The 54317-nt window shown below is 62.2% G+C and carries 61 protein-coding genes (2 of these 61 only partly in view); 29 read left to right on the top strand and 32 right to left on the bottom strand.

Annotated elements, in window-relative coordinates:
• A protein-coding gene (locus tag M5C56_RS03455; protein WP_100938929.1) for a S1-like domain-containing RNA-binding protein crosses the window boundary here: on the top strand, nucleotides 1-753 show its 3' portion. It extends 84 nt beyond the left edge of the window; only the last 753 of its 837 coding nucleotides appear in the window; the start codon falls outside the window, past its left edge; the stop codon is at nucleotides 751-753.
• A 135-nt stretch (nucleotides 754-888) separates the two neighbouring features.
• On the opposite strand, the gene M5C56_RS03450 is transcribed toward M5C56_RS03455, so the two are convergent.
• Nucleotides 889-2067 (bottom strand): MFS transporter, encoded by a 1179-nt coding sequence (locus M5C56_RS03450; protein WP_103496481.1) that lies wholly within the window; start codon nucleotides 2065-2067, stop codon nucleotides 889-891.
• 103 nt (nucleotides 2068-2170) lie between these two features.
• On the opposite strand from M5C56_RS03450, the gene M5C56_RS03445 reads away from it, so the two are divergent.
• Nucleotides 2171-3073 carry a LysR family transcriptional regulator gene (locus M5C56_RS03445; RefSeq protein ID WP_103496482.1) on the top strand — a complete coding sequence of 301 codons (903 nt, stop codon included), beginning with the start codon at nucleotides 2171-2173 and terminating at the stop codon, nucleotides 3071-3073.
• Between the two features lie 126 nt (nucleotides 3074-3199).
• Nucleotides 3200-3325, top strand: a complete 126-nt coding sequence (locus M5C56_RS32335) for a PA1414 family protein (protein ID WP_017903325.1) — start codon at nucleotides 3200-3202, stop codon at nucleotides 3323-3325.
• 57 nt (nucleotides 3326-3382) lie between these two features.
• On the opposite strand, the gene M5C56_RS03440 is transcribed toward M5C56_RS32335, so the two are convergent.
• From M5C56_RS03440 to speB, 6 genes are all read right to left on the bottom strand, one after another.
• Nucleotides 3383-3634 (bottom strand): phosphopantetheine-containing protein, encoded by a 252-nt coding sequence (locus M5C56_RS03440; RefSeq protein WP_103496483.1) that lies wholly within the window; start codon nucleotides 3632-3634, stop codon nucleotides 3383-3385.
• Nucleotides 3631-3945 (bottom strand): acyl carrier protein, encoded by a 315-nt coding sequence (locus tag M5C56_RS03435; protein ID WP_103496484.1) that lies wholly within the window; start codon nucleotides 3943-3945, stop codon nucleotides 3631-3633. Before M5C56_RS03435 ends, M5C56_RS03440 begins: the two co-directional genes overlap by 4 nt.
• Nucleotides 3946-4204: 259 nt before the next feature.
• Entirely contained in the window at nucleotides 4205-5584 is a 1380-nt protein-coding gene (locus M5C56_RS03430) for a sodium:solute symporter (RefSeq protein ID WP_103496485.1), read from the bottom strand.
• 82 nt (nucleotides 5585-5666) lie between these two features.
• The gene (locus M5C56_RS03425; protein WP_103496486.1) at nucleotides 5667-7175 is read right to left on the bottom strand and encodes a cytosine permease; all 1509 of its coding nucleotides are present in this window, start codon (nucleotides 7173-7175) and stop codon (nucleotides 5667-5669) included.
• A gap of 54 nt (nucleotides 7176-7229) precedes the next feature.
• Nucleotides 7230-7640: a nuclear transport factor 2 family protein gene (locus tag M5C56_RS03420; protein WP_103496487.1), complete on the bottom strand. Its 411-nt coding sequence runs from the start codon at nucleotides 7638-7640 to the stop codon at nucleotides 7230-7232.
• A 9-nt stretch (nucleotides 7641-7649) separates the two neighbouring features.
• Nucleotides 7650-8600, bottom strand: coding sequence for an agmatinase (gene speB, locus M5C56_RS03415; protein ID WP_103496488.1), 951 nt, complete (start codon nucleotides 8598-8600; stop codon nucleotides 7650-7652).
• A gap of 166 nt (nucleotides 8601-8766) precedes the next feature.
• On the opposite strand from speB, the gene M5C56_RS03410 reads away from it, so the two are divergent.
• Together M5C56_RS03410 and M5C56_RS03405 are read left to right on the top strand one after the other, a co-directional pair.
• Nucleotides 8767-9660 (top strand): LysR family transcriptional regulator, encoded by an 894-nt coding sequence (locus tag M5C56_RS03410; protein ID WP_040065200.1) that lies wholly within the window; start codon nucleotides 8767-8769, stop codon nucleotides 9658-9660.
• Nucleotides 9661-9673: 13 nt separating this feature from the next.
• Nucleotides 9674-10297 (top strand): DTW domain-containing protein, encoded by a 624-nt coding sequence (locus M5C56_RS03405; RefSeq protein ID WP_103496489.1) that lies wholly within the window; start codon nucleotides 9674-9676, stop codon nucleotides 10295-10297.
• A 19-nt stretch (nucleotides 10298-10316) separates the two neighbouring features.
• Here the strand turns inward: M5C56_RS03405 and M5C56_RS03400 are convergent, their stop codons facing one another.
• Complete coding sequence (locus M5C56_RS03400; RefSeq protein WP_103496490.1) at nucleotides 10317-10904, bottom strand: YecA family protein; 588 nt, start codon at nucleotides 10902-10904, stop codon at nucleotides 10317-10319.
• A 252-nt stretch (nucleotides 10905-11156) separates the two neighbouring features.
• Between M5C56_RS03400 and recQ the strand changes: the two genes are divergently transcribed.
• From recQ to M5C56_RS03385, 3 genes are all read left to right on the top strand, one after another.
• Nucleotides 11157-13286 (top strand): DNA helicase RecQ, encoded by a 2130-nt coding sequence (gene recQ / locus M5C56_RS03395; protein ID WP_103496491.1) that lies wholly within the window; start codon nucleotides 11157-11159, stop codon nucleotides 13284-13286.
• 140 nt (nucleotides 13287-13426) lie between these two features.
• Nucleotides 13427-13861 (top strand): MarR family transcriptional regulator, encoded by a 435-nt coding sequence (locus M5C56_RS03390; RefSeq protein ID WP_103496492.1) that lies wholly within the window; start codon nucleotides 13427-13429, stop codon nucleotides 13859-13861.
• A 162-nt stretch (nucleotides 13862-14023) separates the two neighbouring features.
• The gene (locus M5C56_RS03385; protein ID WP_103496493.1) at nucleotides 14024-16270 is read left to right on the top strand and encodes a FimV/HubP family polar landmark protein; all 2247 of its coding nucleotides are present in this window, start codon (nucleotides 14024-14026) and stop codon (nucleotides 16268-16270) included.
• Nucleotides 16271-16291: 21 nt separating this feature from the next.
• Here M5C56_RS03385 and M5C56_RS03380 read toward each other — a convergent pair whose 3' ends face one another.
• Nucleotides 16292-18481 carry a patatin-like phospholipase family protein gene (locus M5C56_RS03380; RefSeq protein WP_103496494.1) on the bottom strand — a complete coding sequence of 730 codons (2190 nt, stop codon included), beginning with the start codon at nucleotides 18479-18481 and terminating at the stop codon, nucleotides 16292-16294.
• A 73-nt stretch (nucleotides 18482-18554) separates the two neighbouring features.
• Here M5C56_RS03380 and M5C56_RS03375 point away from each other — a divergent pair, with 73 nt between their 5' ends.
• Nucleotides 18555-18842: a SelT/SelW/SelH family protein gene (locus M5C56_RS03375; RefSeq protein ID WP_103496495.1), complete on the top strand. Its 288-nt coding sequence runs from the start codon at nucleotides 18555-18557 to the stop codon at nucleotides 18840-18842.
• 8 nt (nucleotides 18843-18850) lie between these two features.
• On the opposite strand, the gene M5C56_RS03370 is transcribed toward M5C56_RS03375, so the two are convergent.
• The 3 genes from M5C56_RS03370 to M5C56_RS03360 form a co-directional block, all read right to left on the bottom strand.
• Nucleotides 18851-19144, bottom strand: coding sequence for a hypothetical protein (locus M5C56_RS03370; RefSeq protein ID WP_103496496.1), 294 nt, complete (start codon nucleotides 19142-19144; stop codon nucleotides 18851-18853).
• Nucleotides 19145-19297: 153 nt separating this feature from the next.
• Entirely contained in the window at nucleotides 19298-20191 is an 894-nt protein-coding gene (locus tag M5C56_RS03365; RefSeq protein ID WP_103496497.1) for a DMT family transporter, read from the bottom strand.
• An 87-nt stretch (nucleotides 20192-20278) separates the two neighbouring features.
• Nucleotides 20279-21028, bottom strand: a complete 750-nt coding sequence (locus tag M5C56_RS03360; RefSeq protein WP_103496498.1) for an AraC family transcriptional regulator — start codon at nucleotides 21026-21028, stop codon at nucleotides 20279-20281.
• A 129-nt stretch (nucleotides 21029-21157) separates the two neighbouring features.
• On the opposite strand from M5C56_RS03360, the gene M5C56_RS03355 reads away from it, so the two are divergent.
• Nucleotides 21158-21979, top strand: coding sequence for a UDP-2,3-diacylglucosamine diphosphatase (locus M5C56_RS03355; RefSeq protein ID WP_103496499.1), 822 nt, complete (start codon nucleotides 21158-21160; stop codon nucleotides 21977-21979).
• Between the two features lie 6 nt (nucleotides 21980-21985).
• Here M5C56_RS03355 and M5C56_RS03350 read toward each other — a convergent pair whose 3' ends face one another.
• Together M5C56_RS03350 and M5C56_RS03345 are read right to left on the bottom strand one after the other, a co-directional pair.
• Entirely contained in the window at nucleotides 21986-22576 is a 591-nt protein-coding gene (locus M5C56_RS03350) for a phosphohydrolase (RefSeq protein WP_103496500.1), read from the bottom strand.
• Between the two features lie 99 nt (nucleotides 22577-22675).
• Entirely contained in the window at nucleotides 22676-22987 is a 312-nt protein-coding gene (locus M5C56_RS03345; RefSeq protein WP_103496501.1) for a DUF962 domain-containing protein, read from the bottom strand.
• A gap of 159 nt (nucleotides 22988-23146) precedes the next feature.
• Between M5C56_RS03345 and M5C56_RS03340 the strand changes: the two genes are divergently transcribed.
• Complete coding sequence (locus tag M5C56_RS03340) at nucleotides 23147-24208, top strand: AraC family transcriptional regulator (protein WP_103496502.1); 1062 nt, start codon at nucleotides 23147-23149, stop codon at nucleotides 24206-24208.
• Here M5C56_RS03340 and M5C56_RS03335 read toward each other — a convergent pair.
• Nucleotides 24165-25619, bottom strand: a complete 1455-nt coding sequence (locus M5C56_RS03335) for a TrkH family potassium uptake protein (protein ID WP_103496503.1) — start codon at nucleotides 25617-25619, stop codon at nucleotides 24165-24167. The two genes, M5C56_RS03340 and M5C56_RS03335, sit on opposite strands and share 44 nt — an antisense overlap.
• A gap of 120 nt (nucleotides 25620-25739) precedes the next feature.
• Between M5C56_RS03335 and M5C56_RS03330 the strand changes: the two genes are divergently transcribed.
• The 3 genes from M5C56_RS03330 (at nucleotide 25740) to M5C56_RS03320 (ending at nucleotide 26830) form a co-directional block, all read left to right on the top strand.
• Nucleotides 25740-26300: a nitroreductase family protein gene (locus tag M5C56_RS03330; protein ID WP_103496504.1), complete on the top strand. Its 561-nt coding sequence runs from the start codon at nucleotides 25740-25742 to the stop codon at nucleotides 26298-26300.
• 79 nt (nucleotides 26301-26379) lie between these two features.
• Nucleotides 26380-26571, top strand: coding sequence for an antitoxin (locus M5C56_RS03325; protein WP_103496505.1), 192 nt, complete (start codon nucleotides 26380-26382; stop codon nucleotides 26569-26571).
• Complete coding sequence (locus tag M5C56_RS03320) at nucleotides 26561-26830, top strand: type II toxin-antitoxin system RelE/ParE family toxin (RefSeq protein WP_103496506.1); 270 nt, start codon at nucleotides 26561-26563, stop codon at nucleotides 26828-26830. Before M5C56_RS03325 ends, M5C56_RS03320 begins: the two co-directional genes overlap by 11 nt.
• A 7-nt stretch (nucleotides 26831-26837) precedes the next feature.
• Here M5C56_RS03320 and M5C56_RS03315 read toward each other — a convergent pair whose 3' ends face one another.
• The 6 genes from M5C56_RS03315 to M5C56_RS03290 all read right to left on the bottom strand — a co-directional run bounded on the left by M5C56_RS03315 (nucleotide 26838) and on the right by M5C56_RS03290 (nucleotide 31036).
• Complete coding sequence (locus M5C56_RS03315; RefSeq protein ID WP_103496507.1) at nucleotides 26838-28172, bottom strand: HAMP domain-containing sensor histidine kinase; 1335 nt, start codon at nucleotides 28170-28172, stop codon at nucleotides 26838-26840.
• 74 nt (nucleotides 28173-28246) lie between these two features.
• Nucleotides 28247-28678: a Spy/CpxP family protein refolding chaperone gene (locus tag M5C56_RS03310; RefSeq protein WP_103496508.1), complete on the bottom strand. Its 432-nt coding sequence runs from the start codon at nucleotides 28676-28678 to the stop codon at nucleotides 28247-28249.
• A 230-nt stretch (nucleotides 28679-28908) separates the two neighbouring features.
• Complete coding sequence (locus tag M5C56_RS03305) at nucleotides 28909-29586, bottom strand: response regulator transcription factor (protein WP_103496509.1); 678 nt, start codon at nucleotides 29584-29586, stop codon at nucleotides 28909-28911.
• Between the two features lie 32 nt (nucleotides 29587-29618).
• Nucleotides 29619-30029, bottom strand: coding sequence for a translation initiation factor 2 (locus M5C56_RS03300; protein WP_103496510.1), 411 nt, complete (start codon nucleotides 30027-30029; stop codon nucleotides 29619-29621).
• Nucleotides 30030-30138: 109 nt separating this feature from the next.
• Nucleotides 30139-30438, bottom strand: a complete 300-nt coding sequence (locus tag M5C56_RS03295; protein ID WP_103496511.1) for a YciI family protein — start codon at nucleotides 30436-30438, stop codon at nucleotides 30139-30141.
• A 1-nt stretch (nucleotide 30439) separates the two neighbouring features.
• Complete coding sequence (locus M5C56_RS03290; RefSeq protein WP_103496512.1) at nucleotides 30440-31036, bottom strand: septation protein A; 597 nt, start codon at nucleotides 31034-31036, stop codon at nucleotides 30440-30442.
• 84 nt (nucleotides 31037-31120) lie between these two features.
• On the opposite strand from M5C56_RS03290, the gene M5C56_RS03285 reads away from it, so the two are divergent.
• The 5 genes from M5C56_RS03285 (at nucleotide 31121) to rluB (ending at nucleotide 35833) form a co-directional block, all read left to right on the top strand.
• The gene (locus M5C56_RS03285; protein WP_103496513.1) at nucleotides 31121-31984 is read left to right on the top strand and encodes a PHP domain-containing protein; all 864 of its coding nucleotides are present in this window, start codon (nucleotides 31121-31123) and stop codon (nucleotides 31982-31984) included.
• Between the two features lie 13 nt (nucleotides 31985-31997).
• Nucleotides 31998-32627, top strand: coding sequence for an L-threonylcarbamoyladenylate synthase (locus M5C56_RS03280; protein ID WP_103496514.1), 630 nt, complete (start codon nucleotides 31998-32000; stop codon nucleotides 32625-32627).
• 120 nt (nucleotides 32628-32747) lie between these two features.
• Nucleotides 32748-33446: a ScpA family protein gene (locus M5C56_RS03275; protein WP_177093350.1), complete on the top strand. Its 699-nt coding sequence runs from the start codon at nucleotides 32748-32750 to the stop codon at nucleotides 33444-33446.
• A gap of 12 nt (nucleotides 33447-33458) precedes the next feature.
• Nucleotides 33459-34502 carry an SMC-Scp complex subunit ScpB gene (gene scpB / locus M5C56_RS03270; RefSeq protein ID WP_103496516.1) on the top strand — a complete coding sequence of 348 codons (1044 nt, stop codon included), beginning with the start codon at nucleotides 33459-33461 and terminating at the stop codon, nucleotides 34500-34502.
• Between the two features lie 125 nt (nucleotides 34503-34627).
• Complete coding sequence (rluB, locus tag M5C56_RS03265; protein WP_103496517.1) at nucleotides 34628-35833, top strand: 23S rRNA pseudouridine(2605) synthase RluB; 1206 nt, start codon at nucleotides 34628-34630, stop codon at nucleotides 35831-35833.
• 78 nt (nucleotides 35834-35911) lie between these two features.
• On the opposite strand, the gene M5C56_RS03260 is transcribed toward rluB, so the two are convergent.
• Together M5C56_RS03260 and M5C56_RS03255 are read right to left on the bottom strand one after the other, a co-directional pair.
• Complete coding sequence (locus tag M5C56_RS03260; protein WP_103496518.1) at nucleotides 35912-36877, bottom strand: leucyl aminopeptidase; 966 nt, start codon at nucleotides 36875-36877, stop codon at nucleotides 35912-35914.
• A 58-nt stretch (nucleotides 36878-36935) separates the two neighbouring features.
• Nucleotides 36936-37073, bottom strand: a complete 138-nt coding sequence (locus M5C56_RS03255) for a hypothetical protein (RefSeq protein ID WP_177100072.1) — start codon at nucleotides 37071-37073, stop codon at nucleotides 36936-36938.
• A 667-nt stretch (nucleotides 37074-37740) separates the two neighbouring features.
• Between M5C56_RS03255 and M5C56_RS03250 the strand changes: the two genes are divergently transcribed.
• Both M5C56_RS03250 and arfB read left to right on the top strand, forming a co-directional pair.
• Entirely contained in the window at nucleotides 37741-39153 is a 1413-nt protein-coding gene (locus tag M5C56_RS03250) for an amino acid permease (RefSeq protein WP_103496520.1), read from the top strand.
• Between the two features lie 133 nt (nucleotides 39154-39286).
• The gene (arfB, locus tag M5C56_RS03245) at nucleotides 39287-39700 is read left to right on the top strand and encodes an alternative ribosome rescue aminoacyl-tRNA hydrolase ArfB (RefSeq protein WP_103496535.1); all 414 of its coding nucleotides are present in this window, start codon (nucleotides 39287-39289) and stop codon (nucleotides 39698-39700) included.
• 4 nt (nucleotides 39701-39704) lie between these two features.
• Here arfB and M5C56_RS03240 read toward each other — a convergent pair whose 3' ends face one another.
• The 4 genes from M5C56_RS03240 to M5C56_RS03230 all read right to left on the bottom strand — a co-directional run bounded on the left by M5C56_RS03240 (nucleotide 39705) and on the right by M5C56_RS03230 (nucleotide 42667).
• On the bottom strand, nucleotides 39705-40904 hold the full coding sequence (locus M5C56_RS03240) for an MFS transporter (protein WP_103496521.1): 1200 nt from the start codon (nucleotides 40902-40904) through the stop codon (nucleotides 39705-39707).
• Nucleotides 40905-41071: 167 nt separating this feature from the next.
• Complete coding sequence (locus tag M5C56_RS32330) at nucleotides 41072-41203, bottom strand: hypothetical protein (RefSeq protein ID WP_255916937.1); 132 nt, start codon at nucleotides 41201-41203, stop codon at nucleotides 41072-41074.
• A 165-nt stretch (nucleotides 41204-41368) separates the two neighbouring features.
• Nucleotides 41369-41683 (bottom strand): cupredoxin family copper-binding protein, encoded by a 315-nt coding sequence (locus M5C56_RS03235; protein WP_103496522.1) that lies wholly within the window; start codon nucleotides 41681-41683, stop codon nucleotides 41369-41371.
• Nucleotides 41684-41695: 12 nt separating this feature from the next.
• Nucleotides 41696-42667 carry a metallophosphoesterase gene (locus M5C56_RS03230; protein ID WP_103496523.1) on the bottom strand — a complete coding sequence of 324 codons (972 nt, stop codon included), beginning with the start codon at nucleotides 42665-42667 and terminating at the stop codon, nucleotides 41696-41698.
• Between the two features lie 148 nt (nucleotides 42668-42815).
• On the opposite strand from M5C56_RS03230, the gene M5C56_RS03225 reads away from it, so the two are divergent.
• Both M5C56_RS03225 and M5C56_RS03220 read left to right on the top strand, forming a co-directional pair.
• Nucleotides 42816-43328: a sigma-70 family RNA polymerase sigma factor gene (locus M5C56_RS03225; protein ID WP_103496524.1), complete on the top strand. Its 513-nt coding sequence runs from the start codon at nucleotides 42816-42818 to the stop codon at nucleotides 43326-43328.
• On the top strand, nucleotides 43321-44088 hold the full coding sequence (locus M5C56_RS03220; protein ID WP_103496525.1) for an anti-sigma factor: 768 nt from the start codon (nucleotides 43321-43323) through the stop codon (nucleotides 44086-44088). The genes M5C56_RS03225 and M5C56_RS03220 overlap by 8 nt, the downstream gene beginning before the upstream one ends.
• Nucleotides 44089-44232: 144 nt before the next feature.
• Here the strand turns inward: M5C56_RS03220 and M5C56_RS03215 are convergent, their stop codons facing one another.
• From M5C56_RS03215 to phhA, 3 genes are all read right to left on the bottom strand, one after another.
• Nucleotides 44233-45432, bottom strand: coding sequence for an amino acid aminotransferase (locus M5C56_RS03215; RefSeq protein WP_247263408.1), 1200 nt, complete (start codon nucleotides 45430-45432; stop codon nucleotides 44233-44235).
• Nucleotides 45429-45785 carry a 4a-hydroxytetrahydrobiopterin dehydratase gene (locus M5C56_RS03210; RefSeq protein ID WP_100938979.1) on the bottom strand — a complete coding sequence of 119 codons (357 nt, stop codon included), beginning with the start codon at nucleotides 45783-45785 and terminating at the stop codon, nucleotides 45429-45431. Before M5C56_RS03210 ends, M5C56_RS03215 begins: the two co-directional genes overlap by 4 nt.
• Nucleotides 45786-45887: 102 nt before the next feature.
• On the bottom strand, nucleotides 45888-46673 hold the full coding sequence (gene phhA / locus M5C56_RS03205) for a phenylalanine 4-monooxygenase (protein ID WP_103496527.1): 786 nt from the start codon (nucleotides 46671-46673) through the stop codon (nucleotides 45888-45890).
• 292 nt (nucleotides 46674-46965) lie between these two features.
• Here phhA and M5C56_RS03200 point away from each other — a divergent pair, with 292 nt between their 5' ends.
• Nucleotides 46966-48525, top strand: coding sequence for a sigma-54-dependent transcriptional regulator (locus tag M5C56_RS03200; protein WP_103496528.1), 1560 nt, complete (start codon nucleotides 46966-46968; stop codon nucleotides 48523-48525).
• A gap of 24 nt (nucleotides 48526-48549) precedes the next feature.
• Here M5C56_RS03200 and M5C56_RS03195 read toward each other — a convergent pair whose 3' ends face one another.
• The gene (locus tag M5C56_RS03195) at nucleotides 48550-49272 is read right to left on the bottom strand and encodes a TylF/MycF/NovP-related O-methyltransferase (protein WP_100938982.1); all 723 of its coding nucleotides are present in this window, start codon (nucleotides 49270-49272) and stop codon (nucleotides 48550-48552) included.
• On the bottom strand, nucleotides 49269-50135 hold the full coding sequence (locus tag M5C56_RS03190; RefSeq protein WP_103496529.1) for a hypothetical protein: 867 nt from the start codon (nucleotides 50133-50135) through the stop codon (nucleotides 49269-49271). Before M5C56_RS03190 ends, M5C56_RS03195 begins: the two co-directional genes overlap by 4 nt.
• 333 nt (nucleotides 50136-50468) lie before the next feature.
• Between M5C56_RS03190 and M5C56_RS03185 the strand changes: the two genes are divergently transcribed.
• The 5 genes in view from M5C56_RS03185 to flgJ are tightly spaced (at most 55 nt apart) and all read left to right on the top strand, a layout consistent with a single transcriptional unit that may run on beyond the window.
• Entirely contained in the window at nucleotides 50469-51209 is a 741-nt protein-coding gene (locus M5C56_RS03185) for a flagellar basal body rod protein FlgF (RefSeq protein ID WP_103496530.1), read from the top strand.
• Between the two features lie 46 nt (nucleotides 51210-51255).
• Nucleotides 51256-52041, top strand: a complete 786-nt coding sequence (flgG, locus tag M5C56_RS03180; RefSeq protein ID WP_103496531.1) for a flagellar basal-body rod protein FlgG — start codon at nucleotides 51256-51258, stop codon at nucleotides 52039-52041.
• A gap of 55 nt (nucleotides 52042-52096) precedes the next feature.
• Nucleotides 52097-52774 carry a flagellar basal body L-ring protein FlgH gene (flgH, locus tag M5C56_RS03175; protein WP_103496532.1) on the top strand — a complete coding sequence of 226 codons (678 nt, stop codon included), beginning with the start codon at nucleotides 52097-52099 and terminating at the stop codon, nucleotides 52772-52774.
• 11 nt (nucleotides 52775-52785) lie between these two features.
• Entirely contained in the window at nucleotides 52786-53895 is a 1110-nt protein-coding gene (locus tag M5C56_RS03170; RefSeq protein ID WP_103496533.1) for a flagellar basal body P-ring protein FlgI, read from the top strand.
• A gap of 10 nt (nucleotides 53896-53905) precedes the next feature.
• Nucleotides 53906-54317: the 5' portion of a flagellar assembly peptidoglycan hydrolase FlgJ gene (gene flgJ / locus M5C56_RS03165; RefSeq protein WP_247263404.1), read on the top strand. Its footprint extends 884 nt past the window's final position; only the first 412 of its 1296 coding nucleotides appear in the window; the start codon lies at nucleotides 53906-53908; its stop codon lies beyond the right edge, outside the window.

Raw genomic sequence — 54317 nt, 5'->3', positions numbered from 1 at the left:
GAGATTCTTCTGCCCAACCGTTATATCCCCAAGGATATTCCCAGTGAAGATGAAGACTGGCTGAATGTTTTCATTTATCTGGACAGTGCTGACAAGTTGATTGCCACCACGGAAAAACCCAAAGTTCAGGTCGGTGAGTTCGCCAGTCTCAAAGTCAAGGAAGTTAACAGTATTGGTGTGTTCCTCGATTGGGGATTGCCCAAGGATCTGCTGTTGCCGTATTCCGAAGAGAAGCGCCAGTTGAGCGCCGGCGACTATTGCGTGGTGCATGTCTACCTCGACAAGCATACCCGTCGTATCACCGCCACGGCCCGCCTGGATCGCTACCTGGACAAGACTCCGGCCAGCTACACGCCCGGCCAGGAAGTCGACCTGCTGGTGGCCGAAGCCACCGACATGGGCTTCAAGGCGATCATCAACAACAAGCATTGGGGGCTGATTCACAAGAACGAAGTGTTCAAGTTCCTGCGGGCCGGCAAAGAGGAAAAGGGCTTTATCAAGGAGATCCGCGCCGACGGCAAGATCAGCCTGAGCCTGCAACCCGTCGGCGAAGAAGCTTCCGGTAGCCTGAACAGCAAGATCCTCGCCAAGTTGCGTGAAAACAACGGTGTGCTGGCGGTCAGCGACAAGAGCGATCCGACCGTGATCAGCGGTTTGTTCGGGGTCAGCAAAGGCAACTTCAAGAAAGCCATTGGCGCGCTCTACAAGCAAGGGCAGATTGTGATCCATGCCGATCGCATCGAATTGAGCTGAGTGTGGATGTTGCCCGGGCTGACGTCATCGCCGGCAAGCCAGCTCCCACAATAATCGCGTTTCAGCGTGATTCTGTAGGCGCCGGCTTGCTGGCGATGGACTGCGTAGCTGTCCTGTGTCGCAATCCTGCAAGGCTCAGCGTCGCACCAGGGCCGCCCCGGGCGCTGCGGCCGCCACCGGCCGCAACACCACCAGTCCCGCCAGTACCAGGCCGCTGCCCGCCACGATCAAGGCCGGTTGCAGGCCACCGCTGAAGTGGCTGCTCAAGGCCGCGAGCAACGGCCCGCAGAGCTGGCCGATGGCGAAACAGGCGGTCAGCCACCCGGCATTGCGATGGGTGGCGTGCGGCGCCAGTTCCCGCGAGCGCTGCATGACCAACTGCATGCAGGCCAGGAACGGCGTACCGCAGAGAATCACCCCCAGCACCAGCCCCAGGCCGCTCGATAACAGGCAGGCGAAGACCCCGGCGGCCTGCAGCCAGAGCGTCACCATCAACCAGCGACGGGTACTGTCGGGTTTGGCGCGCCGCAGGCTCACGAGCACCACGCCAAGGGCCGCGACCAAGCCGAAGCCGGGCCAGAACAGATCGGCCTGCCATTGCCCGTGGAAGCGCGCACTGGCCATCTGCGAAAGAAAGGTCGCCGGAATGATGTAGCCCAGGCCGTACAAGGCATAGACCAGGCCCAGATGACCGATGGATTGCTGTTCTGTGTCCACGATCACGGGTGCGGCTGTGGTTGTGGCCACGGGTGTGGCGCTCGGCAGCGGCAGGAAGGGCAGGATCAACAGCAACATCAGCAGGCCGACGCCGGCGTACACCAGCCACAGGGTCGACGAATTCTCTCCCAGCAGGTTCGAGCCCAGCGCCAGCAAGCCGGTGAGCACGATGCCCAGGCCGGGACCGGCAAACACCCAGGCACCCAGGCGTGGACGGCCGACGGCATGGGCCAGCGGCTGGCTCAGGCTGGTGATCATGACCACTACCCAGGCACTCGCCACCCCGGTGCCGAAGCGCAGCAGCCAGTGTGACCAGAACCCATGGGCCCAGTACGAGGCCAGGGTCAACAGCACGCATAACCACAGGCCGGCGAGCAGGCGCAGGCGGACATGGTGCGCGCGCCGGGCGAACATGGCGTCCACCGCGCCCAGCAGGTAGCCCAGGTAATTGGCGGCGGCGATCAGGCCGCCGGCGGTCAGGTCGATCTGGCCTTCGCTGATCAGGTGCGGCAGTTGCGGGGTCAGGGCAAAGCGGCCCACCCCCATGGCCATCATCAGGGCGATAAAGCAGGCGGTTAAACGAATCAGAGGTGACATGGCGTCATTTCCCGACAGAGGACTATGACCGTCAGGCTAGGATCGATTGACTTTCTTTAAAAATGAATAATAGTGAGTAACTTGTTCAGTTTTGGAGAGGGTCATGGAGTTCAGCCAATTGCGGATCTTCCACGCGGTCGCCGAGGAGGGTTCCATCACCCGCGCCGCCGAGCGCCTGCACCGGGTGCCGTCGAACCTGTCCACGCGGATCAGGCAGCTCGAGGAGCAACTGGGGGTCGAACTGTTCCTGCGTGAACGCCAGCGCCTGCAATTGTCTCCGGCCGGCAAGGTCCTGCTCGATTACTCGAACCGGCTGTTTTCGCTGCATGACGAGGCGCAGGCTGCCGTGCGTGGCGGGCAACCGGCGGGGGACTTCGTACTGGGCACCATGTACAGCACCGCGGCGATTTACCTGCCGTCGATGTTGGCGCGTTATCACCGCACCTATCCCGAAGTGAACCTGCAGGTGCAGTCCGCGCCCAGCGGCGAATTGCTCGAAGGGCTGGTCTCCGGGCGCCTGGATGCCGCCCTGGTGGATGGCCCGCTGCAGTTGGCGGGGCTCGACGGCCTTGCATTCTGCGATGAAACCCTGGTGCTGATCGCACCGGCCGATCACCCGCCGGTGCGCAGTGCCCTGGAAGTACAGGGGCAGCCGGTTTTCACCTTTCGCCGCGGCTGTGCCTACCGCCTGCGCCTGGAGGCCTGGTTCGGCCACTATCACGCGGCCATGGGCCGGGCCATCGAGATCGAGTCCTATCCCGGAATGCTCGCCTGTGTCACCGCCGGCTCCGGCGTGGCGATGATGTCCGAGTCGATGCTGGCCAGCCTGCCCGGGCGGGAAAGCGTGTCGGTGCATCGGCTGGTCGAGCCTTTTGCCAGCGCCACCACCTGGCTGATGTGGCGCAAAGGCATGGTCGGCGCCAACCTGGCGGCCTGGATCGAGCTGCAGAAAAGCGCCTTGCTGCCCCTGGCGGACAGTGCCGAAGGGCTCCGTGCGTCGGCTTGAAGCGTTTTGCCATGATTTAAATCAAAGATCCTGCTGCAAGGGACAGCATTGCGTAGGACTTAGGGCTATGATCTGTGTGAAGCGGCTACAGAATCCCGTCGCTCGCATTACCCTGAAGGGGGCTATATGAAAGACAAACTGCAAACCTGGCTCCATGACCTCGGTGTTGCCCTGGGTCTGATCGAACCGCCACTGCAGCCGGTACCTATTCGTACCGACGATGATCGCCGTCGCCGCCAGCCGCGTCGCTAAGCGCCCACGGGCCGGCAACAGGGTTCAGCGCTCTTCGCCGTGCCGTGTTGGCGAAGTTCAGTGCCTGGCGATTTTCTCCAGGAAATGACTCAAGTCGTTGACCGTGACCGCTTCCTTGAGCAAGCGGTCTTCCTCTTCGGTAAACGCCGTCAGATCAAACTCATCTTCAAGATGGAACATCAGGTCTTCAATGTCCTGGGTGTCGAATCCCAATCCCTGCAAACTCTGATCGTCAGCGAACGCCTGGTGGTCGTCGAGCCGTTGGCTGACGAAATCATGCACGCTCTTGCGAATATCGGCTCTTTTCATGCGCCCGGTCTCCCTGTCTGCCTTTGCGGAAAGGGCGGCGGGATTGTGCCTGGGAGAGGGAATCCGGCGGGTTCGGCGGGCCGGGTTTTTTCATAGATAAATCGACTGAGATCGCCAAGGGTGGTGATGCCTATCAGGTCGCGGTTCAGATCCAGCCGCACATCGAACAGGCACTCAAGGTTGTGGAACAACTCGACGAGATCAAGGGAACAGGTGTTGTCCGTGGCCTTTGACGGATCTTGCGACCATTTCAGCGACAGTTGTTCTTCAATGGAATGGCAGATTTGCTGATGAATCTCGAGTCTGTTCATAAGAGCCTCGAAGAAGGGTTTCTTATTGTTCGACCCTTTCCTGGGGCATTGCGATAGTGGCCAAACTACGACACCAGCGATCCTTGTACCTTCCGGTTAATCAAAAAGGTAGTCGCTATAGGCCAGTACAGCACAAGTTTTGCGCGGGACCTGACCGTTCATCTCCCTGAGCGTGCGCAGGGCGGTCAATGGGGGAAGGCGGCAGGCAAAAAAAACGGGTGCGACAACCGACGTCGCACCCGCTGAAGTAACCGCGGTATCAGATGGCGCTGGCGACGCTGGCCGGGCGCGGAGACAACAGGCTGACCACGACGAAGCTGATCAGGCCGATGGCCAGGCTGTAGTAGATCGGGGTATTGGCGTCCAGGCCGTCCTTGATCATGAACACCAGGGCGGTGATGAAGCCCAGGGCCATGCTGGTAATGGCGCCGCTGGTGGTGGCGGGCTTCCAGAAGATTGCGCCGATCAGCGGAATCAGCATGCCGCCCACCAGCAGGTTGTAGGCCAGGGTCAGGGCGCTGATCACGTCGCTGACCACCAGGGCGATACCCAGCACGACGATCCCGGTCAGGCAGGTGAACAGGCGGTTGATCCCCAGGCTCGACTGCTTGCCGCCGCGCAGTTTCGGCAGCAGGTCTTCGGTCAGCACGGTGGAGGCGGCCAGCAGGCCGGCACTGGCGGTGGACATCATGGCCGCCAGGGCCGCGGCGATCACCAGGCCACGAATGCCATCGGGCAGCGACTGTTTGACGATGGCGGCAAAGGCGTTGTTGACGTTGGCCAGGTCGGGAATCAGCACATGGGCGGCCATGCCGATCAGGGCACAGGCCAGGCCGTAGGCGATACAGTAGACCCCGGCGACGCTGCCGGCATACTTCGCGACTTTCTCGTCCTTGGCGGTGAACACCCGTTGCCAGATGTCCTGGCCGATCAGGATGCCGAAGAAGTAGATCAGGAAATAGGTGATGATGGTGTCCCAGCCGATGGTGGTGAAGCTGAAGCTGCTTGCCGGCAGCTTGCTCACCAGTTGGTCCCAGCCGCCGACGCGGTAGAGGCAGATCGGCAACAGGATGAACATCAGGCCCACGGTCTTGATGACGAACTGGACGATATCGGTCAGGGTCAGCGACCACATGCCGCCGATGGTCGAGTAGACCACCACCACGCCGCCGCCCAGTAGTACCGAGAGCCAGAACGGCAGGTTGAACAGCACTTGCAGCACGGTGCCGATGGCGAGGATCGAGGTCACGCCGATCATCAGCGCGTAGGCCAGCATGATCACCGCGCTGGCCTGGCGGGCCATGGGGTTGTAGCGCTTCTCCAGGACCTGGGTCACGGTGAAGATCTTCAGTTTAAGCAGCGGTTTGGCGAGGAACAGGTTCAGCGCGATGATGCCGAAACCCAGGGCCGCGCAGAGCCAGAAGCCGGAAATGCCGTGGACATAGCCCAGGCGTACGGTGCCGACGGTGGAGGCGCCACCCAGTACCGTGGCGGCCATGGTGCCCATATACAGCGTCGGGCCCAGGTTGCGTCCGGCCACCAGATAGTCTTCGTGGGTCTTGGCCTTGCGCATGCCGTAGTAACCAAGCACGAGCATGCCGGCGGCATAAATGAGTACAACCAATAAATCCAAAGCCATGACGGCGTGTCTCCGATTATCTTTTTTATGGTCGAGCAAAGTTCAAGGCACATGCTGTGGCGAGGGGCTCGCCACGGCACTATCAGGCCGCCTGGCGCATCCCAGGCTTCAATGTTTTGCCATCCCGGCTGCGCGCATCCTGCGGTCCATAAACCTCTGCCGTCTCCGGGAACAGGCTGAGCAGCGCCAGGTACATCAGCGACGCCAGCCCGAGGGTGATCGGCAGGCTGATGTCGATGCCGTCGGCCAGGTTGCCCAGCGGGCCGACGAACTGCCCCGGCAGGTTGACGAAGCACAGGCCCACCAGCGCGCTGGGGATCCAGGCGCCCAGGCCGCGCCAGTTCCAGCCGTGGCTGAACCAGTAGCGCCCGCCGGTTTCGCCGCGGGTGAAGACTTGCAGGTCATCCGGGCAGTAGTAACCACGACGTACCAGCAGGCCGATGATCATGATCACCATCCACGGGGTGGTGCAGGTGATGATCAGCACGGCGAAGGTCGACACGCTCTGCACCAGGTTCGCCGCGAAGCGTCCGATGAAGATAAAGGCAATCGACAGCACGCCGATCAGCAGGGTCGCCTTGACCCGCGACAGCAGTCGTGGGAACACGCTGGACATGTCCAGTCCGGTGCCATACAGCGAGGTGGTGCCGGTGGACATGCCACCGATCACCGCGATCAGGCACACCGGCAGGAAGAACCAGGTCGGCGAGACGGCCAGCAGGCCGCCGACATAGTTGTTCGCGGTGATGTAGTCCGGTGCCTTGATCGCCACGATGGTCGCGGTGGCCAGGCCAAACAGGAAGGGGATCAAGGTGGCGATCTGCGCGGCGATCACCGCCAGCATGATCCGGACTTTCGAGGTTTCGCGGGGGATATAACGCGACCAGTCGCCGAGAAACGCCCCGAAGGAAATCGGGTTGCTCATGGCCACCAGCGCGGCGCCGATAAAGGCCGCCCAGAAACCGGCCTGACCCATCGCCACGGTTCCGGCGAAGTGACTGTCGAAGGCCGGTGCAAAGGCAAAGATCCCCAGCAGGAACAACAGGCTTGCGGCCCATACGGCGATGCGGTTGACCCACAGCATGAAGCGGAAGCCGTAGATGCATACCGTCAGCACCAGGATCGCGAACAGGCCGTAGGCCAGGCCCAGGGTCAGGTCGGTTTCCGGCATGTCGACCAGCCGCTTGGCGCCGCCGATCAGGGCATCCCCCGAGCTCCATACCGAGAGCGAGAAGAACGCAATGGCGGTCAACAGCGACAGGAACGAGCCGACGATCCGTCCGTGGACACCGAAGTGCGCCCCGGAGGACACGGCGTTGTTGGTGCCATTGATCGGACCGAACAGGCCCATGGGCGCGAGGATCAGCGCGCCTAGTACAACGCCCAGGACGATCGCCCAGACACCGGCCTGGAAGGACAGGCCGAAGAGCACCGGGAAACTGCCGAGCACGGCGGTGGCAAAGGTATTCGCACCGCCGAAGATCAGGCGAAACAGGTCGCTGGGTCGGGCATCGCGTTCGTGGTCGGGGATCTGTTCGACCCCGTTGGTTTCAATGCTGCCAAGGCTTTTTTCATTGTTGTTTTTATTCATGATCGCTCCGATCACTGCGGTGCCCTCGTCTTCCGCGAGGGCTACCGGGGTTGGCTAAGGGGAGGGCATTCCCTGGGGTTTCGCTGACAAATGCTCGTGGCAGGCCAGCCATGGGCCTGATTCTCGTTGTTTGCGAAACACAATGGTTTCGCGCTCCTGGCTAAAGAGAAGCTCCCCTTGCATGCGCAGCTCGGTGGCCACGTCATGGATGAAAATCGCCACATCGCCCTGCAGGCTGACGAAAGCGTTGCTCGAGGTGCACGAAATCACCTCGAAGCCGTCCTCCGCCCGCCAGTTGTCCCACAGCGCCTGATAGGCATCGCGTGACAGCAAGGGCTGTTCGAGGGTGTAGAAAACGAAGCTGGCATCGGCGCTGAAGGCGCCGAAGTAGGCTTCGCGATCATTGGCGGCGAAGGCGGCCACCAGCTCGGCGGCGGCCTCGAGTACCTGGTCACGGTCGTTCATGGCGACTCCTCAGCGGTGGGCCACGCCGGGCAGTACGCAGAGCATCTCGTACAGCAGGTTGGCGCCGAGCAGCGAGGTGTTGCCGGTGGTGTCGTAGGGTGGCGAGACTTCCACCAGATCGCAGCCGACCAGGTCCAGGCCCTGGCAACCGCGGACGATCTCGATCGCCTGGATGGTGGTCAGGCCGCCGATTTCCGGGGTGCCGGTACCGGGTGCCCAGGCCGGGTCGATGCCGTCGATGTCGAAGCTCAGGTACACCGGGCCGCCGCCGACTTTTTCGCGCACTTCAGCCATCAGCGGAGCGAGGGATTTGTGCCAGCACTCTTCGGCCTGGACCACCCGGAAACCCTGCTTGCGGCTCCAGTTGAAGTCTTCGGCGGTGTAGCCCTGGGCGCGCAGGCCGATCTGCACCACCCGGTCACAGTCCAGCAGGCCTTCTTCCACGGCGCGGCGGAAGGTGGTGCCGTGGGCGATTTTCTCGCCGAACATGTGATCGTTGACATCGGCGTGGGCGTCGATGTGCACCAGGCCGACCTTGCCGTGCTTCTTGTGGATGGCGCGCAGGATCGGCAGGGTGATGGTGTGGTCGCCGCCCAGGGTCAGCGGGATGACCGGGTGTTCGAGGATGGCGTTGTAGGACTCTTCGATGATGCGTACGGCGTCCAGCAGGTTGAAGGTGTTGATCGCCACGTCACCGATGTCGGCCACCGACAACGAATCGAAGGGCGCGGCACCGGTGGCCATGTTGTAGGGGCGGATCATCACCGACTCGGCGCGGATTTCCCGCGGGCCGAAACGGGTCCCGGCGCGCAGCGAGGTGCCGATGTCCAGCGGGATGCCGATGAACGCGGCGTCGAGGCCGGCGGCCGATTGCAGGTGCGGGAGGCGCATCATGGTGGCGATACCGCCGAAGCGCGGCATTTCGTTACCGCCCAGTGGTTGGTGAAGAATCTTGTCCACGGGTAAGCCTCATCATTTATTTTGGTTATCAGGGGGCGATTCTGCGAAAGGCGCCGGGTGGGAAGAATCGCTGACGGCAAATAGTTAGTTCAGATTTTTCTAAACTAATGGGAAACTGGGCGGACAGAATTTTTTCCGGCAATGCAGACTTTCCCCAGGAACTCCCATGGCCAACGCTTTACCCGACCTCAAACTATTGCGCATCTTCGTCAGCGTGGTCCGGCACCAGGGCTTCGCCAACGCCCAGCAGGAGCTCAATCTATCGACCTCGGCGATCAGCACCTACATGAGCCAGCTGGAAGCGTCCCTGGGCCTGGTCCTGTGTCATCGCGGGCGCGGCGGCTTCAGCCTGACCAGCAAGGGCGAACTGTTCCACCAGGAAACCCTGCGCCTGCTCGGCGAGCTCGAAGGTTTCGAGCAATACGCCGCGGCCCTCAAGGGTGAGTTGCGCGGCACCTTGAACCTGGGGGTGATCGATTCCACGGTCAGCGAGCCGGCCTTGCCCCTGGCCGAGGCCATCGGCGCCTACAGCCAGGAGCACCCGGCCGTGCACCTGCACCTGTCGGTGATGAGTCCCTACGAATTGCAGCTCGGCGTGCAGGACAATCGTCTCGACCTGGCCATCGGCGCCTTTTCCACGCGCATGAGCGGGTTGGTCTACCAGCCGCTGTACCGTGAGCAGCACTGGTTGTATTGCAGCAACCGGCATCCGCTGTACAACGAACGACGTATCCCGGAACAGGTGATTACGCAGCAACGCATGGTCGGACGCGGTTACTGGAGCCAGGCCGAGCTGGCGCGCCATGGCTTCAAGCACAGCGCGGCGACGGTGGAAAGTATGGAGGCGCAATTGATCCTGGTGTTGTCCGGCGCCTATATCGGCTACCTGCCGGAGCACTACGCCCAGCCCTGGGCCGACAAGGGTGACCTGCGGGTATTGCTGCCGGCGACCTTCGGTTACCAGGCGCCGTTCTCCATGATCCTGCGTCGGGGCCGCAGTCGCGAGCCGTTGATCCAGACCTTCCGCGACCTGCTCAAAGCCCAGCTCAACCAGCCCTGATCGGTATAACTCAATGTCCAGAGCCCGTTGCGAACGTTGTTTGCGTCCCGAAAGCCACTGCCTGTGCGCACTGATCCCACAGCTGGACAGCCGCACCCGCGTGCTGCTGTTGCAGCATCCCAGCGAGGTCAACCATGCCTTGAACACCGCCCGGCTGGCGGCGCTGGGTTTGACCCATGCCGAGTTGCGGGTGGGTGAGGTGTTCGAGGATCTGCCCCAATTGCTGCAACAGCCCGGTTACCAGGCGAAATTGCTGTTCCCGGCAGAGGATGCACAGCCCTTGCAGGCGTATGCGGCCGCGCCGATGGATTTGCCGCTGTTGTTGGTGGTGCCCGACGGCACCTGGCGCAAGGCGCGCAAGATGCTCTACCTCAATCCATTGCTGGCGGCGTTGCCACGGGTGACGCTGGGGGCGGGGGCGGTGTCGCGCTACCGATTGCGCAAGGCGCCGGAGCCGGGCGCGTTGTCGACGCTGGAGGCGATTGTCCAGGCGCTGGAAACCCTGGAGGCACCGGTTTCGTTCGCGGCGTTGCTGCGGCCGTTCGAAGCACTGATCGAAGGGCAGATTCGGGCGATGGGTGAAGAGACTTTCCTGCGCAACCACGAAAAAAAACGCCCGGCAGTGCCGGGCGATTGAGTTCATGCCGTCAGCCGACTCAGTGATGACGTGGCTTGAGGATCGCCGGCTTTTCGTCCGGGGCGTTGCACAGCAGGTACAGCGCGGTCAGGGCTTCCGGGATCTGTACGATCATGTCGTCCATCAGGTTGGCATCGGCGGCGATATCGGCGAACTCGGGTTGTTCGTCGAACAGGCCGGAACCGACCATGATCGGCAGGAGCATTTCGCTGACTTCGTCTTCGGCGGTTTCGAACCAGGCCTCTTCACGCAGGAACACGCCTTCCATGAAGCCGATGCACCAGCCGCGCAGCTCGGAGTCGTCCGGGTCGTCGCCCAGGTCCAGGTCGCACGGCAGCTCGAATTCTTCATCGGACGCCAGTTGGCGGGCGATATGGGCCTTGAGCTGGATCAGCGTGGCTTCGATCTCTTCGCGCTGGGCGGCGTCGCTGTAGTGCGGCTCCTCGGCGAACAGGGCGTCGATCCATTCCCGATCGGGGACGATCTCGGCGCAGATCGACAAGGCGGTCAGGTAGCCGTGGGCGGCGACATAGTCCAGCGCCTCTTCGTGCAGCTCGTCGGCGTCGAGGAAGGCTTGCAGGCGGGTGAGTTGCTCAGCGAAGGACATTGAGGGGCTACCTTGGGAATAAACGATAAGCAATTCTAGGCGTTCTTGAGCCCTCAGGCCAGCAAGCACTGAATTCCCTTAACCGACCGGCACCGCCCATTGCCGTCGGACGCTCGGGTATACTGCCGCGTTTTGTGATGCGCTGCTGACCCTCGGGGCCGCTGGGAAATGCCTGCTTACGGTTTTTTTCGTGAAAACGGTGAATCTTCAGCCAGCCTTTGAACAAGCGTTTCGATGATTTTTGGAGTGGTTATGCTCGAACAGGCTCAACGCGTCCTCAAGGACATCTTCGGTTACGACAGCTTCCGTGGTCGCCAGGGTGCCATTATTGAGCGCGTGGCCAATGGTGGCGACGCCCTGGTGCTGATGCCCACCGGTGGCGGCAAGTCGCTGTGTTTCCAGGTTCCGGCGTTGCTGCGCGAGGGCCTGACGGTGGTGGTCTCGCCTTTGATCGCACTGATGGACGACCAGGTGGCGACCCTCGAGGAACTGGGCGTCGCTGCCGCGGCCTTGAACTCCACGCTGAGCGCCGAACAGCAACGTGACCTGGCGGAACGGATTCGTCGCGGCGAAGTGAAAATGCTCTACCTGGCCCCCGAGCGCCTGGTGCAGCCGCGCATGCTGTCGTTCCTGCAGAACCTCCAGATCGCCCTGTTCGCCATCGATGAAGCCCACTGCGTATCGCAATGGGGCCACGACTTCCGTCCCGAGTACCTGCAACTCGGCCAGTTGGCCGAGCTGTTCCCGGACGTACCGCGTATCGCCCTGACCGCTACCGCCGACAAGCGGACCCGCGAAGAAATCGTCAATCGCCTGCACCTGCAGAATGCCGAGCGCTTTCTCTCCAGCTTCGACCGGCCGAACATCTTCTACCGCATCGTGCCCAAGGAGCAGCCGCGCAAACAGCTGCTGGCGTTTCTTTCGCAGCGCCGCAGCGATGCCGGGATTGTCTATTGCCTCTCGCGCAAGAAGGTCGATGAAGTGGCCGCGATGCTTTGCGAGCAAGGCTATCCGGCGTTGCCTTACCACGCCGGGCTGGCCAGCGATGTGCGTGCCGCCAACCAGAAGCGCTTCCTCAACGAGGAAGGGCTGATCATGGTGGCGACCATCGCTTTCGGCATGGGCATCGACAAGTCCAACGTGCGCTTTGTCGCCCACCTGGATCTGCCCAAGTCCCTGGAAGCCTACTACCAGGAAACCGGTCGTGCCGGCCGCGACGGCCTGCCGGCGGATGCCTGGATGGCCTATGGCTTGCAGGATGTGGTGATGCTCAAGCAGATGCTGCAGAACTCCGAAGGTGACGAGCGGCACAAGCGCCTGGAACACCACAAGCTCGACGCCATGCTGGCCCTGTGTGAGGAAACCCGCTGCCGTCGCCAGACCCTGCTGGCCTATTTCGATGAAGACATGCCGCAACCCTGTGGGCATTGCGACAACTGCGTCGATGGCGTGCAGACCTGGGACGCCACCGAACCGGCGCGCCAGGCGCTGTCGGCGATTTTTCGTACCGGCCAGCGGTATGGCGTCGGACACCTGGTGGATGTGCTGCTGGGCAAGGAAAACGACAAGGTGCGCAGTTTCGGTCATCAGCACCTGACGGTGTTCGGTGTCGGCAAGGCGCTGGCCGAAGGCGAATGGCGCACCCTGTTCCGCCAGCTGGTGGCCCGCGGGCTGGCCGATATCGACCTGGAAGGCTACGGCGGCCTGCGTCTGAGCGATAGCTGCCGGCCCCTGCTCAAGGGCGAAGTGAGCCTGGAGCTGCGCCGCGACCTCAAGCCGCAGACCACGGCCAAAAGTGTCTCCGCCAGCCCCGCCAGCCAACTGGTACGCGGCGAGGAGCGCGAGCAATGGGAAGCCCTGCGTGCCCTGCGGCGCAAGCTGGCCCAGGAACATGGCGTGCCGCCCTATGTCATCTTCCCCGACTCCACCTTGCTGGAAATGCTCCGCAGCCAGCCGACTTCCCTGGCGGAAATGGCCAAGGTCAGCGGTATCGGCGCGCGCAAGCTGGAGCGTTATGGCGAGGCGTTCCTCGAAGTCCTCGGCGGCGAGGCAGAAACCCCGAAAACCGTGGCCGATATCCGCCACGAACTGATCAGCCTGGCCCGGGCCGGTATGACGCCGTTGCAGATCGCCGGCCAGTTGCAGTGTTCGGAAAAGAATGTCTATACCTTGCTGGCCGAGGCCGTCGGCCGCCAGCAACTGTCGCTGGAGCAGGCGCTGGACTTGCCGGAGGATCTGCTGGGGGAAATCCAGGACGCCTTCCTCGACGGCGAAGGCGAATTGCCTCCGGTGACCGCTATTGCCGAACTGTTTGCCGGCCGTGTGCCGGAAGGGGTGCTGTACTGCGTGCGGGCCGCCTTGCAGGCGGAATTTGAAATGTGAGGTCGGTATTGTCCCCGGTCACTGTCTTATTCACGACAAGTAACGATTCGGCGCCGAGCAAGCCTTGCCTCCGGGCATGGGTCATGCTTAGCTGACTAATAATTAGTTTTGTCTATTTTAAGTCTAACCCTGAGTGTTTTATGCCGTTGACCGATGAACACCGTTTTGGCATGCAGTTGGCGCACATGTCGCGAGGCTGGCGTGCGGAACTGGATCGCCGTCTGGCGGGCCTGGGCTTGTCCCAGGCGCGCTGGCTGGTCTTGCTGCACCTGGCGCGTTTTACCGAGGCCCCGACCCAGCGCGAGCTGGCCCAGAGTGTGGGGGTTGAAGGGCCGACCCTGGCCCGTCTGCTCGACAGCCTGGAAACCCAGGGGCTGGTCCAGCGCCAGGCCGTGCTGGAAGACCGGCGGGCGAAGAAAATCGTCCTGAGTCCCTCGGCACGGCCCCTGATTGAACAGATCGAGACCATCGCCACTGCGTTGCGCCATGAGCTGTTCGTCGGTGTCGACGATGAAGAACTGAGGATCTGCATGCGGGTCCATAGCCGGATCCTGGCGAACCTGGAAAAATCTTGAGGCATTCCCAGGCCGCCGGGCTTGGGAGTCCTCAGCGAGTTTGTAAAGCCTTCAACGAATTTTGATAGTCTTTGCGCCGCAGACTATAAGAGTTACTGGTTCTGTGTATTGTGTCGGTGTCCGGCCCGCGTGCGCGGGCCGTCACGCCAGTAAGGGATGCTCATGCTCGAGAGTTTGCAGTCCGCGTTGCGGTGCTCCATTGGAAAATCCACCCTGAACCGGGCTCGCCTGTTGGCCGTGCTGGCCGGCGGGTTGTTGTATTCGGCGCTGGCTCCGGCCATGGGGTTGGGGGATATCACCCTGCATTCGGCGCTCAATCAGCCGTTGAACGCGGAAATCGCCTTGATCGAGCCGGGCGACCTGGCCGACGGCGAACTGTCGGTCAGCCTGGCAACACCCGAGGAGTTCGCCCGGGCGGGCGTCGAGCGGGTGTTCTTCCTCAATGACCTGCGCTTTACCCCTGTGCTGCGGGGCAACAGCAGTGTTATCCAGGTGCAGACCAACAAGCCGGTCAGCGAACCTTTTCTGAATTTCCTGGTGCAGGTCAACCGACCCAACGGGCGCCTGCTGCGCGAATACACCGTGCTGCTCGATCCGCCGGGCAACCGGCCGGCCGGTTACAGCCTGCCTGCTCGCAGCGCAGCCCTTGAACAACCGGCTTCGGTGGCGAATATCCCACCGCCGCCTGCGCTGCAAGGCAAACACTACACCGTGGTCAAGGGTGACAACCCCTGGGTTATTGCCAAGCGACTGCGCGAAGCCGGCAGTCAGGCGTCGGTCAACGAATTGTCCCAGGGCATTCGTGCGCTGAACCCGGGCAGCGACCGTTTGCGGGTCGGCCAGAGCCTGTTGCTGCCGGACGTCGCAGTGGTTGCGGCCCCGGCGTCTTCCCCGGCCCCGACCTTGGCCGCTGCGGCTACGGCCACCGCGGCTGCCGCCACGCAGAATGCGCTTGCTGCCGTGACCGAGACAGCGCAAAACGCCGAGGAACTGGCCAAGGCCGCCCTGGAAAACCAGCAGTTGCAGAAGACCGTCGAGGATCTGCAGGTCAGGTTGAAAGCCCAGGACGAGATGATTGCCAGCAGCCAGAAACAGGCCGTTGAACTGCAGACACAACTCGCGGAACTCAAGACCAAGGCTGTTGCGCCGGCCCCCGCCGTGGTGGCCGCGCCAGTGGTAGCGCCGACACCGGCCGCCGAGACTGCCGATGGCCCGAACTGGCTGCTGTGGGGGGCGGTGCTGTTGCTGATCGCGCTGCTGGCCGTGGCCTTTATCCTGCGCCGCAACCGCCAGCAGGCTGAACAGGTGCCCGAGGCGGTACCTCCGGTGGCTCCGGTTCCGGAGCCGATGGTCAGCCGAGTGGTAACGCCGGCCCCGCCGACCAAGCCGGCAACGCCCGCGTCGACGCGGGTCGAGCCGGTGGTGGCGCCGGTGGCCGCAGTGGCCTCGCGTCAGTCCAGCGAAGTGCCTGATGCCCTTGAAGGCGTGAGTATCTACATCGCCTATGGTCGCTTCAGCGAAGCGGCGGGCATTCTGCGCGAGGCCATGCTCAAGGAGCCCGAGCGCACGGACTTGCACCTGCGCTTGCTCGATGTGCTGGCCCAGCAGGGCGACAGTGCGGCTTACGCAACGGAAGAGCGCAAGCTGCTGGAGGCCGGGTTCAGTGAGTCGGCCCTGCAGGAGTTGCGCGCCAAGTATCCGAAACTGCAAAGCGCTGCCGCCACGCCAGCCCAAGCTCCAGCCGCTGCGTCCCCGGTCGCCGTTCTGGCGGCGGCCGGCGCCGTGGCAGCGGTCGCGCCAGTACTGGCGGCACACTGGAAAGAGCCGGCTGAGGAGACGACTGCAACCGCCCCTGTAGCGGACAAGCCGCTGGAGGACGAATTCCAGCTCAACCTCGATGACCTGTCCATGGACGCCGACTGGGACCTGGTCAGCCCGTTCGACAATACGCCCCATCCCCGCAGCAAGACCGCCGAAGAGCCGGTTTTGCCTGTCGAGCTGGAGCCTGAGCCCGAGCCGATCTTCACCAAGAGCTTCAATGAGCTGCCGGAAGTGTTCGAGATGCCGGACGAGCAGTTCCTCAGCGATTTTTCCGAGCTTGAGTCAGAGCCTGTGCCCGCGCCTGTGGGCGAAGTGGAGTTGAGCCTGCCCGACGACGGGGACTCACTGGACGACGCGTTTCTCGATGGTTTCATGAGTGATTCCGAGCCCCTGGACATCGAGCCCCTGGAAGTCGACTTCGACAGCCTGGAGCGCGAGCAGGCTTCGGCCAGCAAGCTTGAGCAGGCGCAAACCTGCATCAATGTCGGCGACCTGGACCATGCCAGCCAACTGCTCCTCGAGCTGCTGCGCGAAGGCGATGAACCCCTGAAGCAGACGGCGCGCACCTTGCTCGCCAGTATTCGCTGATACGGCTCGCCCCTGCGAATATCAGAAGGTCTGTCCCAGATTCAGGTACAGCGCCTTCTGATTGTCGTCATTGAGGCCATAGCTGAAGTTCAACGGCCCCAGTGGCGTATCGAAGCCCAGGAACACGCTGGCGGCGTTGATGTAACCGGTGTCGAATTGATTGTCGTTGTTCCAGGCCCGCCCGCGTTCCAGGGAGGCGCCGAGGTACAGGGGGAAATCCAGCGGCAGGTAGGCCCGGGGTGTCAGCCGGCGGTAATAGACCGCGCGCATCAGGCTGATGTTCTGCCCGGCAATCGAATCCTGGCGGAACCCCGATAACTGCCGTGCGCCCCCCAGCAGGAAACTCGAAGTGACCACTTCGGCGTCGTCCAGGGTATGTCCGTAGCGCCCACCCAGGATCCAGGTATTCGGTCCCTGGCTCAGGGCCTTGTCCAGGGTGAACTCCCACTGCCGGTAGCGTTGGGTCGAACCCAGGCTCGGGTCGAACTCGCGCAGGGTCAGGTTGATGTTTTCCCCCGTGTGCGGGAAATAGACGTTGTCCAGCGAGTCGAAGGAGTATTTGAGCGCGTAGAAACCTTCGCTGAAACTCACCTGCGGCAGGCTGCGATCGCCGATCTTCACGTCGGCCTGGCCCCAGGCTTCGCCGATACCGAGACGGATCTCGCCGTTGTTGGCGATCTGGCGCCCGATGTTCAAGCCGAAGCCGTACCGTTCCAGGCGATATTCGGCAATTGGATCGTTATCCAGGGTCGCTTCCACATTCTGCGTTTGCAGGTTCACATAGGGCGCGACAAAGTAGCGCGAGCCGGTGTCCAGCGGTTGATAGAACTCGCTGTAGAGATCCTGCTGATCGCCGATCTGGGCCCGGGTCAGCCACTCGCCGCCGAGGCTGTTGATGCCGTTGACCCGATAACTGGCGCCGAGATTGAAGGCGCTGTCGCCGCGCATGTCATCCGACAGGTTCAAGCCCAGGCGCAGGTAGTCGGTGCCGCTGCGTTTGCCCCGGGCGCTGATGACCAGGGTGTGTTCCTGGCCCTTGCGCGCGACCCGGTATTGCACCTGCTCGAAGTAGTCCAGGCCGTAGAGAGTGCCCATGTCGATGCGCAGGCGCTCGAGGTCCAGCGGCTCGCCGAGGGGTTGGCGGATGTAATAGCGGATCACTGCGTCGCTGACCTTGGAGTCGTTCTCGATCCTGATCGTATTGATCACCGGGGTGCGCTGTTCGGGCGCACGGGCGGCGATCAGTTCGGCGTCGGGATTGGGCGGCGAACGCAAGCCGGCCAGGCGCGCGTCGAGAATGCGCGTGGCGCGATAACCGGCGTCGATGATGTCCTGGGCGCGGCCGAAGTCGGTGCTGCCGTAACTGGCCAGCGCCGGCTGGATCAGGATGTCATTGCGGTGCAGCGTGGCCAGCTGTTCTTCGGAGTTGCGCCGGGTCATCAGGGTGATCGACTGGTTGAGGACGTCGACCACGGTCGCCAGTTGTTTGCGTGAGCGCAGCGGGGTGCCGATATCCACCACGACGGCGATGTCGACGCCCATTTCGCGCACCACATCCAGCGGGATATTGTCGGTCATGCCGCCGTCCACCAGCAGGCGCCCGTCCAGCTCGACCGGGGCGAATACCGCCGGGATCGACATGCTGGCGCGGACCACCTGGGGCAGGTGGCCGCGGCGGAACACGACTTTTTCGCCACTGGCGATATCGGTGGCAACCGCGCGAAAGGGGATCGGCAGCTTGTCGAAGTCACGGGTGCCGCTGGCATGGGCGAGCGTGCTTTCCAGCAGCAAGGCCAGGTTCTGGCCCTGGATCACTCCCAGCGGCAGGCCCAGGCTGCCGTCGTCGCGGAAGCTGAGCTGCTGTTTGACCAGGAAGTCGCGGTCATCCTGTTTACGCCGAAACGGGATGTCTTCCCGTGGCGGGGCGTCGGACAGCGCCTGTTTCCAGTCGATGCCCAGGGCGAGCTTTTCCAGCTCGTCGATCTTGTAGCCCGAGGCATACAGCCCGCCGATCACCGCGCCCATGCTGGTGCCGGCGATGGCGTCGATCTTGATGCCCTGTTCTTCCAGGGCCTTGAGCACGCCGATATGGGCCAGGCCACGGGCGGCACCGCCGGACAGCACCAGGCCGATCTTCGGTCGCGGCGGTTCGGCGGCTTGCAGCGCCAGGGGCAGTAGACAGAGGAGCAGGCAGGACAACAGGCGGCGCATCATGATCTCGGGAGGGACGATAAAAAGGTCGTTATTATAGCGACGACCTTTCCTTCCACAGCCGGATGCAATCATGACCGCACGTAAACCGCATATCGTCATCACCTACTGCACCCAGTGCCAATGGCTGCTGCGTGCCGCCTGGCTGGCCCAGGAACTGCTCAGCACCTTCGCCGATGATCTCGGCCAGGTGGCCCTGGAGCCGGGGACCGGCGGAGTGTTCCGGATCACCTGCGACGAGGTGCAGATCTGGGAGCGCAAGGAAGACGACGGCTTTCCCGAAGCCAAGGTACTCAAGCAGCGGGTACGGGACCGGATCGATCCCGAGCGCTACCTCGGGCACAACGACCGGCCCCGATAGGCGCGGACTTACGACGGGCTCAGCTTCGACTTGATGAGCCCGACGATGACCATCAGCACCCCACCGCCCACGCCACCGCTGGCAATACTGCTGAGGATCGAGGTCAGGTCCAGTGCGCCGCTACCGCTGCCCACGCTGCCGTTGGTGAAGAGATCGAGCAACTGCCCGCCGAGACCGCCGCCGAGTATGCCGAGGATGGAATTGATGACCGGGCCCAGGTTGTATTTCTGCAGGACCGACCCGGCCACGTTACCGCCCACGGCGCCGCTGATGGCTTGAATCAAAAGACTGACGATGTCCATGGATGAAACCCTCCAACATGTTGATGGGGAGGGCCGCTCGAATCGAGTCGATTCAGGGGGGGAATCACTGCAGCTGTCGTCGAGAAACCCTGATCTCCGTGAACGACAGCAAACTGTTGCGGATGTCACCAGTATAGGCGGATTGGGTTTTCGTCAATGAACTGACGCGGCTTCCTGGTTTTCTCGCGGTGCCGCCGCCGCGCCCAGGCGGCTGGACACCACGATGGCGAGAATGATCAGGGCGCCGCCGATCAACATGCGCAAGGTCGGGTTTTCGCCGAACAGCAGCCAGGCCGCGGTGATCCCGTACACCGGCTCCAGGGCAAAGACCACCGCCGCGGTACGCGCCTTGATCACCGCGAGGCTGGCCACGAACAGGCTGTGGGCCACGGCTGTGCAGAACACCCCGAGCAGGCCGATCCAGACCCAGTCCAGCTTTGGTACTTGCGCAAGATCCGGGGCGGCCCAGGGCAGCAGGCAGGCGGCGACCGCCAGGTTCTGGCACAACGCTGCCTGTACGGCGGGAATCCGCCCGGAGCCGGCCCGGTTGGCCAGTGACAGCAATGAGAACAGCAGGCCGGACAGTACGGCCCAGAGCAAACCGCCGGTGGCCTGGCTGGCAAGGTTGAAGTCGGGCGTGACCAGCACCAGGCCGATACTGACCAGCACCACCAGGAGGATTTCATTGAAGCGGATGCGCTCGCGAAAGATCACGCCTTCCAGAATCACCGTGAAGGCCGGAAAGCTGGCGAAACCCAGGGTCGCCACGGCCACACCGGCGACTTTTACTGCAATGAAGAAGCTGACCCAGTGCCCGGCCAGCAGCAGGCCGCTGAGCAGCAGGCGCCGCCAGTCCTGTGCCTGCAACGGTTGCCAGTGATGATTGCGGGCCAGGCGGGCGAACAGGCTGAGGGCGAGCACGGCAAAGACCGCACGGCCGAAAACGATGATCGCCGGGGCGGCGCTCGCGAGTTTGCCGAACACGCCGGTCAGGCCAAACATCAATGCGCCGATATGCAGGGCGCCCAGGGCGGAACGGGGAGTCATGGTGGTCCTTGAAAACGCTGACAGACAGAGCCGCAGTCTAGAGGGCGGCCAGTGTGCCTGTCTGTCGCGTGCCTGCTGTCGTTTGTCTCAGGACTCGCGTCGCAACGCGCCGGGTGTGCGGCCGAACTCGCGGAGCACGGCGGCGGCAAAGGCACTTTGCGACTGGTAGCCGACGCGGCTGGCGATCTCGCCAATCGGCAGGGTCGACTCGCGCAGCAGTCCCAGGGCGATATGCAGGCGACGGCTGCGCACATAGTCCATGGGCGTCTGCCCGCATTCGGCGACAAAGCGCGTATGCAGGCGGGCGCTGGACAGGTCGGCAATACGCGCCAGGTCCGTCACCTGCAGCGGGTGGGCCAGATGGCGATCGATGTGCGCGTTGAGGGCGGCCAGGGGCAGGCGCTTGCCAGCGAATGGGCGGCTGCCGGGGCTGTTCAGGCTGGCAAGCAGCAGCACGGCGCCCTGTTGCGCGATCAACGGGTCGTCCACGGGACTGGCCGCCAGCCACTGCACCAGTTGGCCCTGGGCGGCGTCGAGGGTGCGTGGCCCGGCGGTGTCGAGCAGACGCCGGCTGGCCTCGGCATGGTCGCCCAGGGTGTTCAGCAACCAGCGTTCGTCGGGCACATCCAGTACCAGGCAGCGGCTGCCGTTGGGGCTGGCGCAGACGTGATGGGCATCGCAGGGAATCACCGCGACGCTTTGCTGCACCACCTGGCTGCCGTGCCCCTCGATCTCGAAGTCGAGCCGGCCGGACAGGCCAAACACCAGCTGCGCATGGGCATGGCTGTGGTTGATCAGGTCGGGGCTGTAGTGGCGCAGGGTCAGGATCGGTCCCATCGCGGTCTCCTTGGCATCGTCGCAGTCTACACCGCTTGCCGTTCGGGTGGTTGTCATCGGACTGCCATGTAGCTGTCATGGACTATTAACTGCCCCGGTGCAAGCTCAGGAAAAATCCGGAGAATGCCCATGACCCGTGCGGAGCTTGCCAAACCCAGCCGTAAGCAGCGTGTGCGAACCCTGTGGATTTCCGACGTGCACCTGGGGACCCGCGACTGCCAGGCCGAACACCTGTCGCAGTTTCTCAAGGGCTATCAGGCCGACCGTATCTACCTGGTGGGGGATATCATCGACGGCTGGAAGATGCGTGGCGGCATGTACTGGCCGCAAGCGCACACCAACGTGATCCGCCGGCTGCTGACCATGAGCAAGCGTGGCACCGAGGTGGTCTATGTCACCGGCAACCACGATGAGTTCCTGCGCCGTTACTCCAAACTGATCCTGGGCAATATCCAGCTGGTCGACGAAGCGGTGCACCAGACCGCCGACGGGCGCAAGCTGCTGGTGATCCATGGCGACCAGTTCGACGTGATCACCCGTTATCACCGCTGGCTGGCGTTTCTCGGCGATTCGGCCTACGAGCTCACCCTGACCCTCAATCGCTGGCTGAACCATTGGCGGGCCCGCTACGGTTATGGCTACTGGTCGTTGTCGGCCTACCTCAAGCACAAGGTCAAGACCGCGGTCAGCTTTATCAGCGACTTCGAAGAGGCGATCGCCCACGAATGCGTGAAGCGCGGGCTCGATGGGGTGGTGTGCGGGCATATCCACCATGCCGAGATCCGCAAGGTCGGCGAAGTGGACTACCTCAACTGCGGTGACTGGGTCGAGTCCTGCACCGCCCTGATCGAACACTGGGATGGCACCATCGAGCTGTATCGCCTGGCGGATGCCCAGGCGAAAGAGGCGCAGCTCAAGCTGGAGCTGGAAAAAGTCGCCGAGGCGGGTTAGCCCCTATCAGGCCGTCTGGTTCTGCGCCGTCGCGGCCTTGTAGATCGACTGCCGGGGTTGGGCGAATACGCGCTCCATCATCGGTTCGAAAAAGCTCAGGGGCAGGCTCTCGTAGTCCGGGTCGAAGGCCGCCGCGTCGTATTTGGCGCAGAACTCGATGGTCGCCAGATACTGCGGGTGCTCGCGAAACTGCTCGCGCAGATGGCGATCCATTCCCAGGTAATGGAAGAAGTAGTAGCCCTGGAAAATTCCGTGCTTTTCCACCATCCACAGGTTTTCCGCGCTGACGAAGGGCTTGAGGATCGCCGCGGCGATGTCCGGGTGGTTATAGGAACCCAGAGTGTCGCCAATATCGTGGAGCAGCGCGCAGATCACGTACTCCTCGTCCCGTCCGTCGCGCCAGGCCCGGCTGGCGGTTTGCAGCGAATGGGTCAGGCGATCCACCGGGAAACCGCCGAAATCACCCTCCAGCAGCTTCAGGTGAGTCAGGATCCGTGCCGGCAGTTGTCGTGCGTAGGCGCTGAAGTCGGCGGCAATCACCGCCCAATCCTCCTGGGTGCCGTCCTGCATATGGGTAAAGCGGGCTTGTCCGGTCATCGGCTGTCCTCTTGTGGTTTTTATCGCTGCCGGACTCAGTCTAGGGCTTGCCCGCGTCCTGGCAGTGGCTGCGCAGGACGCTTTGCTGGCCCCCCGGGCCTAAAACGGTACCTTGCCGAGGATCATGTCGCGAAACATGACGAAATCGCCGAGCAAACTGTAGAAGGGGTGTTCAAAGGTGGCCGGGCGGTTCTTCTCGAAGAAGAAATGGCCGACCCAGGCGAAGCCATAACCGGCCACGGGCACCGCCAGCAGCAACCCTCCCGAGGCGCGACCGATGGCCAACGCCAGGAAAAAGATCACCAGGCTGGTGCCGACGAAATGCAACCTGCGGCAGGTACTGTTGCCGTGTTCACTCAGGTAGTAGGGGTAGAACTCTGCGAAGCTGTTGAATTTTCTGATGTTTTCCACGGGGTACTCTCCGCGTTGGCGACCTCGCCCATGGAGGGTTCCACGGGGAGCTTATTTGAGTCTAGAGTGATTGGCAGCGGCGACCAGTGACAATAGACGCCACTTTAGTATCCTTAGGCCATTAGTCGTCCTATACGACTTATCATGCAAGAAAAGGCCATGAGCGAGAGAACGACTTCTGCAAGCTGGGCGATGGGGATTGTCAAGGCGCTGGAGATGGATGGCCTGGACTGTCGCGTCCTGTTCCGGCAGCTGGGGCTCGATTATGCGTCCCTGGACGACCCCGATGCGCGTTTTCCCCAGGATTCGATGACGCGCCTCTGGCAGCGCGCGGTGGAGCTTTCCGGCAACCCGGCGATTGGTTTGAACATGGGCCGGGTGGTACGCCCGGCGTCCTTTCATGTTGCCGGCTACGCGCTGATGTCCAGCCAGACCCTGGCCGAGGGTTTCCGGCGCCTGGTGCGTTATCAGCGGATCATCGCCGAAAGCGCCGACTTGAGCTTTCGCCTCTTGCCCGAGGGTTATGCATTGATCCTGACGGTGCACGGCGACCATCTGCCGCCCACCCGCCAGAGCGCCGAGGCGTCCCTGGCCTGCGCCCTGGCGCTGTGCGGCTGGCTGACCGGGCGCACCTTGCAGCCGCGCAAGGTGTTGCTGCAGGGGACGGAGCCGGAGGATATCGGTCCTTACAAGGAAGTGTTCCATGCGCCGCTGGTATTCAACGCACCTTACGATGCGCTGATCTTCGAGCAGGCCGACATGGAAGCGCCGTTGCCGACCGCCAATGAGGCCATGGCCTTGCTCCACGACCGGTTTGCCGGCGAATATCTGGCACGTTTCTCGGAAAGCCGGGTGACCCACAAGGCGCGCCAGGTGTTGTGTCGACTGCTGCCCCAGGGCGAGCCCAAGCGCGAAGTGGTGGCGCAGACCCTGCACCTGTCCCAGCGCACCCTGCAGCGCCGTTTGCAGGAGGAGGGCACCAGTTTCCAGGCGCTGCTCGACGACACCCGTCGTGAGTTGGCCGAACAATACCTGGCGCAGCCGCGCATGACCTTGCTGGAAATCGCCTATCTGCTGGGCTTCGCTGACCCGAGCAACTTTTTTCGCGCCTTCCGCCGTTGGTTCGAGGTCACGCCCGGCGAATACCGGGCGCGGATGTTGGGGGCGGTGGCCTCGATCAATGACGCCAGAATGCGGGGATACACAGAACGAACACCGTGATGATTTCCAGCCGGCCGAGCAGCATGCCCAGGGACAGGATCCACTTGGCAGCGTCCGGCAGGGTGGAGAAATTCCCCGATGGCCCGATTACCTCGCCCAGGCCCGGCCCGACGCCGGAGACGGTACTGGCGGCACCGGTAAGCGCGGTCATCCAGTCCAGGCCCAGTAGCGACAGGGCCAGGGCGATAGCACAAATGGTGATGGCGAAGAAGAACGAAAAGGTCAGGATCGAACGCACGATCTCTTCGTCGAGACGGTGACCGTTGTATTTCTGCTTGATCACCGCCCGGGGATGGATCAACTGGTTGAGGTTGGCCTTGAGCAGGATATAGGCGACCTGGAAGCGGAACACCTTGATCCCGCCGGCCGTCGAGCCCGAGCAGCCGCCAACGAAGCCCAGGTAGAAAAACAGCATCAACGAGAAGTTGCCCCACAGGCTGTAGTCGCCCAGGGCAAAGCCGGTGGTGGTGACCACCGAGGTCACGTTCAGTGCGACGTGGCGCAGGGCATCGAGCCAGTGCAGCTGGGTGGTCCACCAGTACCAGGTGCCGAGTACCAGCCAGGTCACCAGCAGCAGGCCGAGCAAGCCCTGCACCTGCTGGTCCTTGATCAGCGCCTTGCGGTGACCGCGCAGGGTCGCCACGTAGAGGGTGAATGGCAGGCTGCCGAGAATCATCACCAGCACGGCCACCCAGTGCACTGCCGGTTGGCTCCACTTGGCCAGGGACTGGTCCGAGGTGGAGAAACCGCCGGTGGAAATCGCCGACATGGCGTGGTTGATCGCATCGAACAGGCTCATGCCGGCCCACCAGAACGCCAGGCTGCCGAGGAGGGTGATGCCGATGTAGGCGGTGACGATCAGGCGCGCCACCATGTGCGAACGCGGCATGACCTTTTGCGAGCGGTCCGAGGATTCGGTCTGGAACAGGCGCATGCCACCGATGCGCAGCAGCGGCAGGATCGCCACTGCCATGCCGATAAAGCCGATCCCACCCAGCCAATGCAGCAGCGAGCGCCAGATCAGGATGCCCGGGGACATGCTGTCCAGGCCGCTGAGCACGGTCGAACCGGTGGCGGTGATCCCCGACATGCTTTCGAAAAAGGCGTCGGTGTAGCTGGTGTGCAGGGTCAGCACGAAGGGTAGCGCGGCGAAAATGCACACCACCACCCAGCTCGAGACGGTGAGCAGATACATATCCCGGGGGCGCAGTTGTACCTGTTCCGGGCGACCGCGGATCACCAGTGCCAGGCCGGCGAGGAAGGTGATCGTACTGGCCCAGAGAAAGGCCGGCAGGTCGCCAGTGTGCTCGAAAGCCACCAGCACCAGCATGGGGATGACCATGCTGACAGCCAGGGTGATCAGGAAGATGCCGATGATGAAACCAATGATGCGCAGGGTCGGCATCGCCATGAAATAGGCTCGGGAAAGGGGGACGGGCGCCATTTTACCTGTGACCCCGATCATGTAAACCGGCACGGCCGCCTGGGATCTGGCTAGAATAGCCCGATCATTTTCCAGAGGAGGTGGCCGATGGAGGCTCTCGACAATTTGCTCAACCGTGTATCCGCACCGCGCCTGCTCGATCCGGCACCGACCCAGGCCCAGCGCGATATCCTCTTCGCCGCCGCCATGCGTGCACCGGATCACGGGCAACTGCGGCCTTGGCGTTTCCTGACCGTTGAGGGAGCGGCCCGCGAGCAATTGGGTAGCCTGCTGGCTGAAGCCGTGCGCCTGCAAGAGGGTGATGCGAACCCGGCGGCCATCGACAAGGCCCACGCCATGCCTTTGCGCGCACCCTTGGTGATTGTGGTGGTGGCGCGTTTGCAGGAGCACTTCAAGGTCCCGAAGTCCGAGCAGTTGCTGGCCGCCGGTTGTGCGGCCCACGGCATCCTCCTGGCGGCCCATGCCCAGGGGATCGGCGCGGTGTGGCGCACCGGCGAGCTGTCCTATTCACGCCATGTGGCCAAGGGTTTGGGGCTTGGCGATGACGAGGAAGTGATCGCCTTCCTGTACCTGGGCACGCCGCAGAACGAACTGCGTCAGCCACCGAAGGTCGATCTGACTGAGTTTGTCGGAGCCTGGTCGGCTTGAAATGTTTTCTGAAGCTTCAGGCTGAGACAGCAGGCGTTCATAGGGCGTAAACTGGTTTGCATCTACGCCGGAGGCCCTTATGAGCGCCCAACTATCCCCCATAGTGTCGGAATTCGAGACTGAAGAGCAGGCAGCCAGCTACGACCGTTGGTTTCGTGCCAAGGTGCAGGCTTCCCTGGATGACCCTCGTCCTAACGTTCCACATGATGATGTGATGGCGGAAATGCGTGCCTTGATCGCTTCGAAGCGCAATCGGAACGATGCGGGTTGAGTGGCGGCCCGAAGCTCGGGCCGAACTCCGTGAGATCCTGAATTACATCGCTGATCGAAATATTGTGGCGGCCGAGAATTTAAACGACGCCATTGAGGCAGCGACCTCAGCTCTTCCTCGACACCCCTGCTTGTATCGGTTTGGTCGTGTGCCTGGCACTCGTGAAATCATCGTGCATCCAAACTATCTGGTGGTTTACCGCATTACAGATTTCATCGAGATAGTCGCCGTGCTGCACGCCCGGCAAGAGTATCCCTGATAGCCACTTAAACCAGTGCCCCAGGCTCCAAAGGCAGATCCAGTTTTGCGATAAACCCACCCTCGGGGTGATTCGCCAGCACCAGGCTGCCACCATGCCGTTCCGCCGCCCGCCGGGCAATGGCCAGTCCCAGTCCGTGGCCCGGGGCGGTTTGCCCGGGCGCTCGGTAGAAGGGTTCACCCAGTTGTGCCAGATGATCGGGCTCCACGCCGGGGCCATGGTCGCGCACGCTGATTTCGATGCGCTCACCCTGACGTTGCGCGGTCAGCTCGATGGCCTGGCCCTCGGGATTGAAACGCTGGGCGTTGCGCAGCAGGTTATCCACAGCCCGTTCGATCATGGTCGGCCAGCCCTTGAAGCTCAACGGTGGTTCGCCGTCGAAGTGCACCGGCTGTTCCGGGCAGCCCAGGTTGGCGTCCTTCTGCAAGGTGGTGAGCAGCGCCGTGAGGTCGACCTCTTCGGCACTGGCCTGGTCGGAGTCGACCCGGGCCAGGGTGAGAATCTCGCTGATCAGCGCTTCCAGCCGGTCGCATTCGCGGGTCAGGCGTGGCCAGAGTCGCTCGCGTTCCTCGGCACCGGCGCGTTCGGCCAGGGCCAGGGCAATACGCAGGCGTGCCAGTGGTGAGCGCAATTCGTGGGAGACATCCCGCAGCAATTGGCGCTGGCTGCTGATCAGGCTTTGCAGGCGCGCGCCCATCAGGTTGAAGTCCTTGGCCAGCACACCGAATTCGTCGCGCCGCCCCGCCAGTTTTGCCAGGCTGTTTTGCTGGTAGGTGGTCTGCCCCAGGTCATGCACGGCACCGCGCAGGCGGCTCAGGGGGCGGGTGATGGACAAGGTCACCAGTAAACTGAACAAGGTCAGCACCACCAGGGCAATGCCCAAGGCGCTGAGGGGGCGTAGCAGGCTTTCGCGGTGCCAGGCGTCCAGTTCCGGGTGGGGAATGCGGTAGATCAGCAGGTAGGTTTCGCCGCTTTTCGGGCTGGTGTACTCGACCGTCAGGCGCCGCCAGGGCAGCTTGCGGTCATCGTTGTTCTGGCGTGCTTCAAAGGCCGCGGCCCGACGTGGAAAGGTTCCGCGGACCAGCGGATCGCCGCCTTCGTTGAGCACTTGCACATCAATGTGATAGCGCTGCTTGCGCTGTTCCAGAATCGCCTGGGCGGCTTCTTCGCCCTGGCTTTCGTAGGTTTGCGTCCACTCTTCGGCCAGCGTGTTCAACCCCGGATGACGGCTGAGAATCCAGTTGTCCTGGTTGAGGATGTGCATGAGCAGAATCGATAGGCCCGCGACAAGGGCAATGGCCAGCCAGAAGCTGGCCAGGATGCGCCAGAACAGTGATCGCACAGCAAGTCCTCAACCAAACGGTACAAACGAAGAAAGCCCGACGGCGTTGGCCGTCGGGCTGGAGCATAAGCGGATTATTGCGCTTTTTGCGCTTGCTGCGCCTTCCAGGCTTTGAATTCGGTCCATTCGGCACGGCGCTCGGCCTGCTTTTTCTGCATTTCGTCGAAGGTCTTCTGCTGTTCAGGCGTCAGCAGGGCGCGGATCTGGCCTTGGGTCTTCTGGTGAGCGGCATCCAGTTCGCCTTTGAAGGCAGCCTTGTCGGCAGGCGAGAGTTTTTCCAGATACTTGATGGCGATTGCCTTGCGATCATGGCGTTGTTCACCCACCAGTTTGCGGATCTGCTGGCGCTGCTCCTTGGTCAGGTCCAGTTTTTGGAAGCCACCTTTGCCGTGATGCTGGTCGTGACCGTATGCCGGGCCGTCCATCGGGCCACCGTCTTGAGGCATGGCCATGGCCACGGTAGGGAGTGCAGCAGCGAACATCAGGGCGATAAGGGTCTTGCGCATGGTGTTTCTCCTTGTCTCGATTCCGGTCAGTCCGGATGAGTACAGATTAAGGAGTTCAAGGTCAGCGGCGGTCAGGGGAGGGTAAAGCTTGAGTAAAGAGGTTTTTGCCCCGGGTTGACACTTGCCTGACTGGCAATGCCGACCCTTGTGAGCTGGCTTGCCAGCGATGAGGTTGAATCCTGCATCGCTCTTGCGCCAGTCATCGCTGGCAAGCCAGCTCCCACAGGGGTTTACAGGCTGTAGTAGTAACCGCGGCTACGCAGGGCGACGATGCGTGGGCGGCCGTCCGGGTGCGGACCGATCTTCTTGCGCAGGTTGCTCACGTGCATGTCCAGGCTGCGATCGTACAAGGTCAACTTGCGGCCCAGGGCGATCTGCGCCAGTTCCTGTTTGTCCAGGGGCTCGCCGGGTTGCTGCAGCAGGGCTTCGAGCAAGCGGCTTTCGGAGACGGTAAGGGTGAAGTCCTGTTGGTCGATGGTGACCACGCCACGCACCGGGCTGAAGCACAGGTCACCCAGCTCCATCTGGCTCGGAGTCGCGGTCGGGTGGCTGCGGCGCAGTACGGCGCGCAGGCGCGCGGTCAGTTCCCGGGGATCGCAGGGTTTGGCCAGGTAGTCATCGGCGCCCAGCTCCAGGCCGAGGATACGGTCCAGGGGTTCGCCACGGGCCGAAAGCATTACGACCGGCAACTCCGGGTGATCGCTGCGCAATTGCTTGAGCAGTTCCAGGCCGCTGCCATCGGGCAGCATCACATCCAGCACCACGGCGGCCGGGGCGCTGTCTGCCAGGGCCTTGCGCGCGCTTTGGCCATCGTGGCAGGCGCGTACCTGGAAGCCTTCCTGGCTCAACCAACTGGTCAGGAGTTCACACAACTCCTGGTCATCGTCTATCAGTAACAGGTCGCTCATGACTCTCTCGATTACAGATCGCTATTGGCCGCTCAATTCAGCCATTGCCGACGTTGTCTACGTCCGCCACTGGCGAAGATACCGCAGAGCAGGGCCAGGAGTGCAACTCCCCCGCCGGTGACAAACCATTGCTGCTGATCGGTCAGCAGGCGCGGTCCGGCGCTGGCCTGGGCTTCCTTGAGTTGCAGCTTCAGGCGTTGGTTTTCCTGGCGCAGGCGGCTCAACTGGGCACTTTCGCGCTCGGCGTCGGCACTCTGCAATTGTTTGCTCAACTCTTCTCGTTGTCGCTCGCTTTCTTTCAAGCGTTGCTGCAAATCGGTGATCTGGCTACCGGCGCTCAAGGACAGGGGGGTGGAATTACTCGACCCCTGACTCTCTTCGGCGTGGGCGGCGGCCCCTATCGACAAGATGACCACTAGCAGCAACAACGGACCCTGGCGCATCGCAAACTCCTGATTCCAATCGGCATTGGGCAGGTTGTCGGCTGCTGAACGAGAATAATGAGCGATTGGGCCGCGATGAACCCTGAAGGTTCATCGCGAGGGGAGAAATTTATGGCAGGACTTGCTTGAACGGCTTGACCAGTACCTGGGCGTAGACCCCGCTGGCAACGAACGGATCGGCCTCGGCCCAGGCTTGCGCCGCGCTCAGGCTGTCGAATTCGGCGACGATCAGGCTGCCGCTGAAACCGGCGGCGCCCGGGTCGTTGCTGTCCACGGCCGGGTTCGGGCCGGCTAGGACCAGGCGCCCTTGCGCCTGGAGCTGATGCAGCCGTTCCAGATGCGCCGGGCGCACGGCCAGGCGTTTGTCCAGGGAGTTTTCGACGTCGGTGGCGATGATCGCGTAGAGCATGTCAGTCCTCGGTTTTCGGGATGGTCGGGTCGGTGTCGTGCAGGTGGCGGGACAGGTAGATGCCCTGGCCGACCAGGAACAGCAGGGTCATGCCCAGGCTGCCGAACACCTTGAAGTCGACCCAGTACTGCTGGAAGGTGAACGCCACGAACAGGTTGGCGCCGCCGCAGAACAGGAAAAACACGATCCAGGCCAGGTTCAGGCGGGTCCAGATCGGCTCGGGCAGGTTCAGGGCGTGGCCCATGATGCGCTTGATCAGCAGGCGGTCACCGATGAAGTGGCTGCCGGCAAAGGCCAGGGCGAACAGCCAGTTGACCACCGGGGCTTTCCACTTGAGGAAGGTTTCGCTGTGGAAGGCCAGGGTCAGGCTGCCGAATACCAGGCAGGCGATCAGGGTCAGCCACTGGCTTTTTTCCAGTTTGCGGTGGGTGATGAAGAGGGTGCCGTAGACCACCAGGGAACTGATGATCAGCATGGCCGTGGCGCTGTAGATACCGCCCACGGTCAGGCTGTGGCCGGCGATCTCCATGACCCGCGGTTCGATTTTGTAGACGATGAAGAACAGGAAGAGCGGGATGAAATCGATGAATTGTTTCACAGTGGCAGCCAGAAGCAGGATGTGACGGCATAATAACAAACATCATTGCCAGCGAAAGCGCCGCCTAGAGGTTATTCAATCCCCGTGGAAATCGATCTGCACTGCCATAGCACGGCCTCCGACGGTGCCCTCGCGCCCGCGATCCTGGTCGCCCGTGCGCACGAGAGAGGCGTGCGGGTCCTGGCCCTGACCGATCACGACACCCTCGAAGGCCTGGCCGAAGCCCGTGCGGCGGCGGATGGGCTGGGGATGCGGCTGGTCAACGGCGTCGAATTGTCCTGCACCTGGGGTGGCGCGACCATCCATGTGCTGGGCTATGGCTTCGACGTCGAGGCGCCGGCGCTGGTCGAGGCCATCGCCCGCTTGCACGAGGGCCGCTGGCTGCGTTCCGAGGAAATCAGCCGCAAGCTGGCGCTCAAGGGCATGCCCGGCGCGCTGGAAGGCGCGCGGGCGATCCAGCAGGAACTGGGCGATAGCGGCAATGCCCCGGCGCGTCCGCATTTCGCCGATTTCCTGGTGCGTGCCGGTTTCGTCAAGGACCGTGCCGAAGCCTTTCGCAAGTGGCTCGGCGCGGGCAAGCTGGGGGACGTCAAGCTGCACTGGCCGACCCTGGAAGACACCGTCGGCACCCTGCGGGAGTCCGGCGCCTGGGTCAGTCTGGCCCATCCCTGGCACTACGATTTCACCCGCAGCAAGCGCCGCAAGCTGATTGGCGACTATATTCAAGCAGGTGGCCACGCTATCGAAGTGGTCAATGGGCATCAACCCGCCGAGCAGGTAGGCAGTCTGGCGATCCTTGCCCGTGAGTTCGGGCTGCTGGTCAGTGCCGGCAGTGATTTCCATGGTCCTGGAGGCTGGTCCGAGATCGGTGAATACCGCCCGGTTCCTGAAGATCTGCCGCCACTCTGGTGTCGCTTCAAACATGAGCAACTTACTGCCGTCGTCTGAACAGGTAGAAAACGTGAGTCAATTTTTCCAGATTCATCCGGAAAACCCGCAGGCGCGCCTGATCAAACAGGCGGTGGAAATCATTCGCAAGGGCGGGGTGGTGATCTATCCCACCGACTCGTCCTATGCCATCGGTTGCCAGATCGGCGACAAGAATGCGGTCGAGCGGGTGCGCCGTTTGCGGCAGTTGGACGACAAGCACAACTTTGCGCTGATCTGCAGCGATCTGTCGCAGTTGGGGCTGTTCGCCAAGGTCGACACGGGCCTGTTTCGCCTGCTCAAGGCCCATACGCCGGGGCCCTACACCTTTATCCTGAATGCCACCCGGGAAGTCCCGCGGTTGTTGCTGCATCCGAAAAAACGCACCATCGGCCTGCGCATCCCCAGCCATCCGATTGCCCTGGCGCTGCTCGAAGAACTGGGCGAGCCGCTGATGAGCGTCAGTCTGATCATGCCCGGCGAGACCGATCCGATGATTGATCCCTACGAGATCCGCCAGTTGCTCGAACATCAGGTCGACCTGGTGATCGACGGCGGTTTCGGCGGGATCAAGGCCTCGACCGTGATCAACCTGGCGGACGGCGAGCCGGAAGTGATCCGCGTGGGCTGTGGCGACCCCGCGCCGTTCATGGTCGAGGCCTGAATGTCCGCCGTGGAAACCGTCGACAGCCAGGCCGATGCCCAGCAGGAACTGCCGTTCGCCCTGGTCTATGGCCAGGCGGTCACCGAGATGCCGCTGGACCTGTATATCCCGCCGGACGCCCTGGAAGTCTTTCTCGAAGCCTTCGAGGGCCCGCTGGACTTGCTGCTCTACCTGATCCGCAAGCAGAACATCGATATCCTCGACATCCCGGTGGCGGAAATCACCCGCCAGTACATGGGTTATGTCGAGTTGATGAAGTCGGTGCGCCTGGAGCTGGCCGCCGAGTACCTGGTGATGGCGGCGATGCTGGCCGAGATCAAATCGCGGATGCTGCTGCCGCGTTCGGCCGAAATCGAGGCGGAAGAGGACGACCCGCGGGCCGAACTGATCCGTCGCCTGCAGGAGTACGAGCGCTTCAAGAGCGCCGCCGAGGGCCTCGACACCTTGCCCCGGGTCGGCCGCGATGTGCTGGTGCCCAAGCTCGATGCCCCCGAGGCCCGGGCGCGCAAGCTGTTGCCGGACGTGAGCCTGGAAGAAGTGTTGATGTCCATGGCCGAGGTCCTGCGCCGTGGCGACCTGTTCGAAAGCCATCAGGTCAGTCGTGAGCAACTGTCGACCCGCGAGCGCATGAGCGATGTACTGGAACGCCTCAAGGGCGGCGGCTTCGTGCCCTTTGTCGAGCTGTTTACCGCCGAGGAAGGACGGCTGGGGGTGGTGGTGACCTTTATGGCGATTCTTGAGCTGGTCAAGGAATCCCTGGTCGAACTGGTGCAGAATGAACCCTTTACGGCGATCCATGTGCGGGCGCGCGCTGAATAACGAGCACAATCCATGAACCTGAGTGAACCCCGCGAGCTGGCCCCGCTGCTTGAAGCCTTTCTGTTGGCCTCGGGAAAGCCGCAATCCCTGGAACGGCTGTTCGAGCTGTTCGAGGAGGGCGAACGGCCCGAGCCGCCGGTCTTCAAGAAAGCCCTGACGATCCTCGCCAAGTCCTGCGAAGGGCGCGCCTTCGAGCTGCGGGAGGTGGCCTCCGGCTATCGTCTGCAGGTGCGCGAGAAATTCGCTCCCTGGGTCGGGCGGCTCTGGGAAGAACGTCCGCAGCGTTATTCCCGGGCGATGCTCGAAACTCTGGCGCTGATCGCCTATCGTCAACCGATCACCCGGGGTGAGATCGAGGATGTGCGTGGCGTGGCGGTCAACAGCCAGATCGTCAAGACCTTGCTGGAGCGTGAGTGGATTCGGGTCGTCGGTTACCGCGAGGTGCCGGGCAAGCCGGCAATGTTCGCCACCACCAAGGCGTTTCTCGATCACTTCAACCTGAAGAACCTTGACGACCTGCCGCCCCTGGCCGAACTGCGGGAGATGGAGCCCGAGCCGCTGTTCGATGTCGAGGATGCGCCGGTGCCCGCGAGCCTGCAGGCCCTGGCCGATGCCAGTCTCGATCCGGAGGGGGCCGAGGCGCCGAAGGAGGAAACCAGCTTCCATACCCTGTTGCTGGAGCTGGACTCCATGGAAGAGGGGATCAAGACCGACTTTGACGATTTGCTGCGTGACGGCGCAATGGTGCCGACGGGCGAGTTGCCGCTGCAGGAATCTGGGCTTGAAAGAGCTGAACCTGTTGAGCCCGCTGTGACAGTCGAAGCAGTCGAGGCCGACGAAGTGCTCGAAGAAGAGCCGGAAACAGTCGAAGAACCCGCAGTGCCAGAAGTACCGGAGCCGGATCTCGTCGGTGCCCAGCAGGCCCGGGAACAATTGCTCGCGGCGGTCGCGGCCCTGGACAAGGCCGCCGGCCGGCCGCAGCTGACCGATGAAGAAGCCGAAGCCCTGGCCCTGGCCGAGGCGATCGAACAGGAACGCCGCTTGCTCGATGATTGATTGCGAGAGTGCATAATGGCCAACATCGGCGTATGATTCGCGCCCCCGCGGCGATCCCTTCGCCCAGGCAACAGATTCAATTTCTTCAGGCCAAGGCCTGAATCGACACACCGGGAGGTGCCCAGATGAGTGATATCAAGCAGAAAGACGACCAGGAAATCGGCCCAGCAGGCGAAAAACTGCAGAAGGTCCTGGCCCGTATCGGCGTCGGCTCGCGCCGCGACGTGGAAGGCTGGATCAGCAAAGGCCGGATCAAGGTCAACGGCAAAGACGCCACCCTCGGCCAGCGCGTCGACATGCATGACGCCATCACCATCGATGGCAAGGTGATCAAGCGCGAAGAGGCGTCCGAATCGGTTCGCCGCGTGATCATGTACAACAAACCCGACGGCGAGATCTGCACCCGTGACGACCCGGAAGGCCGTCCGACCGTGTTCGACAAGCTGCCGCGTCCGAAAGAAGGCCGCTGGATCAATATCGGCCGCCTGGACATCAACACCACCGGTCTGCTGATGTTCACCACCGACGGTGAGCTGGCCAACCGCTTGATGCACCCGTCCTACGAAATGGACCGCGAGTACGCGGTCCGTGTCCGTGGTGAAGTGGACGAAGAGATGATTGCCCGGCTCAAGGCCGGCGTGATGCTCGAAGACGGCCCGGCGAAGTTCACCGATATCCAGGAAGCGCCTGGCGGTGAAGGTTTCAACCACTGGTACCACTGCGTGGTGATGGAAGGTCGTAACCGCGAAGTGCGTCGTCTGTGGGAATCCCAGGGTTTAGTGGTCAGCCGTCTGAAGCGTGTGCGTTTCGGTCCGGTGTTCCTCAACTCCGACCTGCCGATGGGCCGCTGGCGTGAAATGAGCCAGTACGAAGTGGACATCCTCAGTGCCGAGGTCGGCCTGACGCCGGTAGCGATGCCGCAGCTCAATGCCAAGAGCAAGGACAAGCTGGAGCGTATGCAGCGCAAATCCTCTCGTCCGGTGGGCAAGGGCGAGCGTGTGCGGACCCTGCGTCCGGCCGCCGGTGCACCTGCCGAGCGCAGTGAGCGCGAGCCGCGTATCGAAGGCGAGCGTCCAGCCCGCAAGCCGGCTCCTCGTCAGGATGGCGAGCGCGCACCACGTGCCCCGCGTCCGGCGGCCGGTCGTGGTGAGTCGACCCGTGGTACGCCAGTGGCGGATCGTCCGACGGACAGCAAGCGTCCGGCCAAGCCGGCACCCAAGACCAAGCGTCCAAGCCTGGTCCTGGACAAGGACGCGCCGTCGGGCAAGCGTCGTGGCGCCCCGGCCGGTTCCGGCCAGCGTCCGGGGTTCGGGCGTCGCAAGCCTGAGTAAAGCAGGCGCTTGAGCGCACCGCGAGACCCGAAACCCCATGACGAGCCAACGTCATGGGGTTTTGTTTTTTGGGGCAGGTCAAAACGCAAACTGCCCGTCAAACACCGGCTTGTCATCCAGCGCCAGCACGCCGCTGGCAAAGATCAGGTCCAGGTGATGGCTGCCCTTGGCGCCACCGCCCAACCCCAGGTGCAGGCCGCAATGGCGCTCCTCGAAACCCGAGTTGCGCGCATACAGGGCCTTGACCCCCTCATTCGTACCGATCCCCAGTTCCTCGACCCGACGGTTGGATGGATTGGCATTCAGGTACTTGTTGAAATCCGCCTCCAGCCCAGGCACTTCGGTGGCAATGCGGCGGATGGTCGAATCCTCGATCCACAGCGCCAACGGCGACTCCAGCACTCCGTACTTGCGGGCAAAGGGAATGGTGCCGAGAAAGGTCCCGACAAACTTCACGCAACCGTTAATGGTGTCGCTGTGGGTGGCGATCTCCCCCGGGGCCAGGTCGTGGTTGCCCACGCCATTGATATTGGTCCACTTGCGGATACTGCTCAGCGGCGCCTGCAGGTGCGAGCCGTGGCGGTCCTTGAAGCTCAGGGTGGTGGCCCGGGACATGCGGCGGATCAGGCTGTCGTTGAGTTCGGCAATGCGTTGCGGGCTGACACTGAAGGTGTCGTAGAAGTAATCGCCGTAATCCTTGAACAGCAGCGATTTGCGCCATTGCTCGGCCATGACCCCATGCAATGCGTGGAGGAACTCCGGGCCTTGCGGGCGAGGCGGGGAGAGCATCGAGGAGTCGTAGAAAAAGATATACAGGTCGCTGTCGCTGATGGCCTCGATCAGTCTCGGGGCCGGCTCAAGGTCCAGGCGCAACGCGCTGAAGCCGAACTGTTGGCGCTCGGCGTCCTGCTCGATGATGGCCGCGGTGATCTCGCTGTAATCCGGGGTATGGCCGAGTAGGACTTTCGGCTGGTCGAGCCCTTCCAGGGCCGGATGGCGGGCGAGGTAGTAGAGAAAGTGTTCGAGGGCGCGGGTCTTGTCCATGACGTCGTTCCTGGGGCAACAGAGGGTAGGTGCGGTAAACCGCACCCACCTGGAGGCCTTAGAAAGGCCACATCGCAGTGCCAAAGGGCACGACAGCATCGGCTTGCATCATTTCCACGGCCGCGTCGTGGGTCGGGGCTTCAAACCAATCGTCCAGTTGCAGTTCAGTGCTCACGTCCTGATCCGAGACTTGCATGGTGAATCTCCTTGGGAATGTTATTGCTGGACGGTCGAAAAGGCTTTTTGCTAGGAAAATTCCTATGCATAAAAACCGATTCTCCGGCTTGCCGACTGTAGGCTTCGGCAAGTGGCTGAAAACCTAGTGCAGTATCTCGCTAGGCGCAAAAAAATATTTTCAAATTTTTTTTGCAGGCTTGCAGAGCAAAAAACTTCTTCTGGAAAAACAGCGATTCACTCGCTAAAGCCCGCGCTAAACAGTCTGTATGTCAATTTTCGAACGGGGGCCGTATATGGCTTTGTTGGCAAGAAAACGTGACACTTTGTCAGGAAAACCTGACGATCTGGACAGTAAAAGCGCCTGAAAATCCGAGGTTCGGATTGGCGTAAGGAATAGTTGCCGAGGGGCTCTGTAGGATTTTTCTTTGTGGCGAAAAGGCCCCTTGTCCTCCCGCGCTGGGGGCGGTGAGATGCGCGGATGCCTGCCAGTGGTGGTCTGGCGGTGTACAATGCGCGGCGTTTTACCTGTGACTCAACTGCGTACCCGCGCATTTTTGTGGCTTTCGACGGCGGCCTTGCGATGCTCCGAAAGCCCGTGCACTCAAGGCTACCCGCCTTGTTCACTCCATCGCGTCATAAGCGTGATGGGTTCGATTTCGTCACAGATAAAAACAAACAGGTGACGCATGACCCCTGATACACCCCTTGCTTCGGGCGAGCTTAAACGCGGCCTGAAAAATCGTCATATCCAATTGATCGCCCTCGGTGGCGCCATCGGTACCGGCCTGTTCCTCGGTTCGGCCGGGGTGCTCAAGTCCGCCGGTCCGTCGATGATCCTCGGCTATGCCATCTGCGGTTTTATCGCCTTCATGATCATGCGCCAGTTGGGCGAGATGATCGTCGAGGAGCCGGTCGCCGGTTCGTTCAGCCACTTTGCCCACAAGTACTGGGGCGGTTTCGCCGGCTTTCTGTCGGGCTGGAATTGCTGGATCCTCTACATCCTGGTGGGCATGTCGGAGCTGACCGCCGTCGGCAAGTACATCCACTACTGGTGGCCCGATGTCCCGACCTGGGTCTCGGCAGCAGCCTTCTTCGTCCTGATCAACGCGATCAACCTGGCCAACGTCAAGGTTTTCGGCGAGGCGGAGTTCTGGTTCGCGATTATCAAGGTGGTGGCGATCGTCGGCATGATTGCCCTGGGCAGCTACCTGCTGGTCAGCGGCCACGGCGGTCCGCAGGCCTCGGTGAGCAACCTGTGGGAACACGGTGGGTTCTTCCCCAATGGCGTCAGCGGCCTGGTGATGGCCATGGCGATCATCATGTTTTCCTTCGGCGGCCTGGAAATGCTCGGTTTCACCGCCGCTGAAGCCGACCAGCCGAAAACCGTGATTCCCAAGGCCATCAACCAGGTCATCTACCGGATCCTGATTTTCTATATCGGTGCCCTGGTGATCCTGCTGTCGCTGACGCCCTGGGACAGCTTGCTGAGCACGCTGAACGCTTCCGGCGACTCCTATAGCGGCAGCCCGTTCGTCCAGGTGTTCTCGATGCTGGGTAGCAACACGGCGGCGCACATCCTCAATTTCGTGGTGCTGACGGCGGCGCTGTCGGTGTACAACAGCGGCACCTACTGCAACAGCCGCATGCTGCTGGGCATGGCCGAGCAGGGTGATGCGCCGAAGGCGCTGGCCAGGATCGACAAGCGCGGCGTGCCGGTGCGCTCGATCCTGGCCTCGGCGCTGGTGACCTTCATCGCGGTGGTGATGAACTACCTGATGCCGCAACAGGCCCTGGAATTGCTGATGTCCCTGGTGGTGGCGACCCTGGTGATCAACTGGGCGATGATCAGCTACTCGCACTTCAAGTTCCGCCAGCACATGAATAGCACCCAACAGAGTCCGCTGTTCAAGGCCCTGTGGTACCCCTATGGCAACTATGTGTGCCTGGCGTTCGTGGTGTTCATCCTTGGCGTCATGTTGATGATTCCGGGGATCCAGGTCTCGGTGTACGCGATTCCGGTCTGGGTGGCGTTCATGTGGGTCTGCTACGGCATCAAGAATCGGCGCAGTGCCCAACAGGCATTGCTGGCGGTGAAGTAGGCTTTTATCCGTTGCAAGCACAAACCCGGCGACCGCCGGGTTTGTCGTTTCTGCACGGTCGGGACACGGGCGAACCGGCTCGCCGTGGTACAGATCAGGTATCCTGAACGCCCTGATGTCGGACGCTTTTCAAATGCTGGTGATTTCCAACAATGTGCATCTGCCGGATGCCGAGATCGAATGGACGGCCATTCGTGCCCAGGGCGCGGGCGGGCAGAACGTCAACAAGGTCTCCAGCGCGGTGCACCTGCGTTTCGATATTCCGGCTTCGTCCCTGCCGCCGTTCTACAAGGAACGCCTGCTGGCCCTGCGCGACAGTCGCATCACCAGCGAAGGGGTGATCGTGATCAAGGCCCAGCAATACCGGACCCAGGAGCAGAACCGCGGCGATGCCCTGGAACGCCTGGTCGAACTGATCCTCACGGCCACCAAGGTGGAGAAGAAACGCCGCCCGACCAAGCCGACCCTCGGCTCGAAGAAACGTCGCCTGGAAGGCAAGTCCCAGCGTGGTGCGATCAAGGCCGGGCGCGGCAAGATCGATTTCTAGTCCTTCAGGTTTTTTCCCGCAACGCTCGCTGCTTCGGTGCCTGCCGGTAGAGATAAAGGCTCAGCAGCAACCCGGAAAACGACGCCAGGGCGGCGAACAGGAAGATCGAGGCAAAGCCCAGGCCCGCGGCAATGGCCCCGGCCAAGGGCCCGGTGATGCCCAGCGACAGGTCGATAAACAACGAGTAGGCACCCACCGCCGCGCCGCGACTGGAGGCCGGCACCAGGTTCACCGCCTCCACTCCCAGTGCCGGGAACACCAGCGAGAAACCGAACCCGCTCAATGCCGCCCCCGCCAGTGCCCAATGGGCATCCGGTGCCAGCCACAACAGCAGCAGCCCCAGGGTTTCCACCGACAGGCAGGCGATCGCCACGCGAAAGCCACCGAGGCGATTGATCAGGTTGCCGAACAGCAGCCGCGCACCGATAAAACTGGCACCGAACAGGCTCAGGCAGAGCACCGCGTTGGCCCAGTGCTGGGTGGCGTAATACAGGGTGATAAAGGTCGCGATGGTGCCGAAACCGATGGAGCCCAGGGCCAGGCCGGTGCCGTGGGGCAGTACGCGGCCCAGTACATGAAGGAAGGGCAGGCGCTCGCCGGCAACAATCGGTGCCGCCTGTTTCGGCCAGGCCAGCAGCAGCCCCAGCGTGGCCAGCAACAGGATGCTCACGCCCATGCTCCACAGGCCCAACTGACCGACCAGCCACACGCCCAGTGGTGCGCCGATGGCCAGTGCGCCATAGCTGGCGATGCCGTTCCAGGAAATCACCTTGGCGGTGTTCGCCGCACCGACCCGGCCGATCCCCCAGCCGATGGACCCGGAGCCCACCAGGCTTTCCGCGCTGCCCAGCACCAGGCGGCCGATAAACAGGCTGATCAGGCTCAGCAACGGCATCGCCTGGAGAACACTCGAGACCAGCATGAACACACCGCTCAGGCCGCAGCCGAGCAGGCCGATCATTACCGCGCGCTTGCTGCCCTGGTTATCGATGATCCGGCTGGCATAGGGACGACTCAACAAGGTCGCCAGGTACTGGACGCTGATCACCAGCCCGGCGATCACCGTGCCGAAGCCCAGGTCACTGTGGACATAGCCGGGCAGCACGGCCAGGGGAATGCCGATGTTCAGGTAACCGATAAAGGTAAACAGGACAATGGAAACGACTTGCAGCGTGACCGCCAGGGGGCGCTGGGTATCAGACATGGACAAGAACCACCGTTGCCGCGGAGAAAAAAGATAGGAGGCTTATGATAACGGTGCGAAGCGGGTTGCAGGGGAGTTAAATCGAAAAAAGCTTGGCGGGTGCCTGTATCCGGTTGCGTGAAAAACACCAGGGAACGGGCTTTTCACGCGACCGGTTGAGCAAGCGTTCAGTCTTCGCTGTCGGCCTTGAGGCTTTCTGCGGCCTCGTTGTTTACCGGCTGCTGGGCAGCGGCTTGTGGCGGGTTTTTCTGCTCAGTCTCGTGCAGGCTTGGGAAGGGGAAGTTGGGTATCTCATGCATCGTCGTCGCTCCTCGCAAGGTCTGTTTTTTAAATCGCTGGGTAGATCCGCGCTTTTAAAAAGCCTGGGCAGGATACAGCAGGGGAAATGACAGAAAGATTTTTTCGCCCCGGCTTCGACAGCCATTCGTCAGTTCTGTGGGAGCCGGCAAGCCGGCTCCCTCGGTTCAGGGAGTGACGATGATTTTCCCGATCATCTGTGGATGCAGGGCACAGAAATACTCGTAGGTGCCCGCAGTCTTGAACTCATAGGAAAAGCTGTCATTGGTGTCCAGCGCGCCCGAGCGGAACAGCTTGTGGGTTTCGGCCACCGTATGGGGGATCTGGTCGTCGTTGACCCAGGTCACCTTGGTACCGAGCGCAACGGTCAGGTCCTTGGGCCCGAACATGAATTCCTTGATATCGATCTTCACGTCTTGCGCCCACACCGGGATCGAGACCGTCAGGCAAATCAGCGCCAATCCGTGCAAAAGTCTTTTCATTCGAATGTTCTCCTAAATCAGTGTCGAATCAATCAGTGCCAATGGGTGATCGCCTTGTGTCGCGCGGACATCGGTAATCCCCAGGTAATTGCGTAACTGATCGGCGGCCACGGTCATCGGCCCCGGTGACGGTGCCGCCCCTGGTGCTGGTTGCGGGTAGGCCGTGCCGCGCGCGGTGTGAAAGGTGATATTGCCTTCGACCTTCTGGATCACCTGATGGATATGGCCGTTGAGCACGGTCACCGAACCGTATTTGCGCAGCAGGGCAATGGCCTGGTCGCCGTCCTCCGTGCCCCAGCCCCAGGGTTGGTAAATGGTCCACAGCGGAATATGGGTAAACACCACGATCGGCGTGCTCGTCGACACCGCCCGCAGGTCATCGGCCAGCCAGGCGATCTGCTCGGCGCCGAGGTTGGCTTCATGGCCGGCCTGGAAGTTGAAGACGTTGACCAGCGCGATGAAATGCACGCCGTGGTCGTCGAAGCTGTACCAGCCGTTGCCCTTGGTGCCCTTGCCGTACCGCTGCAGGTAGAGCTGGCCGCCGCCTTCGTCAAGGGTGTCGTGCTCGCCCGGCACATAGTGAACGGTGGCAGGCAGGGCCTTGAGCAATTGTGCGGCGGTGTCGAATTCCTCCGGCTTGCTGAGGTGGGTGATATCCCCGGTGTGGAGAATCAGCGCCGGCCGCTTGGGCAAGGCGATGATCTTGTCGATGGCCACTTGCAGGGTCTTCACCGGTTCGGGATTGGCCTCCTTGTTGAAACCGATATGCGAATCGCTGATTTGCACGAAGTGAAAGTTCGCGGCCAGCGCGGCCGGGTCGCTGGTCTGGCCATTCTGGTCTAGGGCAAAGGCCCGCGGGATGCCGCCGCTCAGGGCCCAGAGGACCCCGGCGCCGGCCCAGGCCGAGCATTTGAGCAGGGTCCGGCGGTCGGGGTCGAGCGGGCCGTCGGTACGTTTGTCGTGGGGTGTTGGGTGCAGGTCCATGGGAACGCCCTCGCTGGCGGTCTACAGTGATTGAGCTCACATCTGTAAAACCGGTAGGCGCGGGGCTTTATTCCAGGAAATAAAAAAATTCTTTCGGGAATAAAACAGGACCTTTCACCGTTATAGGAACAAAGGTATCGGAGCCACTATGAAGCGATTCGAGGCGCTGTTTGCGCCGCATCTGGATGCGGCCTATAACCTCGCGCGCTGGCTCACCGACAGTGAGAGCGCCGCGCAGGATGTGGTCCAGGAAAGTGCCTTCAGGGCCTTCAAGTTCCAGCACCGTTTTGTCGACGGCAATGCCAAGGCCTGGTTCCTGACCATTGTCCGCAACGAAAGCTACAACTGGCTCAAGGCCTCGATGGGATCGCGTTGGGTGACCCTTGATGAGGAGTGGTTGCAGGACGACCCGGCAATGGCCGATGTGTGCACACCCGAGTCACAGATCATCCGCGCCCAGGCGGCCGAGCAGGTCCGCCTGGCACTGCTGGCGTTGGCGCCGGCGTTTCGCGAAGTGATCGTCCTGAAGGAGTTGGAAGACATGCCCTACAAGGACATAGCGAAAATCGTCGATATCCCCTTGGGCACCGTCATGTCGCGGCTGGCCCGGGCCCGCGCGATGCTCAAGCGCGAACTGCTGAAGTTGCACCCTTATGAATGACCTCGACTGCAAGACCTGTGATGAATTGATCCATGGCTACCTCGACCATGAACTGGACGCGGCGACCACGGCGCGGGTGGCCGGGCACCTGGCGGGTTGTGCCGAGTGCGCACGTCGGTATGAGCAGGCCCGTCAATTGATCGACGACGTCAAAAATCGCGCCCCCTATTACCGCGCGCCCGAGGCCCTGAACCTGGGGCTGTTGGGAGCTGCCCCAGAGCGATCTTCGGCCATGGCGGGTTTCATGCAGGGGTTGCGGTCGCTATCGGGGCGCTGGTGGGCGCCGGCGTTTTCAACCCTGGCGTTGAGCCTGGCGGTCATGCTCTATGTGGTGACGCCGTCCGCCGAACAACCCTGGCTGGATGAGGCGGTGTCCAGTCATGTGCGTTCGCTGATGGCCGAGCATTTGAACGATGTGGTGTCGTCCGACCGGCATACGGTGAAACCCTGGTTTACCGGCAAGCTCGATTTCGCGCCGCCGGTCTTCGATTATGCGGCGCAGGGTTACCCGTTGTTGGGCGGGCGATTGGATTATCTGCAACACCAGACCGCCGCAGCATTGGCGTATCGGCATGCCAAGCACACCATCAACCTGTTTATCCTGCCGACGGCCGAAGCTGATCGGGCTCGGGAGAGCTTGTCTTTGCGGGGCTACAACGTGGTGTCGTGGCGGCGTGATCACCTGCGTTTCATCCTGGTCTCGGACCTGGAGAAGGGCGAGCTCGAGGGGTTCGGGCAGTTGATCGAGAAGGGTGGGTAAGTGTCTGATCTGATCGTGAGCACACAACAAAACCTGTAGGGCTTGCTGGCGATTCAGACGCTGCGGTGTCTCAGACAGACCGCGTTATCGTTCATCGCTAGCAAGCTCCTACAGGACCATGTCCAGCCAGCACGTGTCGTTGTGTCAGTCCTTGCAGACCGCGGCAATCGCCTGCGCCAGCGCATCCAGGCGCGTCGCGTCGATCCCCGCCACGTTGGCCCGGCCGGAGCTGACCATATACACGCTGTGCTCGTCGCGCAGGCGTTTGACCTGGGCTGGTGACAAACCGGTATAGGAGAACATGCCGCGCTGCACGCCAATATGCGCGAAGCGCTCGGCCAGGCCATGGGGCTGCAGGGCTTCCACCAGGCCGCTGCGCAGTTGCGCAATACGCAAACGCATGGCTTCCACTTCATCGGCCCACTGGCTCTTCAACTCTGGGGTGCCGAGAATGGTGGTGACCACCGCCGCGCCATGATCCGGTGGGTTCGACCACAGGTTACGGGCCACCGCCGCCAGTTGACTGCGCACATCCAGCAGTTTTTCAGCATCGCCGGTGCAGACGATCAGTGCGCCGGTGCGCTCGCGGTACAGGCCGAAATTCTTCGAGCAGGAACTGGTGATCAGCACTTCCGGCAATTCCCGGGCGAACAACCGCGCGGCCCAGGCATCCTGCTCCACGCCATCGCCAAAGCCCTGGTAGGCAAAGTCAATCAGCGGCAGCAGTTCGCGGCGACGGACGATGTCCAGCACCTTGTACCAGTCGTCGTGGGACAGGTCGAAACCGGTCGGATTGTGACAGCAGGCGTGCAGCAGCACCACGTCACCCTGCGGCACCTGTTCCAGGGCGGCGAGCATGCCTTCGACGTTCAGGCGGTTATCGCTGTCGACGTAAGGGTAGTGACTGATCTTCAAGCCGGCGGCGGCGAAGATGGTCTCGTGGATCGGCCAGGTCGGATCGCTGAGCCAGATGCCACGACCCGGGAGGCAGTGGGCGATAAAGTCGGCACTCAGGCGCAAGGCGCCGGTGCCACCCGGGGTCTGGGTCGCGCCGACACGTTGGGCGGCGATCAGCGGCGAGTCCGCACCCATCACCAGCTCGTTGAGCAGGCTGCCAAAGCGCAGGTCGCCGTGGCCACCGATATAGGACTTGGTCCGCTGCTCGTCCACCAGCCGCTGTTCAGCCAGCTTGACCGACCGCAGGATCGGGGTCAGGCCCTGGGCATCCTTGTAGACGCCGACGCCCAGGTCGAACTTGCGAGGATTGGGGTCCTGGGCATAAGCCTCCAGCAACCCGAGGATCGGGTCGCCGGGTACACGCGCGATGGCGTCGAAATGCATTATTTACGGCCCTCGGCGGCGTGGCTGACCTCGTCGGTGCGTGCCGCCATGATGAAATCGTTACGGTGCAGGCCCTTGATCGAATGGCTCCACCAGGTGACGGTGACTTTGCCCCACTCGGTCAGCAGACCCGGGTGATGGCCTTCGGCTTCGGAAATCTCGCCGACGGCATTGGTGAAGGCCAGGGCGAACTTGAAGTTCTTGAACAGGAAGACCTTCTCCAGCTGCATGATGCCGTCCCGCACTTCGATGTTCCAGTCCGGAATCTGTTTGATCAGCAGCGGCAGTTCTTCGTCGCTGACCTGGGGGGCATCGGCGCGGCAGGCTTCGCAGTGGGCTTGGTTCAAGGTGTTCATGATGGATTCCTGAAATCGTTTTTTTATTCAAGGACGCCGTTCGAATACGCTATTCGAAAACGTCGGTTCGAGAAAGACGCACGTAGCGCTCAATGTCGCGGATCAGGCGGCCTTGGGCGGGAATTTCGGGGCGTGCAGACCCAACTGCATGCCGCGCTCGACCATGCCCATGATGTCTTCGTGGGCCAGGTCGAACAAGCGCTTGAGGTTCGGCAGGACAAAGTACAGCGGTTGCAGGATGTCGATGCGATACGGCGTGCGCATGGCTTCCAGCGGATCGAAGAGCTGATGCTCGGGCTGGTTGGACAGGCTGTACACGGTCTCCTTCGGCGAGGAGAGAATGCCGCCGCCATAAATGCGCCGACCTTGCGGGGTGTCCACCAGGCCGAATTCGATGGTCATCCAGTACAGGCGCGCCAGGTACACCCGTTGCTCCTTGCTGGCTTGCAGGCCGAGCTTGCCGTAGGTGTGGGTGAATTCGGCGAACCAGGGGTTGGTCAGCAGCGGGCAGTGGCCAAAGATCTCGTGGAAAATGTCCGGCTCTTGCAGGTAGTCGAGCTCTTCTTCGGTGCGAATGAAAGTCGCCACCGGAAACTGCTTGTTGGCCAGCAGTTCGAAAAAAGTCTGGAACGGAATCAGCGCCGGCACCCGGGCGACTTGCCAGCCGGTGGTGGCGCCGAGGACCTGGTTGATTTCGCCGAGTTGCGGAATCCGGTCGTGGGGCAGGGCCAGTTTTTCGATGCCGTCCAGGTATTCCTGGCAGGCGCGGCCTTCGATCACTTTCAGTTGGCGAGTGATCAGGGTGTTCCACACGGCATGCTCGGCGGCCGGGTAGTCGATAAAACCTTGCGCATCGGGCTCGCGAGCCACGTAGTGCGTCTGCTTCATACCGCTCTCCTGCTGGGGGATTCGTTCTTGTTATGTGCTGCGATGGGCTTAGTGTTAACCCGTTGAGGGGGCGTGCGCATCCAGGGCAAAGCGCGAAGGGGTAGGATGCATGCCGATATTTCGTAAAGAAATCGTTACGAAATGGCGTTTTGCTGATGCGTAAGGCGTTTTGACGTGGCGATCAAGCGGGTTTTCGTCACATAATCTTTACGAATAACTGCGGCGTACTGAAAAAAGTGCCCGCTCCGCAGGGGCCCATGGGGCCCGGCTATCACCCTTTTCGAGCCTTTCCATGCGTATCAAAGTGCACTGCCAGAACCGCATCGGCATTCTTCGCGACATTCTCAATCTGCTGGTGGACTACGGCATCAACGTCGCCCGTGGCGAAGTCGGCGGTGATCAGGGCAATGCCATCTACCTGCACTGCCCGAATCTGATCAACCTGCAGTTCCAGGCCCTGCGGCCGAAGTTCGAAACCATCGCCGGGGTGTTTGGCGTCAAACGCGTCGGCCTGATGCCCAGCGAGCGTCGGCATATGGAGCTCAACGCCTTGCTCGGGGCCCTGGAGTTTCCGGTGCTGTCCATCGACATGGGCGGCTCGATTGTCGCGGCCAACCGCGCGGCGGCGCAGTTGCTCGGGGTCAGGGTTGACGAGGTGCCGGGCATCCCGCTGGCGCGTTATGCGCCGGATTTCGACCTGCCGGAGTTGGTGCGCGCCAACCAGTCGCGGATCAATGGCCTGCGGGTCAAGATCAAGGGTGACGTTTTCCTGGCGGATATCGCGCCGTTGCAGTCGGAACACGATGACAGCGAGGCGATGGCCGGCGCGGTGCTGACCTTGCATCGCGCCGATCAGGTCGGCGAGCGCATCTACAACGTGCGCAAGCAGGAGTTGCGCGGTTTCGACAGTATTTTCCAGAGCTCGAAAGTCATGGCCGCGGTGGTTCGCGAGGCCCGGCGCATGGCACCGCTGGATGCACCGCTGCTGATCGAAGGCGAGACCGGGACCGGCAAGGAATTGCTGGCGCGGGCCTGCCACCTGGCCAGCCCGCGGGGACAGGCGCCGTTGATGGCCCTCAACTGCGCCGGCTTGCCGGAGTCCATGGCTGAAACCGAGCTGTTCGGCTACGGTCCCGGCGCGTTCGAGGGCGCGCGGGCCGAGGGCAAGCTCGGGCTGCTGGAACTGACCGCCGGCGGCACCTTGTTCCTCGACGGGGTGGGGGAGATGAGTCCGCGCCTGCAGGTCAAGTTATTGCGCTTTCTCCAGGATGGCGGGTTCCGTCGGGTCGGCAGCGACGAAGAGGTTTACCTGGATGTGCGGGTGATCTGCGCGACCCAAGTCGACCTCTCGGAGCTGTGTTCGCGGGGTGAGTTTCGCCAGGACCTCTATCACCGTCTCAACGTGTTGTCCCTGCATATCCCGCCCCTGCGTGAGTGCCTGGACGGGCTGACCCCGTTGGTGGAGCATTTTCTCGACCAGGCCAGTCGGCAGATCGGTTGCCCCTTGCCGAAGCTGGCGCCGGCGGCGATGGATCGTCTTGCGCACTATCACTGGCCGGGCAATGTCCGGCAGTTGGAGAACGTGCTGTTCCAGGCGGTTTCCCTCTGCGAGGGCGGGGTGGTCAAGGCCGAGCATATCCGGTTGCCGGACTATGGCGTGCGCCAACCCCTGGGGGATTTTTCCCTGGAGGGCGGGTTGGACGAGATTGTCGGGCGGTTCGAGCGGGCGGTGCTGGAGCGCCTGTACTCGGAGCATCCGAGCAGTCGCTTGCTGGGCAAGCGGCTGGGGGTTTCCCATACCACCATTGCCAACAAGCTGAAGGAATATGAGGTCGTCAAGGGCGGGCAGTAACCAGGCCTCCCGCCCCTGGCTCGATCAGATGTGGAAGTAGCCCACGCACGAGTCGAACGGCAGGCGCTTGAGCTCGATCTTGTTCATGTCGAACACTTCGCGCAGGGCCTTGGTTTCACCCGGGAAGTTGCGATAGGCAACTTCGTCGAGTACCACGATGGCACCTTTGGGCATGTACGGCAGGAAGGTTTCCAGGGCGACCTTGGTCGGTTCGTAGAGGTCGGTATCGAGGATCAGCATGGCCACCACCAGGTCCGGACGGGACTTGACGAATTCCGGCACGGTCTTGCAGATATCGCCCTTGACCAGTTCGCAGCGCGGGATGCGGTTGACCGGACGCAGCAGGTCGTTGGCATCGATCATGTCCTGGATCAGCGACTGGTCGGTGTCGGAGAACATGTTCTCGTTGATGTCGGCCGGGTCTTCGTCCTTGTTGATGCTGGTGAAGCCTTCGAAGGTGTCGAAGCCGACGATCGAACGGTTGATCGCGTAGGGCTCGAGGATCATCGACAGGTGCATGTAGAGCATCAGCGAGTTGCCCTTGTACACGCCGCATTCGATGATCGCGCCCGGCACATCCATGACCTTCTTGAACAGCTCCATGCGCGACAGGGCTGCGGTCACGTTGATGCGGTTGGCGAACACGAACGGCGCGTCGGCCACGTATTCGGCATCGACCCGCTTGAGCACGCCGGCACGGGTTTCGTTGTATTGAGCCTCGGCAGGCGTAATGCGGCGCTTGGTCATTGATAGATTCCTTGGAAATTCGAGAAGTCGTGGGCGTGGAAGTAGTCTTTGAAGCCGGCCCCGACATCCGGGCAGGCGCTGTCGACGTTGGGGGCGCCGCGCTTGTGTTGCAGGTCGTCCAGGTGCATCAGGCGGAAGTCCACGCTGAAGCGGGTCTGTTCGGTGTAATTGGGTACGGTGCCATGCAAATGTGAACCGGAGAAGATCAGCATCTCACCGGTGTTGCCGGCAATGCGGACTTCCGACGACGTATCGATGTCGGCCAGGGGCACCGGGTGCACGCGCACTTCCTCGGTCAGGTTTTCCTTGGCCTTGTGCCGCTGGTTGTTGATCCAGTCGTTCAGGCTCCAGTCCTTCGAGGTGTTGAGCACCGGCTTTTCGAAGTAGCCGGCGTTGATCATCATGGTCTGGTTCGGGGCGATGGTGTAGACCGGCATCCAGGTGTTGATCTGGCAATCGACGCTGCCGTACCAGGTGTCGCGATGGGGCTTGTAGGCGTAGCTGACGCCGGCGTGCAGGTAGTTGTAGTTGGGCACGACGCGCAGGCGCGGTACATCGAAGATGTACTCGCGCGGGTCGATGCCGACTTCATGGATGAACGCCAGGATCAGGTCCTTGACGCGCTGGCTGTTGGTGAACTGGCCCTTGAGGCGGGTCACCCGGCTGACGAATTCCTCGACCGGCATCATCGTGTGCAGGGACTGGTGATCGGTCTCGCCGTCAAAGGCCAGGGTGATGCTTTCCTTGGCAAAACCACAGAGCTCCTTGGCGGTCGCCAACTGGGTGTCCAGGAAGATGGCGCCTGAATAGATCTCTTCCTTGAAGTCCGCTTTTTTCTGTAGTTGGTTGATGTACAGGTTCACGTCAGCCCTCCTGAATACTGTGGCTAATTCTGAATGTCGGCAGTCACGGGGCAAACTTGACGTTGGTTGCCGTCTACCGGGTTGGCTTGCAAGGTCTATTCCAGGGTGGTTTTCTGGCGCCCGCCGCACGAGGGGAAACGACCGATACTTGCCGCCAGCGGCATAACCGCGCCGTTTTTTCGTCTGCCCTCAAGACCTTGAAAGCCAGCCAAAGGTACTCAAGCCCCCGCCACGACGGCTTGTCCTGCGTCAAGAAAAAGTTGGTTCGGAAATTGCTTGCGCCTCTCGCAGTACAGCGGTGGCGGCAAACGTCCGTCAGGAAGAGGAAAGACTGTGGACAAGTACCTTTACGTGGCAATGACCGGTGCGGCCCAGAATGCCTTGGCGCAAAAGGCCCATGCCAACAATCTGGCGAACCTCTCGACCAACGGTTTTCAGCGCGACCTGGATCAGGCCCGTTCGATGCCGGTGTTCGGTGACACCTTTCCGTCGCGTGCCTACGCCATGACCGAACGCCCGGGCACGGATTTCGCCTCGGGCCCGATGGTCGAGACCGGTCGCGATCTCGACGTGGCGGTGGCCGGTGACGGCTGGGTGGCCGTGCAGACGCCTGACGGCGGCGAAGGTTACGTGCGCACCGCGAGCATGAATATTGACGCCCTCGGGGTGCTGCGTGCCGGCAACGGCATGCCGGTCATGGGCAATGGCGGGCCGATCGCCGTGCCACCCGAGTCGAAGATCGAAGTGGGCGAGGACGGCACCATCAGTATTCGCGCCATGGGTGAAGGGCCGCGGGTGGTGGCGGAAGTCGACCGCATCAAGCTGGTCAACCCGGATCTGAAGAACATGATCAAGGGGCCGGATGCCGTGGTGCATACCAAGGACGGCACGACCGCGCCGGTCGACGCCAACGTCAAGGTGGTCTCGGGCTTCCTGGTGGGCAGCAACGTCAATGCCGTGGAGGAAATGACCTCGGTGCTGGCCCTGTCCAAGCAGTTCGAATTGCACATCAAGATGATGAACACCGCCAAAGAAGATGACACGGCTATGGCTCGGGTCTTGCAGAACAGCTAATCACCAGAACGTAGCGCCGTAAAACAGGCGCGCGAAGGAGAACAGAATGCTTCCGGCTCTATGGGTTGCAAAAACAGGTTTGGCGGCACAAGACACCAACCTGACGACTATTTCCAACAACTTGGCCAACGTCTCGACCACCGGCTTCAAGCGTGATCGCGCCGAGTTCCAGGACCTGCTGTACCAGATCAAGCGTCAGCCGGGTGCCGAGTCGACCCAGGACAGCGAACTGCCGTCGGGCCTGCAACTGGGTACCGGTGTGCGGATCGTCGGCACCCAGAAGAACTTCGCCGCCGGTAGTCTGCAAACCACCGACCAGCCGCTGGACATGGCCGTCAACGGTCGCGGTTTCTTCCAGATCCTGCAACCGGACGGCACCACGGCCTACACCCGTGACGGTACCTTCCACCTGAGCAACACCGGGCAGATCGTCACCGCCAGCGGCTTCACCCTGCAGCCGGCGATCATCATCCCGAACAACGCCCAGACCTTCACCGTCGGCCAGGACGGCACGGTCTCGATCACCGTCGCCGGCAGCCCGACTTCGCAAGTGATCGGCAATATCCAGACCGCCGACTTCATCAATCCGGCCGGCCTGCAGGCCAAGGGCGGCAACCTGTTTCTGGAAACCGCCGCCAGCGGCGCGCCGCAGGTCGGCACCCCGGGTCTCAACGGTTTCGGTACCACAGAGCAGAGCACCCTGGAAACTTCCAACGTCAGCACCGTGGAAGAAATGGTCAACATGATCACCACCCAGCGTGCCTACGAGATGAACTCCAAGGTGATTTCCACCGCCGACCAGATGCTCCAGTACGTCGCACAGAACCTGTAATCAAGTCTATGAGGCGGCCTGAAGGGCGCCTGCAACACCGTGAGGTAATAGGGTCATGAATCGGTTGTTTTCCATGCTCGCGTTGAGCGCGATGGCGCTGTTGGCCGGCTGCATGAGCCCGCCACCCAAGCCCAATGACCCGTATTACGCGCCGGTGTTGCCGCGTACCCCGTTGCCCGCCGCGGCGAACAACGGTTCGATCTACCAGGCCGGCTTCGAGCAAAATCTGTATGGCGACCGCAAGGCTTTCCGGGTCGGTGACATTGTCACCATTACCCTTAACGAAGCCACCCAGGCGAGCAAAAATGCCAACTCCGACCTGTCGAAGAAAGATGCCAACAACTTTGGCCTGACCACGCTCTTCGGCTCGTCGGTGACCAGCGGCAACGCAAACCTGAATATCGGCTATGGCGGTACCAAGACCACCGACGGTTCCTCCAAGGCCGCGCAGAGCAACAGCCTGACCGGCTCGATCACCGTGACCGTGGCTGACGTGCTGCCCAACGGCATCATCGCCGTACGGGGCGAGAAGTGGTTGACCCTCAATACCGGCAATGAGCTGGTGCGCATCGCCGGGATGATCCGCGCGGATGATATCGCCACCGATAACACCGTTCCGTCCACTCGCGTGGCCGATGCGCGCATTACCTACTCGGGTACCGGCGCCTTTGCCGATACGAGCCAGCCGGGTTGGCTCGACCGCTTCTTCCTCAGCCCGCTCTGGCCTTTCTAGGTGCTACGACCATGTTCAATCTCAAGCATCTGATAGCGGCTGTGCTGCTGATGTCCACCGCTCTCGGTGCCCAGGCCGAGCGGTTGAAGGACATCGCCAGTATTTCCGGTGTGCGCTCCAACCAGCTGATTGGTTATGGCCTGGTGGTCGGTCTCAACGGTTCGGGTGACCAGACCACGCAGACACCGTTCACCCTGCAGACCTTCAACAACATGCTCTCGCAGTTCGGCATCAAGGTGCCGGCCAACGCCGGTACCGTGCAGTTGAAGAACGTCGCGGCGGTGTCGATCAGTGCCGACCTGCCGGCGTTCGCCAAGCCGGGGCAGGTGGTGGATATCACCGTCTCGTCCATCGGTAACGCCAAGAGCCTGCGCGGCGGCACCCTGTTGATGACGCCACTCAAGGGTATCGACGGCAACGTCTACGCCATCGCCCAGGGCAACCTGGTGGTGGGCGGTTTCGATGCTTCTGGCGCGGACGGTTCGAAGATCACCGTCAACGTTCCGTCGGCCGGGCGGATCCCCGGCGGGGCTTCGGTGGAGCGCGCGGTACCGAGTGGTTTCAACCAGGGCAACAGCCTGACCCTGAACCTCAACCGTTCCGACTTCACCACCGCCAAGCGGATCGTCGACAAGGTCAACGACCTGCTCGGCCCGGGTGTGGCCCAGGCCATCGACGGCGGCTCGATTCGCGTCACCGCGCCGCTGGATCCGAGCCAGCGGGTCGACTACCTGTCGATGCTGGAAAACCTCGAGGTCGACCCGGGCCAGGCGGTGGCGAAAGTCATCATCAACTCGCGTACCGGTACCATCGTGATCGGCCAGAACGTCAAGGTGTCGCCGGCCGCGGTGACCCACGGCAGCCTGACCGTGACCATTACCGAAGACCCGATCGTCAGCCAGCCGGGGCCGCTGTCCAATGGCACCACGGCGGTGGTACCGCGTTCGCGGGTCAACGCCCAGCAGGAAGCCAAGCCGATGTTCAAGTTTGGCCCGGGGACCACCCTGGACGAGATCGTCCGTGCGGTGAACCAGGTGGGTGCGGCGCCAGGCGACTTGATGGCGATCCTCGAAGCCTTGAAACAGGCCGGCGCCTTGCAAGCCGACCTGATCGTGATTTGAGGCCGTCGCTATGGTGGATATGCGCAAGAGCGGGTTGGCAAGCACCGGCGACTCCGGTGCCTACAGCGACCTGAACCGAATGAACAGCCTGAAGGTCGGCAACCGCGACAGCGATGCCAACATTCGCAAGGTGGCGCAGGAGTTCGAGTCGCTGTTCGTTGGCGAAATGCTCAAGTCCGCGCGCGCGGCCACTGATGTAATGGCCCAGGACAATCCGCTCAATACCCCGGCGACCAAGCAATACCAGGAAATGTACGACCATCAGTTGGCCGTGACCATGTCGCGCCAGGGTGGCGGTATCGGCCTGGCCGATGTGCTGGTGCGCCAGATGAGCAAGAACAAACCGACGCATCCCTCCCAGGGCGGGCTCAAGGTCGGGCCGCCAGCCGGTACGGTTGCGGGCGAAACGCCGGTGTCGACAC

The sequence above is a fragment of the Pseudomonas sp. MWU13-2862 genome, assembly GCF_023242495.1.
GTDB classification, from domain to species: domain Bacteria; phylum Pseudomonadota; class Gammaproteobacteria; order Pseudomonadales; family Pseudomonadaceae; genus Aquipseudomonas; species Aquipseudomonas gingeri_D.
Note: the sequence above shows the minus strand (reverse complement) of the source record. Positions and strands in the feature narration are given on the sequence as shown.

Coding starts and splice junctions, on each gene's coding strand:
- M5C56_RS03450 (WP_103496481.1), bottom strand. CDS start 2,067: ATGTCACCTCTGATTCGTTTAACCGCCTGCTTTATCGCCCTGATGATG.
- M5C56_RS03445 (WP_103496482.1), top strand. CDS start 2,171: ATGGAGTTCAGCCAATTGCGGATCTTCCACGCGGTCGCCGAGGAGGGT.
- M5C56_RS32335 (WP_017903325.1), top strand. CDS start 3,200: ATGAAAGACAAACTGCAAACCTGGCTCCATGACCTCGGTGTTGCCCTG.
- M5C56_RS03440 (WP_103496483.1), bottom strand. CDS start 3,634: ATGAAAAGAGCCGATATTCGCAAGAGCGTGCATGATTTCGTCAGCCAA.
- M5C56_RS03435 (WP_103496484.1), bottom strand. CDS start 3,945: ATGAACAGACTCGAGATTCATCAGCAAATCTGCCATTCCATTGAAGAA.
- M5C56_RS03430 (WP_103496485.1), bottom strand. CDS start 5,584: ATGGCTTTGGATTTATTGGTTGTACTCATTTATGCCGCCGGCATGCTC.
- M5C56_RS03425 (WP_103496486.1), bottom strand. CDS start 7,175: ATGAATAAAAACAACAATGAAAAAAGCCTTGGCAGCATTGAAACCAAC.
- M5C56_RS03420 (WP_103496487.1), bottom strand. CDS start 7,640: ATGAACGACCGTGACCAGGTACTCGAGGCCGCCGCCGAGCTGGTGGCC.
- M5C56_RS03410 (WP_040065200.1), top strand. CDS start 8,767: ATGGCCAACGCTTTACCCGACCTCAAACTATTGCGCATCTTCGTCAGC.
- M5C56_RS03405 (WP_103496489.1), top strand. CDS start 9,674: ATGTCCAGAGCCCGTTGCGAACGTTGTTTGCGTCCCGAAAGCCACTGC.
- M5C56_RS03400 (WP_103496490.1), bottom strand. CDS start 10,904: ATGTCCTTCGCTGAGCAACTCACCCGCCTGCAAGCCTTCCTCGACGCC.
- recQ (WP_103496491.1), top strand. CDS start 11,157: ATGCTCGAACAGGCTCAACGCGTCCTCAAGGACATCTTCGGTTACGAC.
- M5C56_RS03390 (WP_103496492.1), top strand. CDS start 13,427: ATGCCGTTGACCGATGAACACCGTTTTGGCATGCAGTTGGCGCACATG.
- M5C56_RS03385 (WP_103496493.1), top strand. CDS start 14,024: ATGCTCGAGAGTTTGCAGTCCGCGTTGCGGTGCTCCATTGGAAAATCC.
- M5C56_RS03380 (WP_103496494.1), bottom strand. CDS start 18,481: ATGCGCCGCCTGTTGTCCTGCCTGCTCCTCTGTCTACTGCCCCTGGCG.
- M5C56_RS03375 (WP_103496495.1), top strand. CDS start 18,555: ATGACCGCACGTAAACCGCATATCGTCATCACCTACTGCACCCAGTGC.
- M5C56_RS03370 (WP_103496496.1), bottom strand. CDS start 19,144: ATGGACATCGTCAGTCTTTTGATTCAAGCCATCAGCGGCGCCGTGGGC.
- M5C56_RS03365 (WP_103496497.1), bottom strand. CDS start 20,191: ATGACTCCCCGTTCCGCCCTGGGCGCCCTGCATATCGGCGCATTGATG.
- M5C56_RS03360 (WP_103496498.1), bottom strand. CDS start 21,028: ATGGGACCGATCCTGACCCTGCGCCACTACAGCCCCGACCTGATCAAC.
- M5C56_RS03355 (WP_103496499.1), top strand. CDS start 21,158: ATGACCCGTGCGGAGCTTGCCAAACCCAGCCGTAAGCAGCGTGTGCGA.
- M5C56_RS03350 (WP_103496500.1), bottom strand. CDS start 22,576: ATGACCGGACAAGCCCGCTTTACCCATATGCAGGACGGCACCCAGGAG.
- M5C56_RS03340 (WP_103496502.1), top strand. CDS start 23,147: ATGAGCGAGAGAACGACTTCTGCAAGCTGGGCGATGGGGATTGTCAAG.
- M5C56_RS03335 (WP_103496503.1), bottom strand. CDS start 25,619: ATGGCGATGCCGACCCTGCGCATCATTGGTTTCATCATCGGCATCTTC.
- M5C56_RS03330 (WP_103496504.1), top strand. CDS start 25,740: ATGGAGGCTCTCGACAATTTGCTCAACCGTGTATCCGCACCGCGCCTG.
- M5C56_RS03325 (WP_103496505.1), top strand. CDS start 26,380: ATGAGCGCCCAACTATCCCCCATAGTGTCGGAATTCGAGACTGAAGAG.
- M5C56_RS03320 (WP_103496506.1), top strand. CDS start 26,561: ATGCGGGTTGAGTGGCGGCCCGAAGCTCGGGCCGAACTCCGTGAGATC.
- M5C56_RS03310 (WP_103496508.1), bottom strand. CDS start 28,678: ATGCGCAAGACCCTTATCGCCCTGATGTTCGCTGCTGCACTCCCTACC.
- M5C56_RS03305 (WP_103496509.1), bottom strand. CDS start 29,586: ATGAGCGACCTGTTACTGATAGACGATGACCAGGAGTTGTGTGAACTC.
- M5C56_RS03300 (WP_103496510.1), bottom strand. CDS start 30,029: ATGCGCCAGGGTCCGTTGTTGCTGCTAGTGGTCATCTTGTCGATAGGG.
- M5C56_RS03295 (WP_103496511.1), bottom strand. CDS start 30,438: ATGCTCTACGCGATCATCGCCACCGACGTCGAAAACTCCCTGGACAAA.
- scpB (WP_103496516.1), top strand. CDS start 33,459: ATGAACCTGAGTGAACCCCGCGAGCTGGCCCCGCTGCTTGAAGCCTTT.
- rluB (WP_103496517.1), top strand. CDS start 34,628: ATGAGTGATATCAAGCAGAAAGACGACCAGGAAATCGGCCCAGCAGGC.
- M5C56_RS03260 (WP_103496518.1), bottom strand. CDS start 36,877: ATGGACAAGACCCGCGCCCTCGAACACTTTCTCTACTACCTCGCCCGC.
- M5C56_RS03255 (WP_177100072.1), bottom strand. CDS start 37,073: ATGCAAGTCTCGGATCAGGACGTGAGCACTGAACTGCAACTGGACGAT.
- M5C56_RS03250 (WP_103496520.1), top strand. CDS start 37,741: ATGACCCCTGATACACCCCTTGCTTCGGGCGAGCTTAAACGCGGCCTG.
- arfB (WP_103496535.1), top strand. CDS start 39,287: ATGCTGGTGATTTCCAACAATGTGCATCTGCCGGATGCCGAGATCGAA.
- M5C56_RS03240 (WP_103496521.1), bottom strand. CDS start 40,904: ATGTCTGATACCCAGCGCCCCCTGGCGGTCACGCTGCAAGTCGTTTCC.
- M5C56_RS32330 (WP_255916937.1), bottom strand. CDS start 41,203: ATGCATGAGATACCCAACTTCCCCTTCCCAAGCCTGCACGAGACTGAG.
- M5C56_RS03235 (WP_103496522.1), bottom strand. CDS start 41,683: ATGAAAAGACTTTTGCACGGATTGGCGCTGATTTGCCTGACGGTCTCG.
- M5C56_RS03230 (WP_103496523.1), bottom strand. CDS start 42,667: ATGGACCTGCACCCAACACCCCACGACAAACGTACCGACGGCCCGCTC.
- M5C56_RS03225 (WP_103496524.1), top strand. CDS start 42,816: ATGAAGCGATTCGAGGCGCTGTTTGCGCCGCATCTGGATGCGGCCTAT.
- M5C56_RS03220 (WP_103496525.1), top strand. CDS start 43,321: ATGAATGACCTCGACTGCAAGACCTGTGATGAATTGATCCATGGCTAC.
- M5C56_RS03210 (WP_100938979.1), bottom strand. CDS start 45,785: ATGAACACCTTGAACCAAGCCCACTGCGAAGCCTGCCGCGCCGATGCC.
- phhA (WP_103496527.1), bottom strand. CDS start 46,673: ATGAAGCAGACGCACTACGTGGCTCGCGAGCCCGATGCGCAAGGTTTT.
- M5C56_RS03200 (WP_103496528.1), top strand. CDS start 46,966: ATGCGTATCAAAGTGCACTGCCAGAACCGCATCGGCATTCTTCGCGAC.
- M5C56_RS03195 (WP_100938982.1), bottom strand. CDS start 49,272: ATGACCAAGCGCCGCATTACGCCTGCCGAGGCTCAATACAACGAAACC.
- flgG (WP_103496531.1), top strand. CDS start 51,256: ATGCTTCCGGCTCTATGGGTTGCAAAAACAGGTTTGGCGGCACAAGAC.
- flgH (WP_103496532.1), top strand. CDS start 52,097: ATGAATCGGTTGTTTTCCATGCTCGCGTTGAGCGCGATGGCGCTGTTG.
- M5C56_RS03170 (WP_103496533.1), top strand. CDS start 52,786: ATGTTCAATCTCAAGCATCTGATAGCGGCTGTGCTGCTGATGTCCACC.